This is a genomic window from Streptomyces sp. ME19-01-6, from assembly GCF_033793745.1.
In the GTDB taxonomy this organism is placed as follows: domain Bacteria; phylum Actinomycetota; class Actinomycetes; order Streptomycetales; family Streptomycetaceae; genus Streptomyces.
Map to the genome: position 1 here is coordinate 1 of NZ_JARAXF010000037.1, position 57,466 is coordinate 57,466.

The window sequence follows — 57,466 nt, forward strand, 5'->3', positions numbered from 1 at the left end:
CCGCAAGCGGGGGAATTGAATTCCGTAAACGGAATTCTAAAAGCATTTCAATTCGCGCAAGCGCGAATTGCAGGCACCCGCGCAAGCGCGGGTGCCGAGGCTGGCAGTAAGAGGAGGTGCATTGCGTGCGGGACTGTGTAGCCACTGGGAATCCCAGCCACCACCCCCGCAACGGATTGACGGACTATCGGCCTGACAGGGTGCCGGCCCCACCGCAGTGACGGGCTCCGCTGCGCTCCACCCGAACCCCTCGCCAGCATCCCAACTCGCTCCGGCAGGTTCACCAATACCCTGCCAGCATACCGCATCAGCCGCACCCATGGGCGAGAATCAGTCAAGTATCAGCCTACAGGGCGAACCTGTCGCGCGGATGATGCATCACGTCCCTTGACTGTGTAGGGTCTGGAACCAGACACCACCACCCCGGCCCGACTCGCCGCGCCGGACTTTCCTTTCTGATTGCGCGCCACATTCTGCGAAAAGGAGACCACGGGAATGGCCGTGAAACTGCGTGAGCACCAGATTGAGGCCGTGGCCGCCATTGTGCGCGGTCTCGATATCCCGCCGGGCGGCATTCCCTTCAACGGCCTGCGCGGGCAGGTGCACGCCGCGTGCGGAACCGGAAAGACCATCATCGCGGCGGCGTCCGCTAAGCGCATTGTTCCGAAGGGCCGCGTACTCGTTGTGGTGCCGACGCTGGACCTTCTGGCGCAGACGATCAAGGCGTGGCATGACGCCGGGCACAAAGGGCCGGCGGTTGCGGTGTGCTCGCCCTTGGACGACCCGGAGCTGTGGAACCTGGGGGTGCGCTCCACCACGAACCCTGTGCAGCTGGCGATGTGGCACGGCCAGGGGCCGGTGACCATCTATGCCACCTACGCGTCGCTGGGGGTGCTCACGGAGGCGTTCGAGGGCGTCTACGGGCAGCATTTGGCCCCGGTGGACCTCGCGGTGGTTGATGAGGCGCACAGGGCTTCGGGCTCGATGGGCAAGGCGTGGGCGGACATCCACGACCAGACGAAGATCCCGGCGCACCGGCGGCTGTACCTGACCGCGACGCCCCGGATCTGGCAGGAGCGGCCCCCGCACTGGGAGGTCGCCGAAGGTGTCCGGGACGCGCTGCCCAGGGAGATGGCGGCCTCCATGGACGACGAAGCCGTGTTCGGCCCTGTGCTCTACAAGCTGTCGCTCGCGTCGGCCGTGTCGCGGGGCCTGCTCGCCCGCTACCAGATCATCGTCCTGGAGCTCCAGGACCCGGTCGTCACGCCCGAGCGGCTGATGAGCGAGGACCAGCACACCGAGGAAGTCCGCGGGCAGCGCCTCGGAGCCCTCCAGGCCGCGCTCCTGCACACCATGGCGCAGCACCGTCTCCAAACGTGCATCACCTTCCACCACCGGACCATAGAGGCCGCTGCCTACGCGGAGGGCCTGGAGCGCGTCGCCAAGCGACTGCACGCCGACCAGCCCGAGACGTACCCGCCGGAGATGTGGGCGGACTGGCTGTGCGGCGAGCACGTCCCCGAGCGCCGGCGGGACGTCCTGGGCAAGTTCGGCTCCACCCCCCGGCGTGCCGTGCTCTCGAACTGCCGTGTGCTGGGTGAGGGCGTGGACATCCGGGCCGTGGACTCCGTGGCGCTACTGGACCCCAAGGGCGCGCCGCACGACATCGTGCAGGCCATCGGCCGCGCGCTGCGTCAAAAGCCCGGACAAGGGAAGCTCGCCTCTTTGATCGTGCCGGTTTTTCTCCAGCCGGGAGAAAAACCGGAGGATATGTTCACCTCGGGATCGTACCGGCCTTTGGTGAAGGTATTGGAAGGTCTGCGCGCTCACGACGAAGAGTCCGTGGAATTGCTCGCTATCCCGCAGGAGCCTCAGAAGGACGTGGCGCAGCCGTCCGAGTACATCGGTGCGGCGCCCGGAGATGACGAGGAAGAAACCCGTCTCTTGCTCCGTTTTGCCGCCCCGCGTGACCCGGTGATGGTCGCGGACTGGGTCAGCTTCAACGTGATCGACACCGAGCGCCAGGACTGGGCTCGCGGCTGGGCGGCGCTCAAAAAGTTCACCGAGCGTGAGCTTCACGCTCGCGTGCCCTATGAACACCGGGAGGGTGCGTTTCCGCTGGGGACCTGGGTCGCAGAACAGCGAAGGGCCTTCGGGGCCGGGCAGATGACCGGCAAGCGGGCGCAGCGCCTGGAGAAGCTGGGCATGGTCTGGTCGATCGCCGATGAGCGGTTCCAGGAGAACCTGGCGGCAGCCCGGGTGTACTTCGAGGATCACTGGACGCTGTGCGCGCCCCGGACTGCGTCGGCCATGGACAAGCCGGTGGGGCAGTGGTTGTCCAACCTGCGCCGCCCGGGTGCGCTCGCCAACAAGCCGGAGTGGGAGGCCGCGCTCCTGGCGGTCGATGAGGACTGGAACCCGGAGTGGCCGGCGGAGTGGCAGCGGCACTTCGCCGCGCTGCGCGAGCTGGTGCGTGACGAGGACGGCCCGGCGGGGGTCCTGCCGGGGTTCACGGTCCACGGGATGGACGTGGGCAAGTGGCTGGCCCGGCAGCAAAAGCCCGAGGTCTGGGCGGCCCTGGCGGAGGGTCAGCGCGAGCGCTTGGAGGCCGTCGGCGTCACTCCGCTCCCCGCGGCTGCGGCCCCGGCGGAGGCGGACGTGCCCGCGGAGGCGTCCACGGCGCCCGTGAGCGCCTTCGAGAGGGGCGTTGCGGCCCTGGCGCAGTACAAGGCCCGCACGGGCTCTGTGACGGTCCCCAGGGCCCACGTAGAGGCGTTGCCGGACGGGTCGGAGGTGAAGCTGGGTGTGTTCCTCAGCAACAGCAAGAGCCGCCGGGCCAAGCTGACCGTCGACAAGCTCGCCGCGTTGGCCAGCCTCGGGCTGGAGTGGGCGGCAGCGGAAGGCGCAGCGTGATGACCGAGCGCGACGAAGAGCAGCGTATGCAGGAAGCCGTACGGCGGCACGTCCGCAACAGCGCGTTCGCGGAGGCGGAGCAGGTCATCTCGGCTCTGCTGTCCGACCCTGGGGTGCGGGAGGCGCGGGCGCAGGTCGAGGCGGCGGAGACGGAGCTCGGCATGGAGCTGCGTGCCCGCCTCCAGCCGTTCCAGGACCGCTACGACCAGGCGGTGCGCGACGGCGACGCGGCCCTGCTCACCGGGATCTGTCCGGGCAAGCACGGCGGCTGGGGGCGGATCTGCGTGCTGGACGACGGTCACGAGGTGTCGATGGAGGCACCGCACTGGGGCCGCAACAGCGAGGGACAGCCGATCGCGTGGGTGGGCAGCGCACCCGACGACTGGTGAGGTCACGCCGCTGCCTAGGGACCGGAGTTGGGGCGGTGTGAGGCGGGCGGACAGGACCTCGGGCGCACTGGGCGGCCCGGGGTCCTTCGCTGTCCGGGGCCAGCGGCACCGCACCCAGGGCCTACACGCACTTGAGTGCGATGTCGTGGGCTCTGAGCAGCGGCATCGCACTGGTGTGCGTGTAGGCCCTGGGATCTTGGGCCGCTCCCCCTCCGCGAACTACGGGGCGGCCGGGATGGGGTCGATGAGGCGGTCCAGCCGCGTGTAGAGCGCCCGTACGAGGCGTGCACGGTTCTGGACGCAGCGGGCGGTGCCTTCCAGCAGGGCGGACAGGCATCCGTCGGCTTCACGGGGCGCCCGCGTACGCGAGACGAAATCACCCGTCCGGGCGGCTGGTTGGCGGCAGCCGAGCTCTGGCTGATCTCAGCAGCAAGCCCGCCCGGCACCACTAAGTAGGGGCCTCTCCAACGGTGAAGAGACCCTCACTTGGCGGTCGTAGTCGATCAGGCGATGGCTCCTCGGTCGGCGTGGCGCTGGGTGCTGTGCTGGCGTGCGGCGGAGTTGATGCCCTGGAAACCGAGCGGGCCGACCAGGTCAGTCCAGGGGCAGCTGCGGCAGTTAGCCGACCAGCCGCTTCCCTCGGGGTCCTGGGTGAGAATCACGGTGCCTACGGTCAGGCGGCCGTCGAAGTCGTCCTCGGTCATGCGGCGATCTCCTCGTTCTCGAACTCGAACACACTGTGTCCAGTCCCGGGGCCGTGGACGTGTGGTCAGGCTTTGCGCGCGGGGGCGTTCCAGCGGTTGCCTTGCCGGGTCCAGGTGCCGACCGTGAGGCCGAACCGGTTGGATGCGACGGCGGCCGCGTGTTCCAGTGGCGGCGTGGTCACCTGGTGAGAGACTTCCAGGCTGTGGCGAACGGGCGGCCAAGGGCTGCCTTTCCGGGTGATGGTGAGCACCCAGAAGAGGACTTCGCGGGTCAGGGTGACGGTTCGCTCGAGGGTGGCAGTCGGCTGGCGTACGGACATGCGTGGGTGTCCTGTCTGTGTGAGGTCTTACAGGTGGGCGAGTGCTGCTGTGGCGCCGGAGCCGGATCCGAGGAGCTGGGCGCGGGTGGTCTCGTCTTAGGCGATCGCGAGGAGACCGGCGTACCGGTCGTCGTTGGCCGTCCGGGACTCGACAGCCGGGGTCAGAGCGCGCGCCTTCTCGGCGTTCTCGGCCTCCCGCTGCAACCGGTCTTCTTCCACGTTGTGGCAGGCGATTTCCACTCTTGGCGCCACCCCGTGCCATTCGCCGCGCCATGCGGCGGTGTCTACGCCGTAGTTGAACCACATGGTCATGCCGGTCTCCCGCTCGAACCGGGCCACCTCGGGCAGCGTCTCGCGGGAGGACTGCACGCGCCCGCTGTAGCGGAACGGCGTTGACTGCTGCGGGAGGACGTGCGCGCCGGCGGGCGCGAGGTGAGCAGCGATGTCCATCACGTGCAGCTCGAAGAGGGGCCCGCGGTAGCGGGGGGCGTTTCCGCTGCGCTTGATCCTGCCGAAGGGCGGATTGGAGATTGCCGCGTCGAAGGTGCCGAGGCCCAGGTTCAGCACGTCGATCACGTCGGTCTGAATCCACCGCGCCTCGGGGAGCACCTTCCGCCCGACCCTCACATACTCGGGGTTGGCCTCCACACAGGTGAGCTCACGGTCGATCAGGTGCATGGCGCTCCCCCAGTAGCGGCGGGCGGCGTAGGCGAGGCGGCCGATGCCCGCGCACAGGTCAATCACGCGGTCACCGTGCACGTGGTGCGCCACCTCCGAGGCCAACCCCATAGGCGTGAAGAACGCGCCGTCGAGGACGGATGCGGTGTCGGCGGACTCCTGCCAGTGCTTGAGCACGAATTCCCGCTCTTCTTCGGTCAAGTCCCGGTCCAGGCGGGTCAGGGCGTCGGCGTCGCGGTGGTTCTTGGCTGCTTCCTTGGTGAGCTTCCCCATGATCGGGCGGTCTCCTTATGGCCGTTTTTGGCATGGCGGGACCTGGGTCCCTGGTTGGTGATGGGTGCCGGGCGGGTATCGGCGGCCCGGCGCGCCGTGGTGCGTACGGTTAGGCGCCTACTGCGTCCCATGCGGCGGACAGGCCGGCGAGTTCGCTGCACAGGGCGTCGAAGTCATTCGCCAGGTCCGCGCTCGCGCTGTGCTGCTCCGCTGCCACCGGGGCAGGGGCCGGGGTCCGGCGGGGTTGCGGGATGATGACCGGTCCGCGGTTGACGGGCCGTGCCACCGGGCGGACCGGTGCGGGCATGAGCGCCCGGCGGACCGGGACGGCGGGGAGCGCTGCGGGTTCGGGCATGGCGATGGCGGTCATCTGTGCGGGTTCCGGCTTGCGGTACGGGGCGAGTGCGGTTGTGCGGGGCTCGTGCCCCTCGGCCCACAGAGCCTGGGCCGGAACGTGGATCCGCTGCCCGTTGTCCAGGTCGACGCACACCCCGCGCGCCGGCTCGGTGTGACGAGTCGTCCCCGCCTGCCCCCGGTAGGTGACCCGCTCCCCGGGCTCCCAGGAGGCGCGGCCGCCGACGCCCGGCGAGACAGGGAGTGCCGCGCGTTCGGGCGCCGGGGCGATGGCCGGGCGCTGTGCGGCCGGGGCCGCGTACGGCTTCGGGTTCTGGAACCACGCGGCAACCTTGGCCGTCAGTTCCTCCGCGGGGAGGTCGTAGCGGGCGCGTACCTCTTCGAAGTGGGCGGCGAACCGCTCGCGGGCCTGCCGTACCGCCTCGGCGGGCCAGGGGCCGGCCTCCATGAAGCGGGCCGCGCTGTCGTAGTGCTCTCCGAGGGCGGCCACTTCCTCCGGCGTCGGCCCCGCGGGGGATTCGGGCTCCTGTTGCTTTGTCTTCTGGGCGGCGGCTCGGGTGCAGTAGAGCCAGTGGGAGGCGGAACAGGTCGCGGTGCGCTCGGCGGCGGCGCGGCCGGGCTGGATGTGCCGCCCGCAGTGGGCGCAGCCCTCGGCGCTCTTCTCCTCGGGCTCCTGCTGGTGAGCGGCGGCGATCTCGGCGGCGGCCTTCTCGCAGGTAGTGCATGTGGTGCCGTCGAAGGCGTCGCGGTCGAAGCACTGCGGGCAGGCAGCGGGGAACGCGGCGCCGACGTCGGCGGGCCAGTCACGTGCCGGGGTGATCCCCAGTTCTGCCAGGACACCGGCAAACCGGCCGTCGTCGGTGACGAATTCGAAGTCTTCCCCTATGGCGCCGGGCCGCTCGGTCCAGCACAGCATGTAGGACTTACCGGAGGTGGCGGGGTGGCTGCACAGCCGTTGTGCCTCTTGTCGGGTGACGCGGTACAGGCCGCGCATCCGGGCTGGGGTGCTGTTCTGGCTGACGATGAACACCAGGGCGGGGCCGTCCAGCCACCGCGCGGGGGCCGGATCCACGGTTGCGGGGGGCGCGGGCGTCGGGTTCGCGTCGTTGTTGGTGACGGTCTCGGCACGGGGTCCCTCGTTGTCCGCCGCCGCGGGCTCCTTCTCCTGCTGCCGCTGCGGTTCCTCCTCGACCTGGGCGGGCTCGAAGGCGTCCGCGTCCAGGAACAGCGCCCGCGCGCCTTCCAGCGTGGCGACCTCACGCCACGGCACACCCGGCGCCCACCCGTACGCCCGGACGAACACCCACCCCGAACCGTCGCGCTCCCATTCCGCGGTGGCCTTCTGACCGCTCCGGTTGAGCTGGGTGTTCAGCGTGCACCGGTCACCTTCTACGCGCAGGGAGGCAACCCACCGGATCGTTTTGGCCGCCGCCAGACACAGCGCCTGCGCATCGGCGGGGGCCTTCAGCATCGCGGCCGGAACCTTCACCGGCTCCGCCTCGGCGGCCTGGCCGTCGTCGTCCTGCTCGGTATCGGCCGGCCGCGGCTCGGCGGTAGCGACATCCGCGGCGCCCTGGTCCTCCTCCTGCTCGTACTCGGCGGGAGTCTCCGGCTTGGGCTTGAAGTTCTGCGGCTTGGCGTGCCCGCACTCCAGACACCGCCCCCGCGTCCGGCTGTAGACCGGGCGACCCTTGGTGACGTACTGCCCGCAGTGCGGGCACGCCATCCGCTCTGCCTCCGGCTCCGCTTCCGCAGCATCCATGCGCGCGATGTCCTCAGCAGACGCCCACCCGCGCACCGCGTCATAGGGGATGGTGTAGCCGTCGCGCGGCTTGTACCCCTCCGGCTTACGGTGCACCGCCTTACCGATCCCGCCGTGAATGTGCGGAACGGTAAGCGTCTTCTTGTTCACCCGGCACACCTCCCGCCAGGTCCCGCCGGTGTTGACGAAATCACCCTTCGCGAAGTCGTCCGGACCCCAGATCTTGAACCCGCGGCGCTCCGCCTCGGCGATCACCTCACGCTCAAACGCCAGCTTCTCCGCGATCTCCTCCGCCTCGATCTTCAGCTCTTCCATGTTCGATCGGGTGAACCCGCAAGCGGACTGCCCCGCCTGCCACCGCTCGTTATCGCGCTGCTCCTTCTCAAACTTCTCGATCCGCCGCAGCGTGCGCCGCGGGTCCCGCTTGAACGCCTCGAAGCTCTCCGCCGCCCGCGTCCGCAGCGCCCAATACGCCGCCTTCTTCTCCTCCTCGATCGACCGGTGCATGTGGTTGTCCATGCGCTCGATGACCCGACGGTGCCGACGCTCGGAGTGGTGCCCCACCTTGATCGGCTCGCCGGTCATGTGCTCCGCGATGGCATGCGAAGCCTTCCACGCACCCTCAGACCTGGCCGAAGCGTTCCCCGCATACTCCGCGTACCGCTCCGCCCGCGCCTCCGCCCGCTCGATCTGCTCGGCCTGCGCTTCGGCGTAGCTGCGCCGTTTGGCGTTGTCCTTAACGACGCAGACCTTCAGGCCGAGCTCTGCCCGCAGGTAGCCCGACAGCTTATTGATCGTCCAGTCGTCGGCCGCGTGGTCGCGGGAGTGGTACAGCACCCATGCCCCCACCTGACGCGACCAGCGGAAGCCCATACCGCCGCGGCGGCCGTACTCCTTGCGCTTGAGGATGTCCCGAACCGCCTTCGGCCGGGTGTCGCCCTCAACGCTGGTGCCGGCCGCGCGGGTGTGCCTGATGACGATGTCGGCCGCGTCCTCGTCATCAACGACAAGAGCCGTCATCTTGGCCAGGTACTCCGCGGGCGTCGTCTCGTCGCTCCCTTCAGCCCCCTGGCCGGCCGCCGCCTTACGGGCCGCCTCCGTGACGTCGTCGCCGTCCCGGTAGCCGGGAAGCGCATCCGTGTTCACCCCGAGGTCCGCCGCCACACAGAACGCGCACCGGGCTGCGGTGTTCTTGCACGTCCACCGCGCCACCCCGTGCAGGGTGTGAAAGTCGGTCATGCAGGTGCCGTAACCGGCCTTCGTCACCACGTAGCCGCCGACGACCACGCCGCCGCCTTCGCGCTCCTCGCCCTCGTGCGAGCACACCGGCCGCGAACCATCCAGGGGTTTGACGATGTCTGCCCCGCACGAGCAGAACCCGGCAACCGCCCGCGGTGCCCCGGTTTCTTCCTCGCCCGTGTACGGCTGCACCACCGGCGCCGCCGCCTCCTGCTCCTGCTCCGCCGGCGGACTGCCGTGGACGTCTCCGCCCTGCGGGCGGGGGGTCTCCACCCCGGGGCAGGCGCCGCCCTCGGTGTCCCACCCGTCGACCGTGCCAAGGGCGCTCACGACGTCCGGCCGTGCCGTGGCGGCCGGTTGGGAAGCGACGGCCGCCGCCTCCGGCTGCTCCTGCTCCTGGTCGCTCTCGGGGCGGGGCTCGTTGTCGAAGTACTCCCCCCGGGACAGCAGCCTGTACACCTTCCCCGCCTTGGTGTCCCCGTGATCGGTGTCCTTGCCGGGCTCGGTCACGGCGCCGATGCGCAGCGCGCGACCCCACAGCTTCATAGCGTGGTGCCCCTCGCCGGTCAGGCCGAAGATCCGGCAGCTGGGGGTCTGTGCATAGACGTTGAGGAACCCGCCGCGCCACAGGCCGATCATGCGGGCGCGGGCAATGTTCTTGTTCACGTCCGCCCGGTCGGGGCTGACATCCATGGCATAGAAGCCTTTGGCGTCCTCGTACACCTTGCCGTCCTCGACCCAGCGCAGCGCCCGGTACTGGTTGTCGGAGAACGCATAGGCGGCGGCGGCTTCGATCTGCTCGGGGGTCATCACGTCGGCGTCCCGGTTGGCGTGATCGGCCAGGTGCAGCTCGGCGGCATCTTCGGCGTCCTGCCGCATCGGGTAGATCTCGGCCCGCTGAGGGTCGGGCACGGGGTCGCCGAACTTGTTCAAGGCCATGGAGATTGGGCCGTGCCGGTCGCACTCGGCCACCCAGCGGGTTTCGGCGAGGTCCAGGGACCTGGCGCGCGCCGGGGCCTTGCTGACGTAGTTGTCCCCCACCACCAGCGGCGGCGTGGTCCCCACGGGGGCGGGGGCCGCGTCGCTCTCGTCCCCGGCGGCCGGCTCGTGGGCGCCAGCAGCGGCCTCGGCCGGCGGGAGCTCGGTCTCGTCCTGGGGGAGCGGGTAGCCGTCGGCGTGGGCGCGGATGATGTCGCGGACGCTATCCGCGTACGGCTGGTCATTGATCACCGACGGGTTCCCGATCCGTCCCCCGTCGGGGGAGACGATCACCCACGGCCAGTCTTCGCCCTTCACGATCACGTACGTCTGCCCCCGGGTGATGCCGTGCCACAGACTCCCAGTGATCTTCTTGACCGTTACGCGCCGCTTGCCCTTGCCCATCGTGAACTCGCCTCCATGCTTGTCGCCGTGCACCGTGAGTACGACCCCGTCAAACTGCCTGTCGCATGCCGCCTGTTCGCGCTCCGACCGCTCCCGGTCGCGCTCCGCCTCGGCCGCCGCTCGCTCCGCGCGCTCGCGCTCCTTCGCCGCCGCCCGCTCCGCGTCCAGCTCCGCCCGCTCCCGCTTCTGCCTGACGTCCTGCGCCTCAGCCCACCGCATGCACGCATCCAGCCGCCGCCGCTCCTCTGCCCCACCCCGAAGCGGTTCGAGGGTGCGGGACAACTCCTTGGCCCGGTCCGCGGAAACCCGCGGCTTCTTCGCCGCCTTCCGCCGTGCTTCCTGCGCGGTCTTGTCGTCCTCGTGCAGCCCTTCCGGGAACACCTGGCACATGCGCGCGACCTTCGCGCCGTCCTCGGTCGGCATGAGACGGCCGCGCTTCCCCTCGCCCGGCACCCGGATGAACGCACCCGACACCAGCAGTGCGACCCGCGCGGCGGAAACCCGGCGCCCCTCGCCCTCACGCCTGCGCACGATCCCGGACGTGTCGGCGGCCAGGTTCCCGGCGACCACGGCCGCCATGACCTCAGCCACACCAGCCGACCAGTTCAACCGGGGCAGCTCATGGCGCGCCATGTACCGATCGTGTTCCCACGCCTGCCGCTCCCTGCGGGTCTGCTCCGGCGCATGCTGGGCGGGATCGGCCGGAACGGTCTGCTCGTACCAGGCCGCCATGTCGTCGCCGTCGCCCGCGTCGCTACCCTCGCCCCCTTCGCCGGCCGCCGGGTGCTCGGCAGCGACGCCACCGGCGGCCAACTCGGCCGCCGCCGCGTCCGCGATGATCCCGGCGCAGCGCGAAAGCTGCTCGCCGATGCCCGCCGTACCCGCGAAAGGCAGTTCGGGGGCCTCCCACACATGCCGGGCCAGGTCCACATACGCCACCCCCGCCAGCACCACCGCAGAGCACTTGTCCACGCCCAGCGACAGCGCCTGACAGACCAGGGTCTCCGCCTCGACCGTGTCAGGGTCCCCGGCCTTGACGTCGTACGTCTCGATCACCGTGTCTGGCTTGATCAGCCCGTGCAGCGCGGACAGGATCAGCACCGCGTCCCCCGGCTCGGCCATCGCCTCAGCAGCCGACAGGCACGCCCGGTGATACGTCCCCGTGTAGAGCTCACGCGCCGCCGCCCGCTGCACCCCCGGCGCCTTCTTCCTCGAGCACGGCACCACCAAGACCCGCGAACCGGGCAGCACCACCGCGCCCAAGGGCTGCGCGGATGGCTCGATGACCTCACACCACACACCGCCCCCGGCCACCTCCCGCCCGACCACGACACACCGCGCCCCCTGGCGGTCGATCCGCCGCACCCGGAACGCGGGGCCAAGCTCCGGCGCCTTGGCCAGCGCGACGCCGGACGCGGTGCGCTGCGTCTTGTACGCCCGCACCACCTGCCCCGGCCGCACCTCGTCCCAACCGGCGACCGTCCAGCCATCGGCCAGCACGGGGGAGCCCTCACGCTCACGGCGCGAAACCTCCGCGTCGACGGCCCGAGCGACCGTCCAGCGGTCGGCGACATCGGCCAGCGCCGCGGCCTGGTCAGCGTGCGCCCCCTGCCACGTGTCCACGCTCCCGACGGCCAGCCAGGGACGGTTACCCCGCCCGCCCCGCCAGATCTGCCCGGCCTCCTGGCCGTCGATGGTGACCGGCCGTCGGCCATCCGTCCCGACAGGCCCCACCACGGGGCCGCCCGCCATCTCCTGCGCACTCACGACCCGGTCACTCCGTCCCAGCGGGCCGAGAGACCCGCCAGAGCGCCCGTCAGCAAGTCGAAAGGGTCGCCTACCGGCTCACCCCCGCCGATGGACTCCAGCGCGGGCGCGGGCTGTGGGATGGGGGGCGCCGGGAACGCCACGGCCACCGGCCCCGGCTCGGCCGCACGCAAAGAGTCCGCGCTAGTCCCAACCGTCGGCTCCACCGGCCCCGGGGCGCGGGCCGCCTCGGCCTTGTCGGCGTCCTCCGCCGCACACTCGAACAGGTGGCGAACCTCCGTCGCGGCGCTCTCGGCCTCACCGGCCGCGCGCTCCATCCGCTCACACTCCGCCATGTAGTCGGCCAGGCGCCCCGCTTCCCGGTACGTCTCGGCCCCCGTGGCGTAGTGCGCCGCTTCGCGGTCGGCACAGTTCACCTCGTCCGAGGCCTCCTCGCAGAACCGGGCAGCGCTCCACACGTCCTCAGCCCGCGACCCGTCCGCGTCGGTGACGCGCCCCGTGCACTCCTGCGCCCGCTCCACATCGGCCCGCGCTCCGGCCACGGCCATAGCGACACGGGCACGCGCCGCCGTCAGCCGCTCCAAAGCCTGCGCCCATGCCTGCGCATCCTGCCCCGAGGCCTCACGCGCGGTGCGGGCCTCCGCCTGCCCGTTGGTACCCGCGGTGATTGCCTCCGCCCGCGCGCTCGAGCGTTCCTCGGCGTAGCGGGGCTCCCACTTCAGCGACCGCTGCAAGATCTGTACGCCCTCGTAGGTCTCCCGTGCTTCCAGGTAGGTCGCCCACTGGGCGGGGGCGTGCTCGGCGTACGTCGCCGGGTTCGAGTGGGCGGCGTGCGGGTACTGCGTCCATTCCGTCAGGTGCTTACGCTCGTTCAGCGTGTTGTAGCCCGTGGGCTGACGCCGCACCGCCTCGGCGTCCTTACGGAACCGCTCGATCACACGGGCCGCGCCGCGCTCGTGCACATCCCGCCCGTGCGCGAGGTCCTCGTCTGTCACGTGGTCAGCCACGGCCAGCGTGTACGCCAGCGCCGACGCTGCGACACGGTCACCGGCCGCCAAGGACGCACACGTGTACCGCGACGGGTGCGACGTCTGCCGCTCGTTATCCCGGGATTCCGACCATGTGTCAGCCTGCGCCACCATCGAAGCGTTGATGTCCCCGTGCTCGGCGAACCAGGCAACCCAATCCCGTGTGGAGTCCTCGAACATCTGCCGCACCCTGGCGTAACCGGCTGCCGTCGGCTCGATCTCCTCAGCCGCACACCGCTTTCGCCACGCCGTCTCTTCGGCCTCTAGCTCTGCTTGCCCCGCCTCCACCACGGGCGCGCCGAGTGCTTCCCGCTCGGCCCGCGCCATGGCCCCCGTGATGTGCTTCCGTAGTTCCTCGACCTGAGTACCGGCCAGTACCACAGCCGGCCGCCACGGAGCGCACCCCCGTGCGTCCTCCGCGTTCGTCTCCACCATCCACGCGGCGGCAGCGTCCACAGCCTCACGGGCCATGCTCTCTGCGGTCTTGGCTTCCGAGTAGGCCGCCGCCGCGATGTCGACCGCCCGCCGCCCGACGGGGGTGGAGCTGTCCAGGGCGTTGAACGCGTCGCGGCACTCGGCCAGCATGTCGGACACCTTCGCGGCGGCGTCCGTCATCTGCCGCACCCACTCCGCGGCATCGCGGCCCCACACCGTCCGCCCCGTGCGCTCATGCTCACGGTTGGCGATACGCAGCGTCGTAACGTCGCCCAGGATGTCTCGGTATCCGGCGGACGACTGCGAACCCATGTATCCGCCGCCGTCTTCCTTCCATGCGGCGCGGTGCTCCCGCTCATTCAGTCCAGCACGGGCCAGCACGCCCGCCGACACGACCACGACGCGCACCCACACGCGGCCCGTCCACTCACGGCGCGCCGACACATCCCACCCACGCTCAGCCGCTGTGGCGTACACCTTCCGCGCGTTCGCGGGCATGCCCTCCAATACCGCCGCCGTCATGTCCGCCTCGGAGCGCTCCGCGTCCCGTTCCCGGGGGAGTGGAACCGGGCGGGGGGTGGCGACCCCTGGCACCGCGCCGCCGTCGCTCTCCCACGCGTCCACGCTGCCCGGGTCAGACACCCCTGTGGGCGTCGGGGCAGCGGCGGCAACCTCTGCGCGCTCCGCAGCATCGGCCGGCGCAGCCTCGGGGGTGTCGCTGTCCACTTCGGGCACGTCCAGCCCCGACCGGCGCGCCGACTCGTACAGCCACTCCGCCGCACGCTCCGCACGCTCCGCCGCACTGCGCACCCCCCATACGCCGCCCGCTGCGTAAGCGCGCTCCGCCGCCCTTACCGCGGCGCGCCCCTCCTCGTGCACGTCGTACACACGGTCCTCGTCGCCGTCTGACAGGAGGTGGACGACCGGCGACCACACCGACCACACGGCGGCCAACCGGCAGCCGGCCGCGCGAGCCTGCTCGTGCGCCGCTTCGGCCTTCGCACGCTCCGCCTCACGCTCCGCCGCGATGTCCGCCGCAATCTGCGTCTTGGTGGCGTGTCCGTCCGCGTGCGCCTCGGCGTGCGTGCACACAGCCTCCGGGCGGTTTTCGATCGCCCATTCCGACAGGGCCGTTGCGATCTCCCCCCATAGGCCCGAGACGCGCGCCCCATCGGGCAGCGTCACGGCGTACGGGTCACCGGTCCGGATCCACTCCGCCCCGTTGTCCCCACTCTGCCCATAGGCAGACTCGCCGGTTTCGATAAGGTCGACACGCACCCCAGCGACTGACACACAACCCACAAGCGGACCACCCACCATGCGGACACACTCCGGGAACCGCTCCACAGCAGCACGCGCGTCCGCTTCCGTGACGTGCCCACGCAGCACAGCCGCGCGACCCTCGTACGAGCCATCCCAACCCGGGCGCGACCACACGCGCTCACCGGCCGGAACGTCAAGGCTGTAACCAGGCTCGACCGGCACGCCATCCGCCGTCGCGCACTCCGCGGCACCCTCCGCCGCCGCGTGCCCCGCCGGAACCTCGGCCCCTTGGGGGGCGGCAACGTCGTCCCCTTCGCCGATCACGGCGACCGGCGCCACGTCGGCCACGTCAACCGCCGCCGCAAGATCACCGCGCTGAACCTGTACGGCCGTCAGACGGACCGCTGTACGGTCCAGACCAGTCAGGTCCTCCGCAGCCTCAAACAGGGCATCAGAGATCACGCCGCACCGGTAGTCGTGCGCGTCCTCAGCGTCCGCCCACTCGTCCTCAGCATCAGAGTCCGCCCACGCAGCCTCACGCGCGCTTGCCTCAGCTTCCTTGACGCACTCCCCAAGTTCCTTCGCGAACTCCACGCACTCACGCGCGGCGTACTCGCAATCTTCGGGGAGCGGCAGCAATCCCCAAGCACGCTCGAAAGCTTCGCTGAACGTGTGCATAAGGTCGTCACACACGCGCCGAGCCTCGGCAAGGGTCTCCCGCGCGGATTCCGCCTCAGACTCCGCAGTGTCCGCCGCCACCTCCGCAGCGTCCGCCGCCTCTACCTCCGGCAGGTCCTCGCGACCGGCCGCAACCCACACACCGAACGCGCGCCGGTACTCCGCCGTGCCCGGAGTGCGCCCCCACATGGCCGCTTCCAGTCGGGACAGTTCCGCAGCGTGCACCGTTTCCGCGACGTCCGCCACACCATGCGCCAGCTCCGCCGACTCCCGCGCCGAGCGAGCGCACTCGTCCGCCCGCTTCACCGCATCCTCAACGGCCTTGACCCGCTTCACCGCGCGGTCATGCGCGCGGGTGGCCTTGTCTCTCGCCGCGTACGCCGTACGTCGGTCCTCTTCAGTCAACACCGGTCCGTTGTTGGCCTGGTACATACGGAGATCTCCGATCGGGGAAAGGGCAGGCTGCGCGGGAGGACGCTTAGGCGTAGGTGGGTGCGGGCGTGCGCCGAAACGGTGCGCTCATGCGCTCCCATGCGGCACGGACGGCCGTCCGTACGGACCGTCGGGCAGGGGTAGCCGGGGCGGCGGGAACGGTGGCCCCGGTAAGGGCAGCCACGTACCGGATCATGTTCCGGTAGCCGCCCGTTTCGTCGGCTCCGTATTCCTCCCGCACGTCGGCCATGACGGAGGAAAGTTCAGCGCGCAGTGCGGAAAGGTCCGCCATGACGTCGGCGTAGGTGCGCTCCGTCGTGTCCATCGCTGCTGTCCTCCGTGGCCGGTGTCGGGTGGTACGTCCATGACGCTAGCCCTGAATCGCGTACCTTACGCGATTCAGAACGTCATCTTTATCGATCCGTTACCAACGAGGGATGTGAGGGCCGAAACAGCGACGTGCCCCCGGCCGGTAGGGCCGGGGGCACGTCACCGAGTCGGACGCTGGCTATCAGGTGGTGAATCGCTCCGCGGGAACAACGGCAGCGATCAACGCCCCCCGCTTCGTTAGGAGAGCGGCGCACTGCTGTTCGCGCACATCCTGAATGATCTTCCCCATGGTGTGCTTCGCCTCAGTCAGAGTGAGTCGCTGCTCTCCGCCGGAAATCGCGCCGGTTTCGATCACGAACTGGGCGTACTGGGTCGCGCTGATGATGACGACAGCCGGCCGGGCGTTGCGGCTGATGTGCTGGGGGCGCCCATCGCTCGCAGACTTGATCCGCTGAGGGAAGTTGTGGTTGAGGTCGGTGGCGGTGATCCGGTCGCCAGCGGGGAGCGGTGTCGCACTCATACCGCATACGGTACGCGATTGAGCCGGGCAGGCCGTCGCCCGGCTACACGCGCGTAAGTAAGGCCCCGCGCCGTCCCAGACCCCCGAAACCGGGGGGTCAAAAAATGATGCGTCTGATGCGTCAATGCAGGTCGCAAGCGTCCCTGCGATGCGCCGAAGGCCGTCGCATCGACGCATCGCATGGCTTCCCGCAGCCGCATCTTGTCGCATCACGGCCAGGTCCTGACGCATCATGACGCGACGTTGGCGCATCGTTGCCGCATCAGCGGGCCCGGTTCGCCGTCCGGCGGGCGGGCTTGTCGGCGGGCAGTTCTGCAGGGTGGCGTCCGACTGGTTCAGCTGAGCAGAGGTCATCAGTTCGTCTCCTCGGCAGTGGCGTTAGCGGCGAGGAAAGCACCGGCCTCGGCAGCGGCCGCCTCGCTGGTGGCGTGCCCGGCGTCGTCAGACTTGGCGCTGGCGCCGTTGGCTCCCCGGGCGGTCCAGGCCCAGTTCCTGTTCTCCTGGTCGTAGATGACCCGGCCGGTTCCGCCGGCGGTCTCTATATCGACGGGGGCGGCGTCCTTGGGCGGGACGGCTCCGGGCCAGCGTTTGGTGGCGGCCTGGCGGCTGATCCCTGCAGCGGCGGCGAGCTGGGTGTAGCTCGCGCCGAGGATGCCCGCGGTGCGGGCCCAGCGTTCGCCGAGCTGCGGCATGAGCGGTTCGAGCTCCCGGAGGGCCCGGAGCATGGCCAGCTGCCACTCCGGGGTGCTCATGCACGTCGCCCAGCGGGGGTCGTCCTCAGCCAGGCCGCCGTACGGGACGCTGATCTTGTCCGCGAGTGTGGTCACCGCGTCGACCACAGCGTCGTGCAGGTCCTGGAGTTGGTCGGGCGTCGGGTCCCGGTACACATCAGCCATGCCGCAACCATAGTTGCGCGCAACCCAGGTTGCACTCTCTTCATGAGAGTTGGCATATGCCGGTTCGCCGACGTGGCAGCTGAGGCCGGGAGAGGGGGAGCCGCGTGACCGCCTCTCCACCCTCGCCGGACTGGTCTGGCTTGGGCTGCGTAGCCGAGTGCGAGAAGCAGTGAAGTGCCGCTCCCCTGTCGCCGCGTCCCAGTAAGGACAGTTTGGGCAGTGGCTCCAGGAGGATACGGGCGCACAGTGTGGCCAGTGCCCGCAGCAAGGTACGTGCCCGCAGTGTCAGCAGTGCTCACAGGATGGTCCGTGCTCACAGTGGGAGCAGTGGCTACAGGATGGTCCGTGCTCACAGTGGGAGCAGTGGCTACAGGGAGATCCGTACTCGCAGGGGAGGCAGTGCCTCCAGTAACGTCCCGGTCATGGCTATACAGATCATCCGATGGACGGAGGCCGCTGCATGACCTCAGCAGATGAGCAGCAGGCGGACGTGGTGGCTACTGAGGCGGCGAGGCCGACCGGTACAAAAACGATCCGAACCACGCTGGACCTCCCGGCCGACGTGAACCGTGCCTTGAGAAGATGGTGCGCTCTGGCCGCGGTTGAGGCAGACGTTGCCGCGGTACCCATGACGACAGCGCTACGGCTCCTGGTCGAGGTGCTCCTGGAGGGTGAGCCGCAGGACGAGCTGCTGCGCGATGCGGAATTGCAGCATCGGTTGCAGCGCGCCGTCATCCGCGGCGTCGCGCGCGTGCACGAACCAGACCGACACGCCGGGGCCTGACCGCGCTTCCCGGTCCAGGCCCCGCATCTCGGCGAGAGCACCGAGGCGGCAGTAGCCGTCGCGGATCGTCTTGAACCAGCCCAACGCAGTGGTGGGGCCCGGGGCCGCGGCGGCCCCGGGCCCCACCATTGCGAGGTCCCTGACGGAGAGTTCGGGCGGACGGTTACTCGTCTTTCCCGCCGCCGGGCTTCTTCGGTTCACGCGGCCCGTGAGTGGTGATCCCCTCGGTCATCCGGTTCGGCGGCTTCTGACCGTTGGCCCCCTTCCGGGCGCCGGCGTCCCCTGTGGTGCTGCTGGAGCTGCTGCCGGTCCGACCGCTGTGGGTGCTGATGCCGCGCTGTACTCCCTGGGCGGTGCTGGCGGTGGCGGCCGCGGACCGGCCGCCGAGGCCGACGGTACGGGCGCTCTGCCGGGCCACCTTCACCGCATCCCCCATTCCCGGCGCCCGGACGATGATGTAGATCGAGACGCCAAGCGCGATGACGGTGATGCCCAGACCGAGAGTGACGGCGCTGGTGTCTTCCGAGGTCTCCAGAGCGGCGGCCAGGCCGAGGGTGATGGCGATGACCGGCTCGATGAGGATCAGGGCGCCCATGAAGCCGGCCCAGCCCCTCACCTTGCCCCACAGGTCTTTGTCGACCAAGCCCGAGTAGACGATCACACCCAAGAGGGCTCCGACGTACAGGGCCAGCGCCCGGATGACGAGCAGCAGCCACAGTGCGCCGCACAGCGCGATGGTGGCGGCCGATACGACCAGGAGCATCAACGCGCCCCCGCCGACCTTCCCGGCCTGCAAGTCGGCACCGAGCTTGGTGAACGTTCCGCCCGGGTCGCCGCTGAACGCCCCGACCAGCGCGTCGGTGACTGCGCTGGTGGCGCCGATGACGGTGTACAAGATCAAAGGCGTGAATGCGGAGGCTGCGACGGCGATCCACAGCAGGCTGATGGCCTCTCCGAATGCGGTCGCCAGCGGCACGCCCCTCACGGCGCGCTTGACGACAGCAAGCAGCCACAGAATGAGCGTGAGGATGGTGGAGGCCGCGAACACGAGGGCGTACTGCTTCAGAAAGCCCTCGTTGGTGAAGTCGACCGCACGGTCGTCGGTGAGGACCTTGCCGAGCTGCTTGGCTGTCCAGTCGGCGGCGCGCGCGCATTCCTTGGCCAGGTTCATGAGCGGGTCGATGCTCTCGGGCGGCTGACCGCCTCCGCCACCGCCTTCGCTGCCCTGCTCGCAGGCCGTCTTGATACCGCCGGCCAGGTCCTTGCAGTCGTCAGGGTCAGGCGGAGCAGCTGGCAGCATCAGACCTCCCCCCAGGGCGTATACAGCTGTGGCGTGCACGTGGGTCCCTCCCCGTCCGTACGGTGTTGCAGTCAGTGCATAGTCTGGCGGGCGCGCCGCAGGTGGTGCGCCGCGGTGGTAGCGGATTGGCCAGCTTGGTGCAGTGCGCCAATCGCCTGATCAGTACGGGGTTCGCGGTGGCCCAACTCCCCGAGTGCGGCCGCCAGCTGCTGCGTGGCGGTGGCCATCGCTTCGGCGATCCGCGTGATGTCGTCGGTCGTGGTGGCGATGGTGTGGGTGTGGGGCCATTGGGCGCGGCCGGTGCGTACGTCGTTTGCGAGCCGGGTCAGGGCGTCGGCGGCGACGCGGGCGTGCTGGGCTGGATTCTGAGCCACCACGGGCCGGCTCCTTGGGGTTGCGTCACGTCAGGTCGGGATCGGTCGTGCAGGCGTCGCGTCTTGGTCTGAGTGGAGGCTTTGGCGCGCCATGGAGCGACGCTGCCACACCGGGGCGGTTCATGACAGAGCGCGCTGGATGTCTGCCAGCCGGTAGACGGCTGGGCGCTTGGGGTCCTCCTCGTGATTGAGCCGGGTGGATTGGATGTCCAGTTCGGCTTGGCGCAGGTGGGATTGCATGGTGCGGCCCACCATGAGGAGTCTGTTGGGCCGTCCGTTCCACTTGCCCCAGGTGGCCGGGTCGGCGGCCGCGAAATGATCGGCGAGCTGTGTGAGCGTCAGGTACTCGGGGTTGCCGTGCGCGGCGAACGCCTTCAGGAGCAGGCGGAGGATCTGAGGGGCGTCGCTCGGCAGGGTGGCGATGAGCGCCGGCGTCTCCAGCCGGGGCAGTCCGGCCGTCACCCGTTCGCGGGTGCGCCGGTCGGCTTCGGCCGGCGGCAGGGGCGAAACGTAGCGGAGCATCGGATGCCGGTGGCGGGGGGTGATGCAGTAGAAGCGGCCGGCGTCGGCAGGGAAGTCTTTTTCCGGGCTGGGCACCAGCAGGTGCGGGAGCCAGCCTTGAGAGATCGCGTCAGCCCGGCCGATCGTGACCGGAACGTCCGCAGCGCGGCAGGGCATCAGGATGCGGACGCCGAACGCGTCGGCGATGGCGTCGCCGAGGACTGGGCTGGTGGCGTCCTGGGTGAGGATCACGAGCGTGATCATGGCCTCGCGCCCGGTCCGCAGGATGTCAATCGCTGCTTCCTTCCCGCCGCTGGTGAGCATCGTGTATTCGTCGATCACCACGATGACCGCTGGGGCGTCGGGCGTCGGCTCCCACATGTCCTGGATGGGGGGCATGGAGGCGATGCGCTGTTTCACGCGTTCGAGAAGCGATTTGAGCGCTGCTTCCGCTTCTTCGGGGGTCCGCGCGGTCATGACGGCCATGGGGCCCAGGGCTTTCAGGCCACGTTTGACCGGGTCGATGTCCACGATGACCGCGTCGCGGCAGGCGGTGACGTACTCGGCGATGGCCTGCACCATCGCGGTTTTACCGCTGCCGGTGTCCCCCACGACGATCACGTGCTGCCCCGCGAGCACGACCGGGGTGGTCTCGCCCTCGATGGACAGGCCGAGGCTGACCGCCTGGGTGATGCTGCACGATGCCGGGGCCCGCTGCGGGTACGGCAGCGGCGCAGCGAACGGGTCGGACGTCAGGATCCGGAGGGTGATGTCCGCGCTGTCCTCGGCGCTGGTGAGCTGGGCAAGCAGGCGGTTCGGTCCGACGCGCAGGGTGGTGGCCACCGCGGGCAGGAGTCGGACCAGATCGCCGAGCGTGCCGCCCGACAGGATCAGGCGCACGGACCAGCCCCAGTCGGTTTCCGTGGGCACCACCACTTCGGCGATCTGTGCCCGTTCCTTGCGTAGCGCCAGGCGGACCGCTTCCTGTGTCCGTTTCGGGTCGCGGCCGGCTTCCCGGATGGGGAACGGTTCGGGCTCCGGCTCGGCGTCCTCTGCGAGCTCGGTGTGTGCGGGCGGAGCGGGTGGTACGAAAAGGAGCTTGGGGACGGGTGGCCGGCGGCGGGTGGGGCGGCGGCCCTGCGCCCACGCCAGCACGGTGAATACGGCGGTGGTCAGGGCGGTGACCACGAGGCCGGCGAGCGCGGAGATCCACCACAGGCCGACCCACAGCACGGGGAGTGCCACGATCCAGGCCGCGGCCGCGAGGTGGCGGCGGGAGCGGACCTGGCCCCGTCCGATCTGCAGCATGCCCGGGGTGACTTCGAGGTGGCGGAACTCCTCCTGCCCGATCTTGATCTGCAGTTGGGCCCACTGCATCATCCGGTACGAGATCATCGGGGAGGCGCCCATGCCGCCGAAGCCGTACCCGCCGTAGCCGTGGCCGCGGCTGCGCTTTTGTACCTGCATGCGCTGCATCTGCATGTAGGTCTGCTGCTTCTGCTGCTGCTTCAGCAGGGTGAGGTTCTGCTGTACCTCGGAGTTGACCCGCTGCCGCAGCTGCCGCCAAAGGCGGTACTGGTCGTTGAGGATCCTGTGCGCGATATGCGTGTCCGTCAGGTCCTCGGCCCGCCACCAGCGGCCCCACTCGGAGCGCAGATGGCGCAGTCCGTCGGCGATCCCGCCCCCGCCCGACATGCCGTGTCTCCTTGTTCTCAGATGCTGGTGGTGAGGATGTCGCCGACGGTGTTGCCGGACGTGCGGATCAGCCCCAGGGCCATGCCGACGAGGCCGGCCGAGGCGCCGAGGAAGACGCCGACCAGCGCGCCGCGGGCCACAGGTTCCTTGAGGTCGGCACGGCCCGACTTGATCAGCCCGGCGTAGAGCGCGAGCAGGCACAGTCCGGCGATCGCGCCGCTCACCCCGACCTTTTCGCCGCCGGTCAGGGACTTGTGCTCTCCTGCCTTGGCGACAGTCCCTGTGGCGCCCTCGAGGGCGTACTGCCCGAGGCCGTCACCGAGCGCCGCGGCCGCACCGCCCATCACGCCCAGGATCCCGCCGCCCAAAAACAGCAACGCAGCCAAAGCGACCCCGGCGAAAAAGTGGATCTTCGGGGTGGGGTCTCCGCCGCGCCACCGGCCAATTTGATAGAAGAGGATCACAAGGCCCAGGGCCACCGCGCCGATCCCGCCGGCGGCGGCTCCCACATCGTTCATGATCAGATCACGCTCCTGTCAGGAAATGGATCACGGCGCGCCCGATCAGGCGCGCGAGGGCGATGACAACAGACCACGCGAACACGGCCACGATCAGGCGCAGCAGGTAGCCGGTGTACTGGACGCGCCAGAAGCGCCCGATGAGCCGGCCGAGGCCCTGCAGCACGGCGCGGAACGCGTCCATCAGCACGCCGCCGAGCGCACCGCCGAGGGGGGTGACCATGACCAGGCCGAGCACCAGGAAAAACATCAGCGGCCAGCCCAGCAGCGCGAGCGGTCCGCCCTCGGCCAGGGAGCGCGCCATTGCCTCCGCGAGGCTGTCGTCGCCCCACGTCACCAGGGTCGCGATCAGGATCCCCGGCACGTTGTACTTCAGGCGCAGCCAGCGAATGTCCAGGCCGCGCTTTTGGGCCGCTGCGTGGGGGTTGGGCAGGTGGGCGGCCACGGTCTCGCTGATGGTGACGCCGATCTCCTGCCCGATCTCGTGTGCGGTGTGCAGCGTGGGGTCGGATATCGCCGGCGCCTCCACCCACTCGTTGCGCGCCTCGTCCCAGCGCCATTGCGGGTGACTTGCGGCGTGAGCAGGGTCGGCGCCAACGCCTCCGCTCGTACCTGGTGGGGGAGTTGTGGGGGGTGGAGGGGGTGGTGGGGGGCCGGGCGGCTGGGCGGGAAGCTGCCACCACTCCAGCTCTGGCTCTGGTCCCGCCCCTGGCTCTGGTTCTGGTTCTGGGGCGTCAGCGCCGGGAGCGGGAGGAAGTTCGGTCTCCTCAGCGCTCGCCCCGGTGCCCGTCTCGGGCCCGGGCTGCTCTGTGCGCGGGGCGGGCACTTCTGGCGGCAGCGGTTGGCGCACCGAGCCCGCTTCCGGCTCCGGGCCGTCGCCTATCTCCCCGTTGGCCATTCCGCCGCGCCTTCCCTCGCGTGAGGGCGTCCGCCGCCTTTGCAGCGTGCGGCGCCCGTTGTGTCGATCACCGGTAGCAATCTAAGCCGCACTCGCCGCGATGAGCACAGCGGCGTACCTGGTAACTCTTCTGTTTCTCCAGCGCATTGGACACTTCGAAGCACCAACCACCCAGTACCGGGGCGGTCGTGAACAAGCGGCTGGAAACAGGATGGATACGGACAGTCTTAGTCGGTGATCTTGGTCAGGATAGGTGGTGTCCGCTCCCCGCTCACTCGCGTCACCGAGATCACGGCATGACCCACCGGCAACTCGTTCGCGAGATCGCTCGCCGACCAGCGCTGGCGCTGCTCAGTACGCACGGTGACGCTCTCGCGCGTCACAGCCTTGCCGGTCGTCAGACGCCGCAGACCATGCATGACGCGGGTCATCGGCTCGTCCGGGCGGATCTCGTGATTGGTCACCGTCCGCGTCTCCACCCATTCCACGCCCCATGCCTCAGCAAAATGGGCACCGTCCCAGGGCGTCACACCAGCACACACCATGCGGCAGCCCACCGCTCCCACCAATGCGCCACGCAGGTGCTCGGGCACATCACTCAAGGAAGGCAGGGCGAGCATCACTCCGGCATGCGCAGAACGCAGGCGCTGGAGGCTTCGCAGAGACTGCGGGGTGACTGTCTGCGCGGCGTCGTCCAGCACCAGGAAGACGAACCGGTCCTGGGCCCGGCGGGCAGCTGCGCAGTGGGCGAACTGTGCGAGCACCAGGCGCGCGATGATGCGCGACGCCTCCGCGTGAGTGCGCTCCGGCAACTCGATACGGATACGCAGCGGGTGCTCGAGCGCCTGGAGCGAAAAGGGACGGTAGGCCTCCTCCCCCGGCCCAGGGACAGCCCCAGGGCGCGCAGCCCGCAGCTCGGGGGTGAAGAACCCGGTGAACGCCGGCCGGTCGAGGAGGGCGATGCGCTCGGCCAGCAGCGCGGTGATGCCTGCGGGCTGCGCGGCTTGACGCATGTACGCGTCCAGGTCCCTCACCTGGGCATCAAACCTGTCCTTCAGCAGCTGGGCGCGGAGCGCATCCAGCTGCGGGCGCGAGCCGTCCAGCAAGTCCCTCAGGTCCCGGACAGCGGGAAACCCTCCGTACGCTGCCCGGTAAGGGCCGAGCAGCTGCGCGAGCACTGTGGCGGCGCGCCGGCTGTCACCACCGGGCAGCAAGGTGATCTCATCACCCACCAGAGCTTCGGCGACCATCCCGGCAGCCTCGTCCGGGTCGACGGCGCCGCCATAGAGGTCCAGCCCGTGTGTCGAGTCCGGGCGGCCCGGGCGGATCACCACGTCGAACGCACCGTCCGGGACCAGCCCGGTGCCCGAAGCGGTGACGCTGACGACGGCCGCCTGCCCGGTGAGCGCCTGCAGGCACAGGGATTCCACCACGGGGCGCACCAGCCGGGGGGAGGCGACCGAGGGAGGGCCGACGGCGAGCACGGACATGCCCAGCAGGCCAGGATCAACGGCGAGGCCGACGCCCCGGTATTCGTAGGGGTTTCGCTCGCTCGTGGCGGCAATGCCGAGACGGACCTGGCGCAGCGTGAGGTCATGGTGAGCCGTGCGGGCCGGAAGGTCACGGGCGCCGGAGCCGTGGGGCCAGGCAGCCGCCCCGTGCTCCCGTACGGCCAGCGTGAACTCGGCCAGCCCCTCGGGGCGGCCCTGGACTGACTGCCACACCCGCGTAATCCGCGCGTAGTCGACGTCACTCATCCGGCCCGCCCGCGCCTCGTCCGCGAGCCGTTCGGCTGCCTCGCCTGCGCCGCCGGCCCGCAGATGGGGCCACGCGGCGGGGTCCTTGTCGGGTGGCGGCAGCGGCTGGTGCGGGGGGCTGGGCGGGGTACCGGGGGGCTGGCCCCGCCGCCGAGCCCATGCGATCACGCGGCGAGCGGCCTCCAGCCACCGGCCGAGACGCGCGAAAAACAGATAGACCGCACCCATGACCAGATACGTATAGACCTTGGCGAAGAAAATCCATGTGTCGCTGCCGTACCCGGAGCGGGGGACGATCGCGAGGTACGGCCACTGCCAGTACCAGCCGAGATACCCGTTCGCCAGCAGGCCCCACGTGATCCACGCGCCAAAGGCAGTCGCCACGACGCCGACAGCGATCTGACGGGTAGGGACCCGGTCAGGGTCCTCCGGTTCACGCGGCACATGACCGCACCGCCAAATACCCGGCCCGGCTTCAGGGCGGGGGATCCGCAGCCAGCCCACCAGCGGCGCATCGGGCGCCTGATCCGGTCGAGGCGGCGTCCCGGATGCGGCCGCCGGCTGCCCCGCGAGTCTCGGCGGCGGTACTGCGGCTGCACCATGCTGCCGCGGGTCATCTGGCTGTGCTGGTCCCCGGGTCCCCTCCACGCTCCGCTTCTCCCCTAAGCCGATCCATGCCTTCGTCCGAACCGCTAAACCTACCGGCCGGATACCAGCCAGTTGCAACCATTTCGGATCGGTCGTGGGTACGCCAGATCGGCGATGGGCGAGAGGGCGGGCCTCCGGCCGCTCGCTGGGAGTCACCAGTCGGTGCCATCAGCGGATCCAAAGTTCATGACATGTTCTACCAAGCTCGGCGATGCATGGTTTTTCCACTGCAGAAGCGGCTAATAGGGCGGCTCGGTTCCCTTTTGCCGTTCGACCCGCATCACCTTTCGAGAGATGACAAGGGGAGTCACATGCGCAAGAAGATTCCCGCGCTGGCCGTGGCCGGAGGCGCCGCCCTGGCCCTCACGGCCCCCCTGGCTACCACTGCCCAGGCGGCCCCGGCCAGCAGCATCACCCGCACGAGCGCCTGCGCCAAGTTCACCGGCGACTACACCTACTGGAGCGACGGCAACGGCTGGTACAGCTACAGCCTGACCGGCCACGTCACGCGCACCTGCTCGGGCAGCGGATGGCACCAGCTCGTCGTAACCGGCGACGGAAAGGACATCGGCTCCTACAGGAGGACGTGCAGTGACCTCCTGAGCAAAGGCGAGTCGATGTCAATCTCGGCTCAGGACAGCAGCGTCAAGAACATCCGCATCGCGCTCTACGACCTCTGACAGACCCTCTGCACAGCCGCGCCGCACCACCCGTGCGGCGCGGCTGGCTGCGCCCGCTGTCAGCCGCGCTCGGCAGAATTGACACGGGCTTCGGGCAGCTGCGGGGAAGTCGATGTGGCCAGCGGCCCCGGGCGGCCGCGCCACCTGGCAGAACGGGATGGCGGAGCCCGGAACGTAGTGTGGCGCTGGGTCGGGGCCCACGCCATTTTCCGCGGCCCGTGGCAGGGGAGCGTCTGAGAACGACGAAGGGCCGGCCCTCAATGGGAACCGGGCCCGTGCCACGGCCTCCGTGGTGGAGGCCGGCCGTTTCACTCGGGCTTCGGCAGTTTGATGGCGACGGTCCTGTCCATCTGCTGGAGAGTCGACCCGATCGCCTGGATCAGCGGGGTGGCGATGTCGGGCTGCGCTACGGCCGCTCAATCACGGCCATGTCCCATCCGGCGTAGCTGCTTCGCCTGTTCAACACCGTCGCTGTGTGACGTGACACGCTTGAGCTGCTCCTCGTCAGTCATGGCGACGGCGCGGGCTTTCAGATCTCCGATGAGTTTTACGGCTACCCCGCGCAGTTCTTCGCTCATGACGACGAAGTGGACAAGGTGCTGGAGGGCCGCGAGCTCCCCGGCACGGGCCGGAATGGAGACGACTGTGTCCTCCGTGAGCACTGCGTCGATGGCCAGGCGTTCCGCAGTAGCGTTCCGGGCGCGGCGGAAGCGGTCGTCGAAGGAGCCCTTCCTGTGGAACGGGGCGAGCCGTTCAGCGAGGCCGTCGATGTCGTGACCCGGCTGTCGGTAGTAGGGGCGCTCCTCACTGCCAGCATTGCGGAAGTCCAGGAGGCCGGTGAGGAAGAAGCCGGCGACTTTCTCCGGCCCGGGTGTGAGGCCACCTCCCATCCAACGGGTGACCTCCTTGGCTTTGGGCTGTTCAGTGACCAGGCCCCAGCCGCTGCTGGTGTCCCACACAAAGTGCAGTTCCTGGGCGTCCTGGGGTGTCCCGTTGACTTGGGCGAGGACCTCGGGAGCGAAGTCGACGTATCCGCCGCCGTCGTCTTCGAGGGGTTCCATGTGCTCTGGCTGGCAGGAGCCGACATGCATCACTGGGTAGCCGTCGCGCAGCAGGAGTTCGGCGACGTCGGCCATGTAGTGGCCGGTGCGGTGGTAGATCGCCCGGTCGCGATCCGTGGGGATCGGTTCGCCCATGCGGAAGCGGCTCCTTCGGAGTCGGTGGTCATGTGTTGGCGGCCCGGCGGCTGTCGTGCCTGCCGATTCACGTGCCTGCGGGGCCCTCAATGTAGGGGAGGCCGACCGCTGCGAGCTTGGTCTGCAGGTTGATGTCGCTGGTCGCGGCGTACAGCTTGGAGCCGGGATGTCTGGACTGCAGCAGCAGCGCTGAGGCGATGAAGCGGTCGTCGGGGACGTCCAGGTCCAGCCATGTGGGGAGCCCGTCCGAGCGGGGTTCGATGTGCTCGAAGACGGCGTAGACGTCGCCCGCGACCCGTGCGCCCTTGCGGACGTCTCCGTTGTCGCGCATCGCCTTCAGCCTCCGGTCGGCCTTCCGTGCGGCCTCCCGGCGCTCGGGGCGGTTGTGGCTGCGCTTGAGGTCGTCGATCTCGCGCAGCACGACGGGCAGGAGGTGCACCATGTAGCGCGGGCTGTCGACGACGTCCTGGTAGACCGTGACGTCGGGGTCGTCCATCAAGGTGTTGGTGTCGACGACCACCCGCACGTACCAGTCGTCCTCCGGCAGCAGCTCGACGAGCTCACGCAGTGACGCCGCAGCCTCCCGCAGCCGCGTCACGGCTGCGGGGATGTCCTTAGGCGCGCGGTTCTTCACCCGGCCGTCGCGGACTAGTAGGACTCCGTTAGGTCTGTGTGTCGGTCTTGTTCAGGGGCACGCTGAGTGTGTGGATGCACATGAAGTGAATCGTGTTCGGGCGGTGTTGGCGTTATTCGTGGCGGATGTGTTTGCCTCGGTGCCGCGGAAGGACCAGCGGGCCAAGGGCGACTGCTACCTGCGGGGACTGATGATGGACGGTCGCCGCAAGTCGATCCAGGCCATGGCCTCGCGGCTGCCGGACGGCAACGAGCAGAACCTGCAGCAGTTCGTGAACCAGTCCACGTGGGATCCGGTGCCGGTGCGCCGGCAGATCGCCCAGCGGATGGTGCCGCAGATCGGCCCGGACGCCTGGGCGGTCGATGACGTGTCGTTCCCCAAGGACGGCAGGATGTCGGTCGGCGTCGCCCACCAGTACTGCGGTGCGCTGGGCAAGCAGGCCAACTGCCAGGTCGCGGTCAGCGTGCACGCCGTGTCCGATGCGGCCTCGTGCCCGCTGAACTGGCGGCTGTTCCTCCCCCAGGAATGGGCGGATGACACCGTCCGGCGCCATCGGACCGGCGTCCCCAAGGACGTCGGCCACCGGGAGAAATGGCGGCTGGCACTGGACGCCCTGGACGAACTGGCCGGATGGGGACTGGTGCCGCCGGTCGTGGTGGCGGATGCCGGCTACGGCCAGAACGCCGACTTCCGCGCCGGCCTGGCCGAACGGGCACACGCGTACGTGGTCGGCATCCGCGGCGATATCACCGTCCAGCCGCACGATGCGCACCCCGACGCCCCCGCCTGGTCCGGCACCGGCCGCCGGCCAGCTCCCCGCTACCGGCAGCCACCGGTGACGGTAGCGGAACTGGCCACGGCCGCCGACCGGGAAGCCTTCATGGAGGTGACCTGGCGGGAAGGCTCCCGCTCCCCGATGACCTCACGCTTCCTCGCGATGCGGGTCCGCCCGGCCGGGGTGCGCCCGCGTCGGCTGGCCCAGGCCGCCGCACGGGCCGAGCACGTCGAGTGGGACGGTGTCCTGCCCCAGGTGCGACTGCTGGCCGAATGGCCCGGCGGCGAGGACAAACCGACCCGGTTCTGGCTGTCCGACCTGCCCGACGACACCCCGATCCCGGAGCTCGTCCGCCTGGCGAAGATCCGCTGGCGCATCGAGCACGACTACCGCGAACTCAAGCACGGCCTGGGCCTGGACCACTTCGAAGGCCGCTCCTGGCCGGGCTGGCACCACCACGCCACCCTGGTCACCGCCGCCCACGCCTTCCTCACCGAACAACGGCTGGCCCCAAAAGCCGACACACCGGACTCACCCTCTACCAGACCCTCGACGCCCTCCAGGACCTGCTGAACTGCTGGACCGGCATCTGCACCACCTGCCACCAACCTCTGCCCACAACCCGGATCAGACACCAAACAGCAAGACCCGCAACGACCTAACGGAGTCCTACTAGCCAGTCCTCCAGCAACCGGATCGCATCGTCCATGCTGCTCTGTACCGCCGGCGTGGGGTGAGGGAAGAGAAGCCGGAACCGCGGCGCCCAGTCGCGTACCTGCCGCAGCAGTTCCATCCTGCTGGCTTCGGTCCCTGGAGTGCTCCGCGTCCAGGCCCATGGGTGACCGAGGACCTGGACGGCCCCAAGGTCCAACTGCCGCTTCCGCACCTGGGAGTTGTCCAGGATGGTGGCATAGGCGGTCTCGGTGTCCGCAAGCTCGGACAGCAGCTGGTCGACGTAGGTTGGGGGCGGCTGTTTTTTGGCCATGTCCCGATCATTCTCCACATCGCCGCCTGTTGGGCCACTGATGCGGTAATCGGGTCCATCCGCGGCGTGGGCGCTGCGAGGGCGGAGAGGCGGCGGTTCATGCCGGGTCACCCTGTAGAGCGCTTCCCGTTGGCTAACCGGCCATCTCGCCCGTAAGTGGCCGCGCCGCTCCGGGGTAGGTCGTGCAAATGCTGCGCTGATCGCATACCGAGCCAAGTCGGCTCCGATCAAAGTGACTTGCTGTTTCGCCGCTGACAACGGCGTGGGACGGAGTCTCCGTCGCGCATTCCGATTGGCACTCGTTCGTGCTGTCAGGCGCCGGTCGCCGCTGAATACCGGGCTTCCTGTCGATACTCTTCCTCCCGTGGGTTGGGCGTATCGACTTAAGGTTCTGACATGAGCAGAGTGCTGGCGGTATACAGCGAGAAGGGCGGCGTGGGCAAGAGCGCCCTGTCCGCAGGCCTAGTCGCAGCCGCGCGGAAGCGGAAGCTCGGTGTCATCGCGGGGGACCTCGATCCGCGAGGAACCTTCACCGCAGAGCTGGGCATTTCTGCCGACGAGGCGCCGGCGTTCTCCATGAACGACCTGCTGGCGCTGGATCCGCAGGGAGAGACCGGTCTGGCCGCCGATGCGTTTACTGAAGCAGGGAAGACCTGGTCCGGCGTGCAGGTCATCGCTGCGGAGCGGGCTCTCGCCAACCGGGAGACCGACAACGTGGCTGTCGGCCTCGAGTTCCGGCTGCGGCTGGGGCTGAAGGGTGTGGTCGGGCCCGACATGGTCGGCATTCTGGACCTGCCGCCCCGGGCAGGAGGGAAGCTGGTGACATCTGCTCTTGTAGCGGCCACCGACGTGCTCATCCCGGCGACACTGGATGAGGACGGCCGCATCGGCGCAGCAGAAGCCCTGAGCACGATCAAGCTCGTCAAGGATCTGGGCATGAACCCGGACCTGAAGGTGTTGGGAATCATCCCGTCGATAGTGCCGGGTGGCCGCAGCACGCTGAAGGACGCCATAGGGGGGTACCTGGCAGACACCTACGGATCCCTCTACCGGGACGACCTGGTGATCCCTCGCCACTCGGTGCGTCAGCAGACGCGTTTCGCGTGCGTGCCGATCACGGATGCGCCAGGGCGCGAGGCGCAGGCACTCACTGACGCATACGACCGGATTCTCACGGCATCAGGAGTGGAAGAGTGAGCGGCAACAAGCTGATCGCGGCAGGTACCAACCGGCTGAAGAAGGCCGCAGACTCGTCGGTCGACCCTGCGGTTCCGGCTGAGCTGCAGAAGCGCGCAGCGACGGCCGCCGCGAACCAGGACTCGGTCGATAGTCAGGAGCCCAGCGTCTTCGCTCGTGGGCGGGTCCTCAGCGCCGACGACATCACCGGCACTCCTGAGGAGCAGCTGGCCTACGTCACCGAGCGCCTGCACGAGATCGACCTCGCAGGCAAGCGCGCCGAGGACTTCGTCACCCTGAACAAGGCGGTACTGCTGGAGGTCGCCCAGGAGCGCGAGCTCCACCTGGTGGCCGGCCACACCAATTTCTCGGTGTGGGCGGCGGGCTTGCTCGACATTGAGCCGAAGTACGTGTTCGAGCTGCTGCAGGACGCGGTACGTATCCGGGCGATCAGTGAGCTGGGGCCCGATCTAGCACAGCATCTGACGCGTGCGTCGGCCCGCAAGGTCATGGCGGAGGTGATCAGCAGCCATGGCCTGGAGGCCGCTCAGGCCGTCATGACCGAGGGCCTGACTCAGGCTGCGGAGCAGGGCAAGAAGCGGCCGACCGCATCGCTGCTTGCCTCGATCGCTAAGGACCTGACCACGCCTTCCATTCCGGCACAGGAGTCAAGGTCAGAAATTTCTGACCCGCCGACGGTGCTACCGGCGCCCGCTGCGATCACGGCTCTGGAGAGGGCGGCCGCCTCGCTCAAGGAGCGTGTCTATGCGCGGCTGGCGCCCGCTGCGGTACAGGCCGCTCTGGAAGCCGATCCGGTCGCGACGCGCGAGCATCTGGAGCGCCTGGAGACCGAGGTACAGCGTGTCGTGAAGCGGCTCACCGCCGCTAGCCGCGCCGTTGCCGCAGCATCAGAGGAAGCCGTGGCCGCCTCCAGCTGAGAGCACCGGGGTTTCCCGAGCGCTCTCCTGGGCCGGGTATCTGCTCAAACTCGGTAAAGCCGAGGTCAGAAATTTCTGACGTCGGGAAGGGCCCCTGGTTCTCGCCGCAACCGCAATGCCCAGAAACCAAAAAGGCCCTGCCCTCGACATGCGCCGGGGACAGGGCTTCTCCGTGAGACGGCCAGCAAGAGGCGCCGAACGCGCCCCAACCATCACGAGATTGGGGCGGCGGAAACGAAAAAGGCCCCGCGCCCGGGATCCGAAGATCCGGGCGCGGGGCCTCGTGGTGATTGGTTGCTCTTCTAGAGCGGTTTGCCGTCGGTGTTGTACAGCTCACCGTCGGGGCCGCGGCGCGGCCCCATCTGTGCGCGGTCCTCAGCCTCGCGCTCCTGGTCGAGCATCGCCCGGTACTCCTGGCGCACGTAGGCGCGGGCGCCGCCGGCCACGTTCCACGCGGCGGAGTCGGGGCCGGCCGGTCCGGCGACGCCGTCCTGGTCGTGTTCCAGGTCCCACGTCAGGAAGTCGTGTGCGGCGCGTGCGGCCCAGGCACTGCCCTGGTCGACCAAGGCGGCGGGGACGTCGCCGAGGTGCCAGTTCACTTCTCGCTCGCGGGCGGCCCGGTCCAGCCATGCAGCCTTGCGGAGCAGGAGCAGGCGGTGGTCGATGCCCGGTACGGATGGGCCGGTCCCGGTGAGGGCGGCGGTCGCGCGCAGGTTGATGTCGTCGGCGAGTAACACCAGCTCGAATTCCTCCTCCGCCAGACCCGGCGCGCCGGCGTACGCGTCTGCGTAGTTCGGCGACGTGAAGTTCGGGGTCTCCCACACTGCCCACTCGACGCGGCACTGGTCGCAGGTAAAGGCGGAGACGTCGTCGCCGCCTCCCGGGCCGTGCACGCTGGCGGCTGTCAGTTCGGCGCCGTCGCACTGCGGACAGCGCAGCGACGGATCGGTCAGCGCCGCTCCTTCCCGAAATGTGCTGTGTCCGGTCAGGTGGGTGGTCTCCTTGCCTTGGGCGGTGCAGGTCAGCGGTCGGTACACCTGGTCCCAGGGGCCGAGGATCAGCTTCCGGGGGTATGGGGCAAGCCGGGTGAGTACAGCCCCGGTGTCGGGATGGACGAGCAGCAAACGAACGGTGCCGGCCTCTGCGTCCTGGTTGGGATAGAGGAGGGCCCGTTCAACGCCGGTGGGGACACGAACCGCGATGTCGCTGTCCTTGCTCCACGCCACCGGTCGTTTGCTGGCGGCGAGCATCCGCTTGAAAGCATCGACCACCGCATGGTCTCCGGGGTGCAGTTCGCCGGGGCCGTGGCCGCAGCGCCTCCACCGCGGCGCGCTGGGCGAGTCCTGCTCGGGCTTGTTGTCCATGTAAGGGGTCCTTCCTATGTGCGACCGGCAGCAGTGGGTGCGGGTTACCCGCAGTGCCCCGGTCGAGGTGCGATCCCGCACCCTCACGGCTCCGCTGACTCGCAGCCGGGCCGGGGCGTCGTACTGCAGACCGGACGGTTGACTGAGTGGGTCGACGGGCCCAGGCCGCGCGGCGCCCCGTGCAGGGGTTCAGCACGGGGCGCTTGGTGGGGGGCGCTCCTGGCGGGGCTCGGAGTAGCGATCAGCTCTCCGGTGAGCGCCGGCTGCGGGTGAACGTCTGTGTCGGGGGTGGACGAGGAGCAGGCGGAGGTGTCGCCCTCCTCTTCGCTATGGCTTCCAGCCGCGCCGGATGGCCTGGCCGATGGTCTCGCCACAGGGCGAGTCGTCGGTCTGAACCTCGGTGGGGTCGGCAATGCTGCGGTCGGCCCTCCAGCCACGGCGCATCGCCTCGCCGATGGTTTCGCCAGGGGCGGCGTCGTGGCGCCGGATGGATTCGCTGATGGTCTCGTCGGTCTTCTTCCGGCCGAACATTTGGTGTCCTCTCGATTGGGGCGCTCGGTCTTTCCGACGCCCGCCGGGTGCGGGGATTCCCTTGCTCTCGGTGGCGTCGTTCAGCTCGCTGTCGGGTCCGTGACGCGGCTCCATGTGGGCGCCGGTCCTCAGTCTCGTGTGACCGTTCGTCGCGCGTTGACCCCGAATCCCGCATGGGGACTGATCGTTCGAATCAAGTTCAGCGGCAAGGCGACAGCGGGTGGACCCTGGGCTACTGGGGACCCAGAACGAGAGTGAGAGCGGCGGCCACTGTGGAGTGAAGGGTGTCGCAGACCGGTATGCCGTGGCGGCGGGCGACGTAGATCAAATAGCGGTGCGCTCTGGGTTGGGGCAGTCGGGCGGGCAGCCGAGGACGGCCCTGCCGCTCGCTACGTCCAGGCCAAACTCGACGTTCGTCGTCATGCCGGGAAGGGTTCGCATGTCGCGGGGAATCCAGAAGAGGATCGCGCTCGCGGCGGCGCGGGCGGCGGTCTCCCAGTCGACCTGGTCCTCGTAGCGGTCGGCCCGCTTGCCGTCGCGGGACTCGGGGGTCAGGACGGTAAGCGGCTGCTCGTCGACCCACTGGGCGGCCAGGGCCTCGATGGCGGCGGGCCGCCAGGACGGGACCGAGGCGCTCTTGTCGGGGGTGGGGCCCGCCAGAAACACGGAGAGCCCGGCGGCGGGCAGGGTTTCGCGGGCCATGACGAGGTTGATGGTGCTCACGAGGAGGCTCCGTTCTGCGCGGCGGCGCGCGCGGCGTGCTGCGGGGTCCAGGGCAGGGGCAAGCCGTCGTCCGCCTGACGGAGCACGACGTGGACGTGCAAGTGGAAAACGCTCTGGGTCGCCTCGATGCCCTTCGAGGTGATGATGTTCGCGGCGGGGAGTTCGGCCATGAGCTCGGCGGCGCGGCGCATCACCGCAGCGGTGACCTCCGGGTCGATGCCGGCGTCCTGGACGTGGACGCGCGGCAGGACCACGACGTGCCCCTCGGCCACTCCGCCGCTGCGCGGGCGGATCGCGAGGGCGTCAGCCCATTCGCGGACGATGACGGCCGGGGCGGTGCCGGCCACGATGGCGCAGAAAGTGCAGGTCTTCATGTCAGGACTCCTTGGTCCAGTCAACAGCTCGGTGGCGATGCGGCGGGGGTCGGCGGGAGGTCGGCGTAGTCGGCGAGGTTGGCGAGCAGCTCGCGGGCGCCAGGCGTGGCCAGAACGACGTCCTGGATGCGAGGTCGAGGTCGTCCAAATCGAGGATGTCGCGGGCGGCAGCCGGGTCGCGTAGCCGCTCGCGTACGTCTTCGACGCGGTCAGCGACCGGGTTGCCACGCGGCGCGGCAGTGGTGAAAAGCGGACCGTCGGACGCCCGCTCGTACGGGCGCCCGACGGTTTGGGAGTCAGTGGGGGCGGCGGTGACGCGTGGCGAGCACGGTTGTGGTGAGGGCGGCACCCACGCCGATGGCCCGGTGGAGGGCCTGGTCAAGTTCCATCAGGGCGCTGCCGGGGCCGCTGATCTCGGCGTCGCCGCCGGGCTTGCGTACGACGGTGCAGTGCTCGACATAGCTGGTCTTTCCGAGCTTGTCGGCGAGCCAGAGCAGCGGCTTGCGGCGATCGATGATCAGGTGGGTGGCTGCGTTGATCGCGGCTCCAGTGAGCAGGGCGCGGGCTGGGACGCGGTAGCCGAGCGCGCGGGTGATCGCGACAGCGGAAGCCAGTTGACCGGCGGTGTATGACGCGACGTGCCGTGCGGCGCAGCGCCGCCCGAAGCTGGAGGCTGTCATGGTCGGCTCGCCTGCGCGGTCGGTGTCGTCTGCGACCTTGGTGCCGTCACGGTAGACCAGGTGGTCGCCGTAGGTCCCTTTGTGGGTGGCGTCGAAATCCCGCTGAGCCCAGTTGTCGAACGTGGGGTGCATTTCCCCGAAGACAGCCGTCAGGGCGCCAAACAGGGCGAGGCGGTCTGTGGTGGTGGGGCGGGCGTTCGTCATTGGGTGATCTTTCCTGTCGTGAGTCTGACCCGCCAGGCCCTGGCGGGTGGTTCTGGCGGCTGTTGCTGGACTGTCCGGGTCTCTCCCCCGTGGCGTGATGGGTGGATCGGGGAGCGCGTCAGGCCGCGTAGTCGGGCGTGTCACACACGGGGCACAGCGGGTCGTCGAGCAGCTTGCCGGTCTGGCCGGTGTAGACGTTCAGCAGGTCCTGGGCGCCGGTGACCCGAGCCCACAGCGCGCGGCCGCAGTCCGGGCAGGTGTCGGTCAGCTGGGCCTGCCAGTGGTGATCGAACGGCTCGCCGTCGTCCGACCAACGCGCTGCGACGGTTCGCCCGGCGACCGTGAAGGCGCCGCGGCTGTCCTCGCCGTCGGGGTCGAAGGCGAAGACCGTGGCGAGGTCCGGGCCGAAGGTGGCTCGGACGTCGGCAAAGGTGTCGAGGCCAGCAGCAGCGGAGCGCTCCAGGAGCAGCCGCATCAGGTCCAGACGGTCGGCGTCGTATGCCTGGTCAAAGCCCTCGCTCAGCAGCTGCTGCGTGCTGGGTACGCCCTGGTGCTGGTCCTCGATGACGTGCGCGGGGACCTGTAGGTTGTCGGGCCTGGCTGCCTGCCGCGCCTGGCAGACGGTCAGGGAAGTACGGGCCACGATCGCCACGGCGAGCAGCCCATGGCGGTGCGCGCGCTCGATCAGTCCGGCGCGATGGGCCCGTTCGGTGCTGGTGTTGTCGATGACCGTGGACAGGCCGTTGTCGAGGCGGCCGGCCAGTGCCGCGTCGAAGACGGCCAGCGCGGCCGGGGTCGCTGTCTGCGATCCAGCGTTGTCAGCAACCCGCGCCCGGCAGGCGTCCAGCGACAGGCGCCAGCTGCGCGGGAAGGCGGCGGCGATGCGGGTCTTCCCGCCGCCAGCGGCTCCAATGATCACGTACAGGGCAGGGTCCCGGAGCGGAAGGGTGAAGCGGTCGTCCATCAGCACTCCTTGGAGGTGAGGGTGAGCAGGCGGCCGATACAGACGGCGGTGTGTCCGGCGTGGAGGGCGCCTGGCGGCAGGTGGATGGTGCGGTACAGGTCGACCGCCCACGCGGCCGCGGGCAGGTCGACGGCGGCCGGGCGGGGTATCAGCCGGGGCGCCAGGGGCGTAGTCAGCAGGTAGAGCGCGAGGCGGCAGTCGTAGCCGGCTGCGGACTCGCTGCGGCCCTGGGGCGGTGTGGCTGCGGCCGCGTACTCCCACAGGGGCCGGGTCGCGGTGCCGGGCTCGGAGTGGCGGGTGGCCGGCCGGTGCAGGCCCCACGCGGGGTTGAGGTCGGGGTGGTCGGGGGCGGTGGTGGCGATGATCGCCGCGCGGCCGCCGCCCGGCATGGGCTGGGTGGTGTAGAGCAGGATGTACGCGCCCCAGCCGGGGGCGGCGCCTCCGCCGGTCCGGGCGAGTGTGACGCGGCCGCTACCGGTCAACGGCTCCTGTGCAGCGGCCCGTCCGGCGGCGCCCATGGTGCCCGGCGCGCGTCGGCGGCCGGTCGTACGTGCGGCGCTCACCGAGTCCCGTACCAGTGAGTGAGCTGGTAGGACTCGAGGATGGACAGTCCCAGCGTTTCCTGCTGTCCGTCCTCGTCCTCGGCCAGGAACCTGCCTCCAGCGCGACGGACCACGTACAGCTGCGGGGGGAGCTCGGGGTCGGCGTCCAACCGCAGGTTCCATTGCTGCCCGCCGGCAGCGAGGGTCCACGGATCGCCGGCGGCCACGGCCTGGCACACCATGCGCTCGGCCGTCTCGCGCGGCAGCAGGTCCTGGGTGGTCAGGTTCTGGATGCGTGTGTTGAGGAATTGCCCCGCGCGGTCAGGGCCGATGAGGTGGTTGAGGGTGATCGCGTGCGGATCAGGCATGATGGTGCCTCCTTCTCGCCCCGGTGATCGGGGCGGGTATGGGGCCCGGGGTGGCCGTGAGTGCAGCCACACGAGGCGGCCATCCCGGGCATGAGGAAGGCCCTGCCGTTTCTGGCAGGGCCCCACGTTTTGGGGATCCCCGATCAGGTCAGAGCGACGGAGAAGGCGCAGGTCTGGAAAGCGGCCGCACGCACGTCGTAGTCCGCGTCCGGGGTGGCGCAGCCGACGACGGCAAGGACCCGGCCGATCTTGAGTTCGTCGTCCTTGCGGCCGTTCGTGACCTCGTCGCGGAAGTGGACGACTGCGGTTCCGCTCTTGTCGGCAATCGTCACCCTGCAGTACCCGTTGTGCCGGGTGCAGTCCACGCTGGTGATCAAGCCCTGAAGGTGCACCAGAGCTCCCTCCGGCACGAGCTGCAGAGCCGAGACGATGTCAGCGGAAGGCGCCGGCGCGGCCGGGAAGCGCTGCGGCAGTAGGGCCTGGTCGGCCTTGATGACGGCGGGCTGCTTCACGTGGGGCTCCCGTCGAGCGGGCTGGTGAGTCATCGGGCATTCCTTCGTTCATGGCGGATGAGGTAGAGCAGCTGGCGGGCCGGTGGGACAGGCCCAGGCGCCGAGCATCGGGCTGGCGGCGAAGACCGCGGGGGTGGCCCTGTACTGGTCGTGGCGGAACACCGCAACCGCCCCGGCCGAGAAGGGCCGGGGCGGCACGGAGGAACGCCGCGCCCTCAGGCAGGCGGTCAGAACCGGGCGGCGGCCATCACGGCCTCGAAGGTGGGGCCTCGCTGGCCTTCACCCATTCGCCGTCGGTGATGAGGCGCCCGCTGCCGCTGGGGGCCTTGGCATCGGCGTAGAAGGGGCGCAGGACGGGGACGCCGCCGCGCCAGCCGTCGTAGTGCTGCCAGGTGATGCCCTGCGGGTCGTAGTAGCGGCCCTTCGGCACGTAGGCAGCGCGCAGGTCGAAGACCTCGCCTGTCTCGGGGTGGGGCCACTGCGTCCGGCCGATCTCGTCCTCCGGGATCGGCTGGCCGTTCTGGTCGATGCGCCGGTCCATCCACGAGACGGTGACCAGGTAGCCGGGGTGATCCCAGGTGTTCGGGGACGGTTGTCCGGGCGTGTAGTAGTCGACGTGGACGTCGCGGTCGGTGAGGGGCTGACGCCCGCGCAGTTCGGTGCGGATGAGGCGGGCGCGGCCGGCCTCGATGGGCTCCGTGTACGGGTCGCCCGCGCGGCCGGTGCCGCTGTAGTTCATCAGCCAGCCGCGCACCGACGTGTAGACGCGGCCGTCGCTGTCGGGCGCGTTCTCGCGGATCTGCCAGTCGGCGATCACTAACTGCACGTCGTCGGCGAAGTACAGGGTGCCGTGTTCGGTGTCGGCGATGTGGTGGTCGGGCGTGTTCCAGGACTTCATCTGGTTCTCCCTCAGTAAGCAGGGCCGTCGTAACGGACGCCGAAGATCCGGGCGTTGGGGTGTTCGCGCTGTGTGCTGGCGATGTCCTCCACCAGGGAGCTGAAGCTGTTGGTGGAGTTGAAGCTGAGCAGTTGACGAGTTCGGCGGTCGTACAACCGGTAGTGGATCTGTTCTGCAAGCGGCTGCTGCAGCGGCTTGCGTTCAGGTAGTTCCTGGCCGTTCCATCTGTCGGCCATGGGGATCTCCTTTGCTGGGTGTGAGCGGGGGCGTCCAGCCCGCCCGAGGGTCGGCCGGTCTCGGCGGCCGGCAGGTCGTGGTCCGCCGGGCCTCCTACGCGGCGCTGGTGCGGGGCCGCATCCTGATGCCCTGCCGTGGCGTGGTCGGCAGGGTTTCTCCTCCGGCTTGTCAGCGTGTGTCCCGGGCTGTCCGGTCCTCCGCGCCGCCCCGGCCCCGAGGCCGGGGCGGGTGGGGCAGCACGGAGATCCGCCAGTTCGGGTCTCTCAGAGGCCGCGTGTGTGGGCGTCGTCGGCGGCCAGTTCCAGCAGGCGCAGCGGGGTGCGGGGTCCGCCCCAGGCGTCGTTCCAGGTGGGCACGGATTCCGCGTCGGGAAAGCGCCGGTGGATGGCGTCCAGCAGGATCTCCAGGGCTTTCGTCTCGAGGTGCTGGTTGCCGCTGGCTTCTGCGTGGATGGAGCCGTAGAGGCACCTGGCACCGTTGGTGTTGACCATGGCGCCCGCGCACCATCCGTGGTTGGTCAGCCGCTGGTGGGCACGCTGGAGGAGGGACGCCACGGGTGTGGGGTACAGGTCGACCGGGGCTGTGGCGATGGCGTCGGGGATACGGACGATGTCGGCCAGGTCGATGGGGGTGGTGAGGATATGGGCGGTGTTCACGTCGACCGCCAGGGCGGCAGTCTCCAAACGAACGGTCATCTCCGCGTCGGCGGCTGCGAGCCGGGCCTCCAGGCCGAGAGCGTTCTGGGCCGGGGCAAGCTCGGCCCTGAACCGCTCCTGGTCGGTTGTGGCAGGGCGGGTGGCGATGTGCATGGGCTTGGGGTCCTCCCGGGGCAGCAGGAAGGCCCGGAGAGAGGGTCTCTCCGGGCCTTGAGGAGCTGTTTCTCAACCCACTGTCATGACTGCTGGTTGAGGTATTCGAGGGCACGCTGTAGCAGTGGGCGGTGCGCGGCGTAGAGGGTGCGCCCGGCCTCGGTGACCGCCGCATCGAGCTGGTCGAGGGAGCCGAACGGGTACCACGTGGCGTCGAGTGCGTCGTCGTCGGCGATGGCGGCCACCGTGGCGGGCAGCAGGTAGAGCGCGCTGGTGGACGCGACCCACGCGTGATCCGTGTTGCGCCAGTCGTCGACGACCTGGCGGCCGAGGATGACGGGCTGCTGGTCGGCGAGATCGACGCCGGTTTCCTCGCGCAGCTCGCGCCGCAGCGTGGCTGGCGCTGTCTCGCCCGGATCGGCCATGCCGCCCGGGATGGCTTCCTCCTCGATGTCGTCGCGGGTGATCAGCAGCACCCACCGCTGCTCACTGGTCCCGGCGACCACGATTGGGTCGGCGGCTTGGTTCTCGCCCCACTTGCCGAGGTTGCGCCCGGTGCGCCCGGTGCGACCGTGCGGGTGGAGCGGCCAGCCCCGTGCATCGAGGTCGAAGCTGATCAGGGCGTCCGCTTGGCGCTGTTCCCAGTCGAGCACCAGGTCCGCCGTGGCGGCGCGGTCGACCACCCAGTTGGGCACGTGCCGGGTCAACGCCGCCGGTCGCAGCTCGGGCGGCGTGATCTCCACCGGCGCGTACCCCGGCCAGCTCACCGACCAGCAGCGCCGATCCTCGGGCACGGTCAGGCCGGGGTGGTCGACCGGGGCGTAGCAGTCCGGGTCGAGGGCCACGGCGTCAGCGGTGTAGCGGGTCTCGTTCATGATTCCTTACCTTTCTCCTGGTCAGGCTGGCGGCTCATCTGGCAAAGGCCGGCGTCGTAGGTGCTGCGCGCAGTGCTTCGGGCGTGCGGGGTGCCGGTGAGGAGTGACGCGACGGTGCCCCACGCCATGCCGCCCAGATCCGGTACCGCGACAGTGAGGTACCGGACCTGGCGAGTCAGCTCCGCGTTGACGGCTGCGGCGGCGCGCAGGAGCTCGGCGCGCTGGGTCCCGGAAAGGGCTGCCAGTTCGGCCGTAGTGAGGCCAACCGGGCTGGGTTGGCACTGAGGTGGTGCGGGTCAGTTCTGACGGGGTGTGCCCCCGGAGGGGTGGTCTCCGGGGGCCTGGTTGTGGTGGCTAGTCCTCGAGGAAGGAATCCATCATCCGTCCGGCTTCGGCGAGCGCCGCGGATCCGGCTGTGCTGGCGGCGCCGCGTCGGCGGGACTTCTTGCCGCGCTTTCCCTTTCCGCTGGCCCGTGTTGCTCCCTCGTCCTCGTCCTCGTCCTCGTCATCGCCGAACTCGCCGGGCTGAGGAGGCAGGGTCCAGTCGAACCACACGCCACGCTTTTCCAGCTCACGGATTTCGTGGTCGGTGAGGTGGGCGACCAGGTCAGGAAACAGGTGGTCGATCCCCATGCCGGGCACGAACACCTGGAGGGTGCGCAGGCGGGGCGCCTCGTTGCCTTCGATGATCCAGCCGACGCCACCGGTGTTCGGGTCTGCCGGCGGCTCCGCCTCGCCCTTCATGATGCGGTCGAAACGGCCGGTCGACTTCGTGGCAGTGAACGTGCGCGGCAGCGGCTCGGGGATCTTGTCCCTCGGGAACCCGAGAGCCTTGAACTCTTCGACGAGCCGGCCGGGAGGCGTGCGCAGCAGCACCGGGATGGAGTTTTCCCGGATGTTCTCCGCCATCAAGCGGGTGAAGCCGTCCTGTACTTCGGCGGACTGGGCGCCGGGGCCGAGGCCGATGGCGTACTTGCGGCCCTTGACTGTGGCCTGCTCGGCGAGGTTGGTGATCTCCGCCCCGTAGAGGGGGTGCCGTGTCGCGGTCAGGTACTCGTCCAGCAGGGCCTTCAGCGGCAGGTACGGGCAGCCCTCGGCGTCGGGGCTCCAGTCGTGGTAGCCGCCGTCGGCCCACTGCATCTCGCCGCGGATGTCCATCAGCGCGATGAGGGCCCGCAGTAGGCGGACCATGAACAGTGCCCCGTATCCGAGGCGGGAGACGTGTTCGGCCAGGCGCCGTGTTTTCCCGTCGGGGGACTCGGCGGCGACCATGACGATCGCGCCCCAGTTCGCGTAGGCAGCGGCCGCCGCTCCGATCAGCTCTGTCTTGCCGCCTCCTGATGGGGCGATGTACATGTCGTGCGCGGCGCCGCGTGGGGTGTAGACGCGGTTGCGTGCGGGCTGGCCGTTTTCCAGGAAGCCGATGACGTACCGGCCGTCGGGGCCCGGGGTCAGCAGTTCCCGGGTGGCCGGGTAGATCTTGGAGAGGGGGGAGACGTCCCATACCTGCACCATGACCTGGTCGCCGTCGTCGAAGAACTGCACCAGGTTGTCCTCGGGCTTGACGCTGAGGGCGGCGCACATGCCGGGAGTGCTCCACATCGGCTCGCCGCCGTCGGTGGTGCGCGCGATCCAGTAGGTGAAGCCTCGTTCCCGGTCGCGGCCCTTTCTGACGAACTTGGTGCCCGGGACGGGGCCCTTGGCGTGGCCGACTTTGAGGTCCCACCACTGGGCGTCGGTCATCTCCTTGCGCGGGCGGGCGGCGGCGTCCGGTGTGATGTGGACTTCCGTCCATCCGGGACCGGACGGGCGGCCCGGTGTGCGCTTGACGGGCAGGATCTCCACTTCTTCCGGCTCGACCTCGAAGGCGGCGGCCACGTCGACCTCGTTCAGGCCGGTGATGGGCCGTCCCTCTTCGGAGGCGCGCAGCATCATGGTGAAGTCGTGCGGCATGCCTTCGTGACGATGGGCGTGGACGACGATGGTCCGGCCCGGCATGCCTGCGCGTGCCCATAGGTGCCGCACGTCTTGGAGGAAGTTGTCCGCCTGGTCTGTGACCGGCTGGGGTGGTGTCTCGCGCGGGGTGGCAGCCACCAGTTGCGGGATCGCGACGCGGGCCGGCCGCCCGCGGCGGGATGTCTTGGACAGTGGGGAGAGCAGGCATCCGAGCATGGTCCATCCGCCGGCCATGAGGGCGTCCCAGCCCCAGCCGGTGGTCTCCATGGCGGCGATGTCGATGGCCAGGGCCGATACCAGCGGAGATAGCCGGACCAGGGCCCGGCCGATGTCGTGCCCGGCGCTGAAGACCAGCTTGGCGGCCCAGGCTGTAGCGGCGGCTCCTGCGGTCAGGATGAGGCCGTTGACCGTGCCGTCAGATGACGCATTGGGCGCTACGACCAGCACGGGGGCGGCCGCGACGTACCCCCAGCGCTCGAGGACGACGCTGCGCGGAGTGCGCCAGGCGATAACGGACACGGGGTGACCTCCTGAAAAATGGTGAGCAAAACAGGGAGGGCGGCCCGGGATCCCGGGCCGCCCTCGGTCGTGGTCCTGCTAGCTGTGCCGGTTGAATGCGCCGGGTTTCGGGGTGCGTTCTCGGCGCTGTGAGCGCACCTTGTGCAGCGGCTCGTACAGTCGCTGATGTGTCCGCTGAGTGGCGTCGGCCTTGCCGGCCAGCTTGGCGGCCATCTGGGTGAGCTTCTTCGCGTCCACTCCCGTGCCGCCCAGGGCGACGGAGACGGCGGATGCCAGTCCGACCGGCTTCTCGTCGAATTCGGTGGCAGCTGCCCGGGAGGCGACGCCCTTCGCATGGGTGGCGTTCGCGTCGATGCGCTTGGCCAGCTGTTCGAGGAGGATTTTGGACTGCTCCATGTCCGCAGCGAAGCCCTTCAGCCGCTGCTGGAGCCGGTCGTACTTGCTGGTGCCACCAGCTGGTTCCGGGGTGTTCTTCTTGGCGGGTTCGATCTCGCCCATGAGTGTTCCTCCTCAGTGGTGGCTCGCGGCCGAGGCCATGGCAAGCCCTGTCGCCTTCATGGCGTTTTCGTCTTCGCCGTAGTGCTTTTCGACCCACTCGTGAGCGGTGTGCGAGTAGTCGGCGGCCGTCTTGCAGCCCTGCGCGAAAGCAGCTGCCACGACAGCCATATCGGCGGCATCGGCAGCCATGTTGGCGACGTCATCGGTCACTTCATCGACGATGTTGTCGTCGGCGGCGAGTTCAGCGGACAGCACGCGCAGGTCACGGGCGATCTTGATCAGGGCTTCGGCCAGCTTCCCCGCGACGGTCCGGTCGTGGAGGGCCCGGATGAAGATCTCCTTCATGTCCTCCTTGAACTCGAAGGTGGTGATGGCAGCCCGGTGCTGGGCAGCCATCTTCGACTGACCGTGCCCACCCGGCGCAGGCCTCTGGCTGGCGGTGTCGGTCTGAGGCTGCGGGGCCACAGGGCCCGTCGCTTCGGGGCGGCCGGCGGGTGTTGTCACGGTGCTCTCCTGCGCGGTGGGTCGGGTGGTGCCGGGCCGCTCGGTGTGCGGCTCAGGGGCTCGCGGCAGGGCCCGCGGATCCACGATCTCGGCGTCCGGGTAGTCGGTGTCGTCCTCGGCGCGCGGCGGCGTCTTCTGGGTCTCGTGGCCGGGCCATTCAAAGGGCATGCCGACGTCGTCCGACCACACCGGTCCGGTCGGTTCCTCCGCCTTCGCTTCCCGCCTCGCCCTCCTCCGCTCTCGCTCCCGCTGCCGCTCCCAGAGACGGTGCAGTGGGTCGTACCGCCACCACCACGGGTCCTCGTCTTCGTCCTCTTCTTCGTCCTCCTTTCGGCCTTCCGGGCCGTCTTTGGGTGTGCCGGCGTCCGGCTCGGGGGCGTCCTTCGGCTTGCCCTTGCCGGTGCCTTCAGGGGGCTCTTCGGCGGCTTTGGGGTCTGTGTCCGGCTCGCTGGTCTTGGGGTCGTCTTTCGACTCGTCAGCGGCCCCCTCGGCGGCTTCCTTCGACTCGTCCGCCTTCGGCTTGTCCGCGTCTTCGGTGCCGGTGTCCTTGCCGTCCTCGCGGTCCTTCGTGTCCTTGTCCCCGGTTTCAGGCTTGTCCTCCGGCGTCTTCCCGGAGCTCTTTTCCTCGCCGTCTTCTCGGGCCTTCTCGGCCTCGCGGCGTTTGTCCCAGCGCCGCTGCACCTCCTCGGCCAGGGCCGCGCCCAGGGTGGTGCGGTCCGTACCGGCGGCGGCTGCGGCTTCTTTCGCCGCCCGCCTGGCGGCCTTGCGCTCGGCTCTCTTCGCGTCGCGTTCGGCCTTCTTCGCCTTCTTTTCGGCGTCGCGCTCGGTCTTGGCCTCGCGGCGGTCCTCCGACTTGGCGAGTTTCTGAGCACGGGCCTGGTCGCGGTCCTTGGTTCGGTCAGCGAGGCCGGCAGCGTGGCTGGCGCCGCGTCGTTCCAGACGCGCGGCCTGGCGGTTGGCGGCCCGTTCCTGACGGCCGCGTCCGCGCTCCGGCGCCGGGGAGGCGTTCGAGGCCGATGTGTCGCTGGAGCCGCTGGTTCCCTTCGATCCGCCCTTGCCACCCTTACCGGAGCCGGAGCCGTGAGAGCCATTCTGGTGGCCCTTGGAACCGCCACCGGGCCCCTTTCCCCCGGAAGCCCCGTTCCGGCCGTCAGGGGAACGTCCAGGCCCCTTCCCGCCGCCCTTGGGGGAGTTGACGCCCCCAGGGTTACGGCCGGAGTCCTTGCCGCGCCCGTTGCCGCCGGAGCCGTTCGGACCGGTTCCCCGGCCGCCGGCGCCGCGGCCGGACGCCCCGGAGCCGGACGGTGACGGCTTGCCGCGGCCCTTGTCCGCACCCATCCCGGAGGCCGAGGAATTCCCTGATTTCGCAGCCGCGGAATCACTTTTCCCCCTGGCTGCTGCCCGGTCGGCCTGCGCCTTCACACGGGCCTGGTGGAGCTTGTTGCGCTGCTCTTTCAGGGCCAGGTCGTGTTCCGTGCTTTTTTCGAGCTGTGCGACCTTCTGGGCGATTTCCGCTTCACGGAGCGGAATTTCAGCCTCGAGACGAGCCTTACCCACAGCAATCCGGTAATCGATCCAGTCTCCGAGTCGGTCAGCGAGAGAACGCGGCTGAACATATTCGCCTTCCGCGTCATCATCACATTCCTCGTCCGATTCTTGTTCTGGAGTTCCTTCCGACCGGAGTGCTGCCGCCGGGTCCGGAGCAGAGGGAATCGGCGGCAATTCCATTGTCGTCTCTTCCGGCGACTCCGGTGGCGTCTCAGGGGTGTCCTCCGGCGGGGGAATGGTGTCGGAGTAGGACGCCATCGGCGGCGGGACGTATGAGGAATCACCGCTCCAGGGGCCGCGGACCAGGGTCCCGCCATCGTTTTCGTCGGACACGGTGCACCTCCTTCCAGGTACTTGACAGATAGTGAGCCTCGCGTGCACGCGTGCACGGGCACGTGTGCACGCGTTACACGCGCGAGGCCCCGCCGGACTCCGGCGGGGCCTCGCTGGTGACGTTCAGTTACGCGGGGAGGTCTGCTGCAGGACCTGCTCGGCGTACCGCAGAAGGTCCTCCCAGAGGCGCTTGTCTCCCTCAGCTCGCCTCTCCATCGCCGCCTTGAACAGGCGGCACACGAGCCCGAATGCGCGATAGACATCGACGCGCCCGGCCCTGACTTCCTTAGCAATTCCAGCGCGAGTGTCGCGGAGCCAAAATTCCATGTGGCCCTGCTCGCCGCGAGATTCGCGGGCTTTGTGCTCTTCCTCTTCCCGCCAGGTCCGCTTATTTTCCGCGGAGCGTTCGACGCTGGTGAGGGGGCGCGTCACGCCGACTCCCTGCGCAGGTCCCGAATCGACGTAGGACCATTATAGCCCGGATTCTCACCCTCCGTGCCCTGCTGCTGCGGGGTTTCCGGGGCGGCCTGGAGCTGCGGGTTCTTCTTCTGCTGCCTCTCCAGCTCCCTTTCTCGGCGCTTTCCGGGCAGCTTCTTCACCTTGTCGGCGAAGGCGTTGCGCTTATAGGCGCTCTTTTCCAGCCCCTCGGTCAGGCCGTTGAGGTGCTTGAGTGCGTCCTTGAGGGCCTTTTCCACGGGCAGGGCGCGCAGCCGGGCGTGGTACCGGCGGTCGCCGTCCAGGTGCGTGCCCCGGCAGTGCAAGCGCGTCTCGATCGCGAACGTCTCCAGGTTCTTGCCGATGTCCAGGAGGGTCCGCTGGATATTGGCCAGGTAGCGGGCGGTCGCCTCGGGGCTCTGCGCCACATCGCGCAGAGGCGCGGGGGTCGGGTCGTTGCTGTTCATGTGAGAAGACCTCCAGGTCTCGGGGTTGAGGAGGGAAGGGAATCCGGGGTCCCCGAGGCTGTTGCGCGGGGCGGGTGGTACTCGGTTCGTGCCTGGCCCGCTGTCTCCGCTCGGGGCGGGGGTGCGGACGAGCGGCCTGCCGGCCGTGGCCGTCACCGGACCGCGCTCGGTGGGCGAGCGCGGTCCGGTGGCGACTATGAGCGGCAGGGCGTCGTGCGGGCGGTCCGGTCAGCGGACCGTGTGCTGCTTGAGGGCGACGGCGATCTGTCCGGCGCGGTCTGTGGCGATGGAGCCGCCCTCGGTCCGGACCGCCTTGGCGATGTTGGTCCGGTTCAGAGGCTCGTTCGCGGTCCGGAGCCGGTCCAGCGCGGTCCGCTCCAGGTCCGTGAGCGTGATGACCGTGCGGCCCGGACCGCCTGCCTCGCCCCGGTCCGGACCGTTTGCGCTGACCGGTGCCTCCTGGTCGGCCGGTCCAGTGCGGTCCACATCCTGGGGTCCGGGAGCGGCGCCGGTGGTCCGGACCGTCACCCCGCGTGTGGCCGCCGCGCTCTGGGTGGCAGCCACGGTCCGAGGTCCACGGTCCGGACCGGGCCCGGTCGGCAGGTCAGCGCTCTGCGGTCCGGCCGGACCGGCCTCCAGGGCGAGCGCCGGTCCGCCGGTCCGGTCCGTGGCTCCTGCGGTCCGGACCGGACCGTGGACCGCCTTCCGGTCGGCCGGACCGGACCGGACCGCGTACCCGCCGTGCTGGACCGGGCGGACCGGAGCGGGGCTTTCCAGCGGTCCGTGCCGGTCCGTGCGGGTCAAGGTGAGGACGGTGGGGATGGCGGCCGGTCCGTGATCGTCGGCCCCGACGCGGGGGACGACGACCCGGTGCAGGGCCAGGCCGGTCCGGACCGCCTTGCGGTCCGCGAGCTGTGCACCGGCTGCGGTCCAGGCCCGGTCCAGTGTGGTCAGGCGCGAGTCGGTGATCGCGAGGGACCAGGCGGTGAAGCTGTGGACCGGGTAGCGCAGCCAGCGGACCGCCCCGATGGAGGGCCGCGCCTTGGCGACCTTGCCGTCCTCACGGAGCTTGCGGCGGTGGATCAGCGAGGCATACAGCTCCCACAGCACCATGCCCACGATGCTCATGGCGGCGAACGCCACCGCCTTCGGGGTGAAGTGCCAGTAGGTGATCTGCTCCGTCCAGATCTCCTCCTTCGCGTCCCAGACCCGGCTCCCGGCCACAGGCTGCCCGGAGGCGTGCCAGAAGTTCATGACCGCCGCCCCGAGGGCGAAGATCCAGGTGGAGACCCGGTAGAGGGTTCCGGCGTCGCCGCTCTGGCGGGCCTGGTGGTACATCCAGCCCACGAACGCCGTCGACAGCTCCCAGGCGGCGGCGAACAGGATCGTGAACGGGACGACCCAGCCGAGGATGTCCTCGGCGAACCCGGCCTGGCCCGTCCACGCCACGGCCATCGGGGCGATGATCGGACCGATCACCATCAGGCGTTCCGCGTTGACCTTCACGAATTGCTTCACGCGGTCGGTCACGGACGGCTTCCCGGCGCGGGACGCGGCCCGCAGCTCACGGGCCTTGGCCCTGCGGGCCTCCTTCGCGTCCCTGCGCTCCCCTTTGGCCTGGAGCTTGAGGCGCTTGCGCTCCAGTGCCTGCTCGGTACGGTCGGTGGCGCGCTTCATCCGGGCGGCGGCTTCGGCCACCATGTCGTCGGCGGCCTTCAACGTGACGTCCGCGTCCGCTTCCCGCAGCCGGGCCTGCGCCAGGGCCTGCTCGGCTTCCTTGAGCTCCGCGTCCCGTTTGGTCCGGGCCGCGGCCAGGATTCGGTCGGCCTCCTCGCGGGCGGTGCGGGTCAGCCGCTCGGCGTCCTCGGCCGCCGTCGCCCGCAGCCGGCCCATGTCCTCCTTGGCGAGCGCGCGCGTACGAGCCGCATCCGCGCGGGACGCCTCCCGCTCGCGGGCGGCGTCCTCACGCAGCTCGGCGGCCGCCTTCTCCCCTTCGGTGCGCACCTGCGCGGCCTGGGCGACCGCACTCTCGCGCAGCCCGTCGGCCTCGCCTCGCGCCCGCTCCAGGAGCTGTTCGGCGTCGGTGGTGGCACGGGTGCGGGTCTGTGCCGCGGTGCGCTCCGCCGCCGTGAGCAGTTCGGTGCACGCGCTCTCCCCGTCGGCGAGGGCCTTCGCGGCGGCCTGAGCGGCCTCCGTGCGGATCTGCTCCGCCTGCGCGGCCGCCGTGGTGGCGACCTCGTCCGCCTGTCGGCGGGCGTCGGCGAGCAGCTGCTCCGCCGTCGCTTCGGCGGCGGAGCGGACCTGGTCAGCCGCGCCGGACGCCTTCGTCGTGACGGTGTCGGCCTCCGCGCGTGCGTCGGTGAGCAGCTGCTCCGCCGTCGTTTCGGCGGCGGCGCGGACCTGCTCCGCGTCGGCGGCCGCCGTGGTGGCGGCCTCCGTGCGGACCCGTTCGGCGTCCGTCGCGGCGACGGCCAGGAGGCGGGACTGCTCCGCGGTGGCAGCCTCGGTGATCGAGGTCGCCTCGGTGCGCGCGCCGTCCAGCAGCTCGGTGCGCGCGCTCTCCGCGTCGGCGAGGATCCGCGCGACGTCGTCGGCGGCCAGGTCCCGAAGGTCGGCGGCGTGGTCCGCGGCGTCGGCCACGACCGGGTCGGCCTCCTCGAACACCAGCGGCGCGGTGTCCTCGGGGGCGGCGGCCTGCGCGGGAACGGTGGCCGGCGCCTGTGCCTTGGTGCGCCCGTTGGCGCGGGGCTTCGCGGCCGCGGCGTTCTGGCGCCTGCGGCGGGTGGCGGTCTTGGGGGCCACGGTGTTGTCCTCTCTTACTTCCGGCGCCTCCGTGCAAGAGGTCACCGCGGTCGGCGTCGGGTCGGTAGGGTCGTGACCAGGCCCTCCGGGGCCCCGGCAGCTCAAATGCCGGGGACTCGGAGGGCCCTTGTGCTGGTGCGGTCAGTGCCTGGGGTCAGGCAGCCGCCGCTTCCTGGCTGGGCCCGTAGGTGCGGGCGAACCGGGCGCCCGCGGTCAGCAGAGTGGTGATGTCCGCCTGGGTGCGGTGCTGCCGCTCCGACCACGGCGTTGCGCGGGCGGAGTCCGATCCGGTGTGGGCCTGGATCAGCCGGTCCAGGACGTAGCTGGCCACGGAGGCGGTGTCCGTGTCGCCGTGCTCGCCGTCCTCGCCGACGTGGCGCAGCGCGGTGGACAGGGTCCACCGCGGATCGTTGTCGCTCTCGTCGCGGACGAACCGCAGCAGCGCCCGGACCATCGCCTTGACTGTCATGGAGTCGTCGTCGGCGAGGTCCGTGCCGCTCGACCAGTCCCGGTTGTAGCTGTGGACGCGGATCCAGCCGTCCTTGTCGAGCAGGGCGATGGTGGCCTCCAGGTGGCGGGCCACGGCCTCGCCGGAGGACTCCTCGCCGGACGGGCCGATCCACACCGGCAGGTAGGAGTCGGCGGTGATCTCCTGCGCCCTGTGCAGCGTGGCATCGGTGAACACGGCAGTGGGGGTGGTCGTCGTCTTGGGCATGCGCGCCTCATCTCAGGGTCGTTGGGTCCGGACTGTCCGGCTCCCCGTCACCGCCCGACCCGGCCGCCACGAGGTGGGCGGTCGGTGCGGGCGGATCAGGCAGCCGTCAGAGCGGTCAGGCCGCAGCGTTGCGAGCGCGCCGACGGGCGGCGCGGCGCTTCATGGCGCGGCGCTCGTCCTCGCTCAGGCCGCCCCAGACGCCGGATTCCTGGCCGGACTCCAGCGCCCACTGCAGGCACTGCTCCATCACCGGGCAGCGGCGGCAGACCGCTTTGGCTTCCTCGATCTGCAGCAGGGCCGGGCCGGTGTTGCCGATGGGGAAGAACAGCTCGGGGTCTTCCTCGCGGCATACGGCGTTGTGTCGCCAGTCCATGACGTCCTCCGTCGTGTCGTGTGGTGAAGATCGGATGCCGACCCGGGACCGGGTGGCAGGAGATGAGGAGCGGGCGCGCGGTGATCTCGGCCCATGTGAAGGGCTGACCTCCCGCGCGCCCGCTCCTCGAGGAGATTCGCTACGCAGCCGCGAGCGCGCGCACCTGGCAACGGACCTGCTTGCCGATCGGCGAGGGCGCGACGGTCCAGCCGGGCGCGAGCACGTCCAGCAGGTAGAGACCACGCCCGGACTCCGCCTCGGCGCTGTCCATCGCCGCCTCGCTACGGTCCAGCGGCAGATCGCCGCGGGAGTCGTGCACGGCGACCGTGATGCTGGCGTCGGTGACGTGTACCTCTACAAACAGCAGCGTGCCGTCGCCGCAGGCCTTCACCGCATTGCTGATCAGCTCGGAGACGACGAGCTCGGCGGCCTCGGCGGTCGCGCTGTCGGCCCCGTACTGCACCGGCACCGTGGCGGTCAGCTTCCGAACGGCGCTGAGAGCGTCATCCGAGGCCGCCATCTGGGCGACGAACCCGCGGGCGCGGTGACGCGGGAACAGCCCGCGCACGGGCGGGAGTTGCGGCCGCTCCTGGCGGTCCAGCCGGGCCCGGCGCAGCGCCTCCCTCGTGCTCGGGTCACTGTGGCCCGGGTGTGCTTCAAGAGTTGGGGGAGGTGTCATGATGGTGTGCAAGGTCGTGGTCCTCTCTTCCGTCGATGGGTGGATGGGTGAGCGACCGGCGAAGGCCCCGGGGTGCGATCCCGGGGCCTTCATCGTGGGGACGTCCTGCTGACCCCCTGTCGTCGCCGTCGTGCGACGGCGGCGACAGGCAGTGCAGGACTGCAGTCACGGCCCGAGGCCGTGTTCGGGACGCCGACCACGGCGAACGCGTTCCGGGGTCGGGTGGATGGCGTGCACGGGGTGGCCGGCGTCCCAGGCGAGCGCGGCCGCCAATGAGGCGGCCGCGAGCAAAGTGCAGGTGAGCGGATGAGCCAGTCCACAGGTCGCGACCGCCCGCGCGGCGCGGTACTGCGCGGCACGGGCGGCACGTATGCCGGACGGGATAACGATCACCGGCCGTCCTGGTCGACGGACTTGTCGACGCAAATCACAGGGAGGCTCCGGGAAGCCGGATGGGCAACTCGGGGTGCTCCTTCGCCGTCGGGGGCGGGGGCGGTGTCTGCTGGCCCTGGGGGCGGTCGGCTCGGTCGTGGTCCTGGGCTACGACGGCCAGGCGTGCGATGGTGTGATTCACAGGTTGCCTCTCGTCAGTGATGTGCCTGTGCGCGGCGTCCAGGGGGCCTAGCCCTGGGCGCCGCTTGTGTGTTGTGGAGTCGGATTCCGGCTCCTCTGGCTGCAGGATTGGAGTCCTGCAGCCAGAGGAGGCGGCGGGCCCACGGTGATCCCGCCCCGGTGGGGTGGGATCACCGTGGGCCCGCTACCACTGCTGATTGCCGAGTGTGTTGGCGACGTCGCGTCGACCTCCTCGGCCGCCGCAGCGGCGACGGCTTGCAGACAAGCAGTGGTGTCCGGCTGCCAGGCCCCTTCGCGTGATGGCGTCTGCGGCGGCGGCCTGGGCAGCACGGGCTATGGCGTCCAGTTCACTGCTGATCAGTCGTCGTCCTGCGGCTTGATCGGGTCGTCGTCTCCCTGCCCACACCAGTCAGCGGTGGGCACAGGGATGCTGACCCGGTAGCCCAGGGCAATGCAGGCCGGGCAGGTCCAGTAGGTGACGCCGAACCAGCCGCTGCACCGGTCGCACTGCTGCATCGGACCGTTTGCGGCGGGGAGCCAGGCGCGGGCAGCACCCACCACGCCCGTGCGGCCCGGCTGCGGGATGACCACGCGCAGCTCGGTGTCCGTCTCGTCCCGCATCGGACCCTGCTCGGTGTCCTCGCGGTCCACATCCTCAATCACCTCGTGTAAGGCGAGAGATGAGATCATGCTGTTCACAGGTGCCTCCTCATCAGGGGCCTGTTGAAGACAGCCCCGGAGGGTCAGAGCTCCGGGGTTGTCGTCTTTTGACTGCTCGGACGAGCAGCCACGACCCGCGACACCGGCTGTATCGGCGGGTGTCGGGGGCCGTGGCGGCTGGTACGGATTGGCGTCAGGCGGCCGCCGCGACCGCGGCGGGGCGGCGGCCGAACACGGCGGCCGGCGTCGGGATAGGCCCCGCTGCCACGATGCGCGGCAGCCTCTTCACGGCCACGGCCCGCGGCAGCACGGTCGGGCCCTTGTCGACGCGAACCTCATTCCCGTCAGGCACGGGCGAGAGATAGCGGCGCAGCACGATGCGCGCCTGTCGGGTCAACCAGTCCGGCAAGGCACTCGGGGCGTCGGTGATATCCACGCGACGCGAGTCGAGCGCGCCGGTCCAGGTCTCCCGGGCCAGATCCTCGGCTGCCCGCCAATCGGTGGCGGGCAGGCGGTTGGTGATGTAGCTGAGCAGCGCGTCCTGGTGGTCGATAAACAACTGCTCCGCTGACGAGTAGCGGCGGTCGGTACGGGGCGCGATCGTAGGCATGGGTCGATCTCCTTGACGTGGGTGATCGACAAAGGCCCCGGGATTCGGTGATCCCGGGGCCTTTATCGTGGGACGTCCTGCGTCCCCCTGCCGCCGCCGAACCCCGCAGATCAGCGGGCCGACGGCGATAGGTAGTGCAGGGATAGATCAGTTCGTTCGAGCTTGCTCATGGCGCAGACGATCCGTGCGTCGCACCGACGGCTCGACTCGGCGCCACTGGGCCGCGCGGAAGCGGGCGCGCGCGTCACTCTCCTGACGTTCGGTGCGCAGCTGCTCCCGCTCACGGGTCGCCTGCTGCTCCTGGGTCAGGGTCCAGGTGGCTCCGGTGTGGAGCTCTCGCAGCTCCAGCTCTCGGCCGACCTGGCATCGAGCCCCGTTGCGGCATACGTCGCAAGTGACCCGATGGGTGGCGACGGCCTGAACAGCGCGGACCCGCTCGGAGATCAGGGTGTGCTCGCCAGGCCGGTACCGGTCACGCAGCGCCCTGGCTGCGAAGCAGGAGTCGCCGCGTTGGCATGCTCGGCACCTCGCGCGGTGCTCAGTCAGCGCTTCACGGTGCCGGTCCTGCGCGGCAGCCTGCGGCTTCGGGGTAGCGCCCATCCGGCTGATCGGCGGTGGGGTCGTGGTTCGCGGCTTGCGGTTGACCCGGTTACTGCGGCGTCCGGTCACGGTGGCGTCGACCTCGGCGACCTTGCGGCTCCACTCGGCCAGGTCCACGTCGATGTCCACGCGGCGAGCGCTGCCGGGACACCGACGGCCATTCTTCCTGCGCTCGGTGCGCTCCAGGTGGTGGGCCCAGACCATGTTGCGGCGCAACGGGTGCCACTCGGAGCAGTCCGGGCACACGATGGATCGGCGTTCGCCCTCGCGGAGTTGGACGTTGGAGACGGGGAGTTCACTGATCTTTAGCGGAGGGCGCTTCATGTTGGGCTTCACGTGGTCTCCGTGACGACGGCTCGTGCAGGGGCATGTGGGTGCGATCTCCGCAGCTCAGGGACACAGGTGGGGCCCTGAGCGCGTGGACACCGCATCACAGTGCGGGGGTGGTGCTCCCGTTCGGTGAGGGATCTCGTGACCTGCTGGTCGTCACCTCGGACGCGAACGAGTTATCAAGTTGTAGCGCGCACTTGAACTACTCGAAGTAGATTGACTACTCAATGCGCAACGCGTCGATGCTGACACCCCGAGCGAGCACAGGTCAAGAGGGAAGACCTGATCGGGTAGATTGACTACTCATTGGTCACACCTGTAGACAGGTTCCATGGCAGTCAGCGGCAGGCCCCGAGCCCTCTATCAGCGCATCGCGGACAAGCTCCGCGCGGAAATCGCCGATGGCACGCTCGGGTCGGGCTCACGTCTGCCGACAGAAGCGGAGATCGCGGCCGAGTGGGACACCACCCGGTCAACCGCCGTTCAGGGCCTACGCGTGCTGGTGAACGAAGGGCTCATCGTCTCCGACCGCCCAAGGGGCTACTTCGTCCGCAGTCGCCGGGCGATGGTCTACAGACCACAAGCCGAGTTCCGGAAGCGGCCGCTGTCACCGGAACTCGACGCCTTCCTCACCGAGATGGCAGAGGATGGGCGCGAGGCTAGCCAACGCATCGAGGTCCAGGTCATCACCCCTCCCCGTGAGATCCGCGAGCGGCTTCGCCTGGGCGAAGGGGAACTCGTGGCCGTGCGGCGCCGTGTCCGCTTCGTGGACGGTGTGCCGTACAACACCAACGACTCGCACTTCCCGCTGTCCCTGGTTCATGACAGCGAGATCATGAACCCCGATGACATTGCTCGCGGCGCCAACACGGTGCTCGCCGAACTCGGCTACGAACAGACCCGCGCTTGGGACGAGATCCAAGTCCGTATGCCAACCCCCGAGGAGTCCGACCGCCTCCAACTGGGTCCCGGTACGCCAGTCGCAGTGCACCTCTGCATCGGCTACACCCAGGACGGCAAGCCGGTGCGCGCAGTCGTCAACGTTCTACCAGGCGACCGACACGTCATCGCCTTCGAGCGCAGTCGCCCCTCGCTCGGCGCCGATCCACTAATCCGTCAGGCCGTTGAAGGCGACATTCGCACCGTAACCGAACTCTGGGCACACGCTGCAGCCTGGCTTCGCGACCGTGGGATCGACCAATGGCAGTACCCGCCCCGCGCCGAACGCATCAAGGAGAACATCACCGCAGGCGAGTGCTGGATCGTAGAAGACGACGGCGTTCCCATCGCCACCATCACCGTCGACGCTCACGCCGACCCCGACTTCTGGACGCCCGAGGAGGCCGCTGAACCTGCCCTCTACGTGCACCGCATGGCCATACGCCGTGATGTCAGCGGACTGGAGCTTGGGTCCGCCATGCTCGACTGGGCCAGCCAGCGCGCCGCCGATCGAGGAGTCCAGTGGCTGCGTCTTGACGCCTGGAAGGGCAACAGCGGCCTAGCGACCTACTACAGCAGCCGCGATTTCACTCTTGTGCGAACGGTCGACAAAGCGGACCGCCGGAGTGGCGTTCTCTTCCAGCGGCCGGCCGGCCAAACCCGCAACGTCGGCCCGAAGCTGATAACTCGGGAGGGCTGATGAAGAACCAGCTTCCCCACGACACGGCCGCCCCTGGAAGCCCCAACGCCTCGTGGGGGAGTAGGGTGTCTCCGACGTTGATCAAAAAGTGGAGTGGCCCCGTCGACCGGCCTTGGACAAGCCGGGAGGGGCCACAGTGGCCGACGGATCTTGTGAGAGGGATCCGGTGGCCTGCCGACCACCCTTCAGCAACCGTTAGGTGATCGACATGGATCAGGGTACCCGTACCCTCTCCCAGACGCACCGCACCCCGCCGTGGTGCCAGCAGCCGCGTACGCGTGATCGCTGGCCCTTCGGCGGGGTGTTTGTGTTGCCCGTGGTCACCCCAGCGCACACCTCTGGCGTGGAGGGGGTTGGGATGATCTAGCTCTTCGGGGCGGCGCCCTTTCGGGACTTCGTTGCCGCCCCGGGTCGCTCCCGGTGATTGCCGTCACCAGGCCAGCGCCCTTCGCGTCTCCGTCGGCCTTGCCGGGCCTACGGAGGAATTGTTCGACCGGTTGCCGCCGTATCGAACGGTTCGATTTCAGGTTCCGGAGAGAACCAAGACCACCCAGCGGGGAGGCCCTTTTGTGCTTCCCGCGTGGCGGGAGGCAAGGAACATCTTGCACCACAACTTCACGGCTCGCCATCTTTGGCGGGCTCGCGTACGCCGGATTTACCGGCGTGACCGGCTGGAGCACCGGTCAATCGAGACGAACGTCACACTCGCTCGTGTGTCCGAGTGTCGCCCGAATGCCGGGCGGCACGCCTCTGGCCATGGCCGCGTCGTGCTGTCGTACAGCGCGCCGTGCCGCGCCCTGCTGCCTGTCGCCGTGTGCGCGGCGCGGCGGCCGCCGACGCGTCGGCTGGTTGTTCGGGCGGTTCGGTGAGTGCCACGGCGGTGGGTGCCGCTGCGGGTGGGCGGGGGTTGGGTCCGCGGCC

General features: G+C 69.7%; 52 protein-coding genes and 1 pseudogene. 7 read left to right on the plus strand and 46 right to left on the minus strand.

All coding sequences use genetic code 11. From position 1 onward, the window contains the following. Positions 1–495: 495 nt before the first annotated feature. Together PV419_RS44375 and PV419_RS44380 are read left to right on the plus strand one after the other, a co-directional pair. The gene (locus PV419_RS44375; RefSeq protein ID WP_319698869.1) at positions 496–2,913 is read left to right on the plus strand and encodes a DEAD/DEAH box helicase; all 2,418 of its coding nucleotides are present in this window, start codon (positions 496–498) and stop codon (positions 2,911–2,913) included. Then, positions 2,913–3,302 (plus strand): hypothetical protein, encoded by a 390-nt coding sequence (locus PV419_RS44380; protein ID WP_319698870.1) that lies wholly within the window; start codon positions 2,913–2,915, stop codon positions 3,300–3,302. Before PV419_RS44375 ends, PV419_RS44380 begins: the two co-directional genes overlap by 1 nt. A gap of 219 nt (positions 3,303–3,521) precedes the next feature. Here PV419_RS44380 and PV419_RS44385 read toward each other — a convergent pair. From PV419_RS44385 to PV419_RS44460, 16 genes and pseudogenes are all read right to left on the minus strand, one after another. After that, positions 3,522–3,653 (minus strand): annotated as a pseudogene (locus PV419_RS44385) (restriction endonuclease); the annotation flags it as partial. Between the two features lie 152 nt (positions 3,654–3,805). Next, positions 3,806–4,006, minus strand: coding sequence for a hypothetical protein (locus PV419_RS44390; RefSeq protein WP_319698871.1), 201 nt, complete (start codon positions 4,004–4,006; stop codon positions 3,806–3,808). A 65-nt stretch (positions 4,007–4,071) separates the two neighbouring features. Further along, the gene (locus PV419_RS44395; RefSeq protein ID WP_319698872.1) at positions 4,072–4,326 is read right to left on the minus strand and encodes a hypothetical protein; all 255 of its coding nucleotides are present in this window, start codon (positions 4,324–4,326) and stop codon (positions 4,072–4,074) included. A gap of 96 nt (positions 4,327–4,422) precedes the next feature. Beyond that, positions 4,423–5,277 carry a methyltransferase gene (locus tag PV419_RS44400; protein WP_319698873.1) on the minus strand — a complete coding sequence of 285 codons (855 nt, stop codon included), beginning with the start codon at positions 5,275–5,277 and terminating at the stop codon, positions 4,423–4,425. Positions 5,278–5,386: 109 nt separating this feature from the next. After that, positions 5,387–11,782: a DUF3560 domain-containing protein gene (locus PV419_RS44405; RefSeq protein WP_319698874.1), complete on the minus strand. Its 6,396-nt coding sequence runs from the start codon at positions 11,780–11,782 to the stop codon at positions 5,387–5,389. Then, positions 11,779–15,618, minus strand: a complete 3,840-nt coding sequence (locus PV419_RS44410; RefSeq protein WP_319698876.1) for a hypothetical protein — start codon at positions 15,616–15,618, stop codon at positions 11,779–11,781. Before PV419_RS44410 ends, PV419_RS44405 begins: the two co-directional genes overlap by 4 nt. A gap of 46 nt (positions 15,619–15,664) precedes the next feature. Further along, positions 15,665–15,943 (minus strand): hypothetical protein, encoded by a 279-nt coding sequence (locus PV419_RS44415; protein WP_319698877.1) that lies wholly within the window; start codon positions 15,941–15,943, stop codon positions 15,665–15,667. A gap of 186 nt (positions 15,944–16,129) precedes the next feature. Beyond that, positions 16,130–16,468, minus strand: coding sequence for a type II toxin-antitoxin system prevent-host-death family antitoxin (locus PV419_RS44420; RefSeq protein ID WP_319698878.1), 339 nt, complete (start codon positions 16,466–16,468; stop codon positions 16,130–16,132). A gap of 353 nt (positions 16,469–16,821) precedes the next feature. Further along, positions 16,822–17,364, minus strand: coding sequence for a hypothetical protein (locus PV419_RS44425; protein ID WP_319698880.1), 543 nt, complete (start codon positions 17,362–17,364; stop codon positions 16,822–16,824). Between the two features lie 640 nt (positions 17,365–18,004). After that, complete coding sequence (locus PV419_RS44430; RefSeq protein ID WP_319698882.1) at positions 18,005–18,277, minus strand: hypothetical protein; 273 nt, start codon at positions 18,275–18,277, stop codon at positions 18,005–18,007. 34 nt (positions 18,278–18,311) lie between these two features. Continuing rightward, a complete protein-coding gene (locus PV419_RS44435; protein WP_319698884.1) occupies positions 18,312–19,448 on the minus strand; it encodes a hypothetical protein in 1,137 nt (378 codons plus the stop codon). 71 nt (positions 19,449–19,519) lie between these two features. After that, positions 19,520–19,822 (minus strand): hypothetical protein, encoded by a 303-nt coding sequence (locus PV419_RS44440; RefSeq protein ID WP_319698886.1) that lies wholly within the window; start codon positions 19,820–19,822, stop codon positions 19,520–19,522. A gap of 120 nt (positions 19,823–19,942) precedes the next feature. Further along, the gene (locus tag PV419_RS44445) at positions 19,943–22,018 is read right to left on the minus strand and encodes an ATP-binding protein (protein WP_319698888.1); all 2,076 of its coding nucleotides are present in this window, start codon (positions 22,016–22,018) and stop codon (positions 19,943–19,945) included. Positions 22,019–22,035: 17 nt separating this feature from the next. Then, positions 22,036–22,527 (minus strand): hypothetical protein, encoded by a 492-nt coding sequence (locus PV419_RS44450; protein WP_319698890.1) that lies wholly within the window; start codon positions 22,525–22,527, stop codon positions 22,036–22,038. Positions 22,528–22,543: 16 nt separating this feature from the next. Then, a complete protein-coding gene (locus PV419_RS44455) occupies positions 22,544–23,065 on the minus strand; it encodes a hypothetical protein (RefSeq protein WP_319698892.1) in 522 nt (173 codons plus the stop codon). A gap of 596 nt (positions 23,066–23,661) precedes the next feature. Continuing rightward, positions 23,662–25,695 (minus strand): ATP-binding protein, encoded by a 2,034-nt coding sequence (locus PV419_RS44460; protein WP_319698894.1) that lies wholly within the window; start codon positions 25,693–25,695, stop codon positions 23,662–23,664. A 455-nt stretch (positions 25,696–26,150) separates the two neighbouring features. Here PV419_RS44460 and PV419_RS44465 point away from each other — a divergent pair, with 455 nt between their 5' ends. Then, complete coding sequence (locus tag PV419_RS44465) at positions 26,151–26,519, plus strand: hypothetical protein (RefSeq protein WP_319698896.1); 369 nt, start codon at positions 26,151–26,153, stop codon at positions 26,517–26,519. 416 nt (positions 26,520–26,935) lie between these two features. On the opposite strand, the gene PV419_RS44470 is transcribed toward PV419_RS44465, so the two are convergent. After that, entirely contained in the window at positions 26,936–27,655 is a 720-nt protein-coding gene (locus tag PV419_RS44470; RefSeq protein ID WP_319698898.1) for a DUF6292 family protein, read from the minus strand. A 127-nt stretch (positions 27,656–27,782) separates the two neighbouring features. Continuing rightward, positions 27,783–28,313: a PIN domain-containing protein gene (locus PV419_RS44475; protein ID WP_319698900.1), complete on the minus strand. Its 531-nt coding sequence runs from the start codon at positions 28,311–28,313 to the stop codon at positions 27,783–27,785. Positions 28,314–28,419: 106 nt separating this feature from the next. On the opposite strand from PV419_RS44475, the gene PV419_RS44480 reads away from it, so the two are divergent. Beyond that, a complete protein-coding gene (locus PV419_RS44480) occupies positions 28,420–29,697 on the plus strand; it encodes an IS701 family transposase (RefSeq protein ID WP_319698901.1) in 1,278 nt (425 codons plus the stop codon). Positions 29,698–29,782: 85 nt separating this feature from the next. Here the strand turns inward: PV419_RS44480 and PV419_RS44485 are convergent, their stop codons facing one another. Then, entirely contained in the window at positions 29,783–30,109 is a 327-nt protein-coding gene (locus tag PV419_RS44485; RefSeq protein ID WP_319698903.1) for a hypothetical protein, read from the minus strand. A gap of 396 nt (positions 30,110–30,505) precedes the next feature. Between PV419_RS44485 and PV419_RS44490 the strand changes: the two genes are divergently transcribed. Continuing rightward, positions 30,506–31,306, plus strand: coding sequence for a ParA family protein (locus PV419_RS44490; protein WP_319698905.1), 801 nt, complete (start codon positions 30,506–30,508; stop codon positions 31,304–31,306). After that, positions 31,303–32,223 (plus strand): hypothetical protein, encoded by a 921-nt coding sequence (locus PV419_RS44495; protein WP_319698907.1) that lies wholly within the window; start codon positions 31,303–31,305, stop codon positions 32,221–32,223. Before PV419_RS44490 ends, PV419_RS44495 begins: the two co-directional genes overlap by 4 nt. A gap of 302 nt (positions 32,224–32,525) precedes the next feature. Here the strand turns inward: PV419_RS44495 and PV419_RS44500 are convergent, their stop codons facing one another. From PV419_RS44500 to PV419_RS44630, 27 genes are all read right to left on the minus strand, one after another. Further along, on the minus strand, positions 32,526–33,587 hold the full coding sequence (locus PV419_RS44500; RefSeq protein ID WP_319698909.1) for a hypothetical protein: 1,062 nt from the start codon (positions 33,585–33,587) through the stop codon (positions 32,526–32,528). Positions 33,588–33,914: 327 nt separating this feature from the next. Further along, complete coding sequence (locus tag PV419_RS44505; RefSeq protein WP_319698910.1) at positions 33,915–34,118, minus strand: hypothetical protein; 204 nt, start codon at positions 34,116–34,118, stop codon at positions 33,915–33,917. A 324-nt stretch (positions 34,119–34,442) separates the two neighbouring features. Beyond that, entirely contained in the window at positions 34,443–34,841 is a 399-nt protein-coding gene (locus PV419_RS44510) for a nucleoside 2-deoxyribosyltransferase domain-containing protein (RefSeq protein WP_319698912.1), read from the minus strand. Continuing rightward, on the minus strand, positions 34,838–35,215 hold the full coding sequence (locus PV419_RS44515) for an HIT family protein (RefSeq protein ID WP_319698914.1): 378 nt from the start codon (positions 35,213–35,215) through the stop codon (positions 34,838–34,840). Before PV419_RS44515 ends, PV419_RS44510 begins: the two co-directional genes overlap by 4 nt. 296 nt (positions 35,216–35,511) lie before the next feature. Continuing rightward, positions 35,512–36,099, minus strand: coding sequence for a hypothetical protein (locus PV419_RS44520; protein WP_319698916.1), 588 nt, complete (start codon positions 36,097–36,099; stop codon positions 35,512–35,514). A 118-nt stretch (positions 36,100–36,217) separates the two neighbouring features. Continuing rightward, positions 36,218–37,063, minus strand: coding sequence for an AAA family ATPase (locus tag PV419_RS44525; protein ID WP_319698918.1), 846 nt, complete (start codon positions 37,061–37,063; stop codon positions 36,218–36,220). Next, the gene (locus PV419_RS44530; RefSeq protein WP_319698920.1) at positions 37,063–37,626 is read right to left on the minus strand and encodes a hypothetical protein; all 564 of its coding nucleotides are present in this window, start codon (positions 37,624–37,626) and stop codon (positions 37,063–37,065) included. The genes PV419_RS44525 and PV419_RS44530 overlap by 1 nt, the downstream gene beginning before the upstream one ends. Then, positions 37,623–37,973 carry a hypothetical protein gene (locus tag PV419_RS44535; RefSeq protein WP_319698922.1) on the minus strand — a complete coding sequence of 117 codons (351 nt, stop codon included), beginning with the start codon at positions 37,971–37,973 and terminating at the stop codon, positions 37,623–37,625. The genes PV419_RS44530 and PV419_RS44535 overlap by 4 nt, the downstream gene beginning before the upstream one ends. 143 nt (positions 37,974–38,116) lie before the next feature. Further along, complete coding sequence (locus tag PV419_RS44540) at positions 38,117–38,485, minus strand: hypothetical protein (protein ID WP_319698924.1); 369 nt, start codon at positions 38,483–38,485, stop codon at positions 38,117–38,119. A gap of 247 nt (positions 38,486–38,732) precedes the next feature. Further along, positions 38,733–39,383, minus strand: a complete 651-nt coding sequence (locus tag PV419_RS44545; protein WP_319698926.1) for a hypothetical protein — start codon at positions 39,381–39,383, stop codon at positions 38,733–38,735. 11 nt (positions 39,384–39,394) lie between these two features. Beyond that, positions 39,395–39,619 carry a hypothetical protein gene (locus PV419_RS44550; RefSeq protein WP_319698928.1) on the minus strand — a complete coding sequence of 75 codons (225 nt, stop codon included), beginning with the start codon at positions 39,617–39,619 and terminating at the stop codon, positions 39,395–39,397. 264 nt (positions 39,620–39,883) lie between these two features. After that, the gene (locus PV419_RS44555) at positions 39,884–40,429 is read right to left on the minus strand and encodes a hypothetical protein (protein WP_319698930.1); all 546 of its coding nucleotides are present in this window, start codon (positions 40,427–40,429) and stop codon (positions 39,884–39,886) included. Positions 40,430–40,512: 83 nt separating this feature from the next. Then, entirely contained in the window at positions 40,513–41,304 is a 792-nt protein-coding gene (locus PV419_RS44560) for an NUDIX domain-containing protein (RefSeq protein WP_319698931.1), read from the minus strand. A gap of 354 nt (positions 41,305–41,658) precedes the next feature. After that, entirely contained in the window at positions 41,659–43,779 is a 2,121-nt protein-coding gene (locus tag PV419_RS44565; protein WP_319698932.1) for a chromosome segregation protein ParM, read from the minus strand. 78 nt (positions 43,780–43,857) lie between these two features. Continuing rightward, positions 43,858–44,277 carry a conjugal transfer protein TraB gene (locus PV419_RS44570; RefSeq protein WP_319698933.1) on the minus strand — a complete coding sequence of 140 codons (420 nt, stop codon included), beginning with the start codon at positions 44,275–44,277 and terminating at the stop codon, positions 43,858–43,860. Between the two features lie 12 nt (positions 44,278–44,289). Continuing rightward, positions 44,290–46,662 (minus strand): ATP/GTP-binding protein, encoded by a 2,373-nt coding sequence (locus tag PV419_RS44575; RefSeq protein ID WP_319698934.1) that lies wholly within the window; start codon positions 46,660–46,662, stop codon positions 44,290–44,292. 123 nt (positions 46,663–46,785) lie between these two features. Continuing rightward, on the minus strand, positions 46,786–47,094 hold the full coding sequence (locus PV419_RS44580; RefSeq protein WP_319698936.1) for a hypothetical protein: 309 nt from the start codon (positions 47,092–47,094) through the stop codon (positions 46,786–46,788). Further along, a complete protein-coding gene (locus tag PV419_RS44585) occupies positions 47,091–47,564 on the minus strand; it encodes a hypothetical protein (RefSeq protein WP_319698938.1) in 474 nt (157 codons plus the stop codon). The genes PV419_RS44580 and PV419_RS44585 overlap by 4 nt, the downstream gene beginning before the upstream one ends. Before the next feature lie 228 nt (positions 47,565–47,792). After that, positions 47,793–50,366 (minus strand): hypothetical protein, encoded by a 2,574-nt coding sequence (locus PV419_RS44590; RefSeq protein WP_319698940.1) that lies wholly within the window; start codon positions 50,364–50,366, stop codon positions 47,793–47,795. Positions 50,367–50,520: 154 nt separating this feature from the next. Next, positions 50,521–51,081: a hypothetical protein gene (locus PV419_RS44595; RefSeq protein WP_319698941.1), complete on the minus strand. Its 561-nt coding sequence runs from the start codon at positions 51,079–51,081 to the stop codon at positions 50,521–50,523. A 115-nt stretch (positions 51,082–51,196) separates the two neighbouring features. Further along, positions 51,197–51,454, minus strand: a complete 258-nt coding sequence (locus tag PV419_RS44600; protein WP_319698943.1) for a WhiB family transcriptional regulator — start codon at positions 51,452–51,454, stop codon at positions 51,197–51,199. Between the two features lie 139 nt (positions 51,455–51,593). Next, positions 51,594–52,133 (minus strand): ATP-binding protein, encoded by a 540-nt coding sequence (locus PV419_RS44605; protein WP_319698945.1) that lies wholly within the window; start codon positions 52,131–52,133, stop codon positions 51,594–51,596. A gap of 165 nt (positions 52,134–52,298) precedes the next feature. Beyond that, positions 52,299–52,526 carry a hypothetical protein gene (locus tag PV419_RS44610; RefSeq protein ID WP_319698947.1) on the minus strand — a complete coding sequence of 76 codons (228 nt, stop codon included), beginning with the start codon at positions 52,524–52,526 and terminating at the stop codon, positions 52,299–52,301. Between the two features lie 34 nt (positions 52,527–52,560). Continuing rightward, positions 52,561–52,707: a hypothetical protein gene (locus tag PV419_RS44615; RefSeq protein WP_319698949.1), complete on the minus strand. Its 147-nt coding sequence runs from the start codon at positions 52,705–52,707 to the stop codon at positions 52,561–52,563. A gap of 356 nt (positions 52,708–53,063) precedes the next feature. Continuing rightward, complete coding sequence (locus PV419_RS44620) at positions 53,064–53,405, minus strand: hypothetical protein (RefSeq protein ID WP_319698950.1); 342 nt, start codon at positions 53,403–53,405, stop codon at positions 53,064–53,066. Positions 53,406–53,559: 154 nt separating this feature from the next. Then, positions 53,560–53,976, minus strand: coding sequence for a hypothetical protein (locus tag PV419_RS44625; RefSeq protein WP_319698951.1), 417 nt, complete (start codon positions 53,974–53,976; stop codon positions 53,560–53,562). A gap of 147 nt (positions 53,977–54,123) precedes the next feature. After that, positions 54,124–54,912 (minus strand): hypothetical protein, encoded by a 789-nt coding sequence (locus PV419_RS44630; protein WP_319698952.1) that lies wholly within the window; start codon positions 54,910–54,912, stop codon positions 54,124–54,126. A 325-nt stretch (positions 54,913–55,237) separates the two neighbouring features. On the opposite strand from PV419_RS44630, the gene PV419_RS44635 reads away from it, so the two are divergent. Further along, entirely contained in the window at positions 55,238–56,545 is a 1,308-nt protein-coding gene (locus PV419_RS44635; RefSeq protein WP_319698954.1) for a GNAT family N-acetyltransferase, read from the plus strand. Positions 56,546–57,466: the final 921 nt, after the last annotated feature.

What these genes read in the sequence shown, in the direction of transcription:
- PV419_RS44465 (WP_319698896.1), top strand. Translation starts at nt 26,151, where the DNA reads ATGCGCAAGAAGATTCCCGCGCTGGCCGTGGCCGGAGGCGCCGCCCTG.
- PV419_RS44555 (WP_319698930.1), bottom strand. Translation starts at nt 40,429, where the DNA reads ATGCACATCGCCACCCGCCCTGCCACAACCGACCAGGAGCGGTTCAGG.
- PV419_RS44415 (WP_319698877.1), bottom strand. Translation starts at nt 15,943, where the DNA reads ATGGACACGACGGAGCGCACCTACGCCGACGTCATGGCGGACCTTTCC.
- PV419_RS44550 (WP_319698928.1), bottom strand. Translation starts at nt 39,619, where the DNA reads ATGGCCGACAGATGGAACGGCCAGGAACTACCTGAACGCAAGCCGCTG.
- PV419_RS44595 (WP_319698941.1), bottom strand. Translation starts at nt 51,081, where the DNA reads ATGCCCAAGACGACGACCACCCCCACTGCCGTGTTCACCGATGCCACG.
- PV419_RS44605 (WP_319698945.1), bottom strand. Translation starts at nt 52,133, where the DNA reads ATGACACCTCCCCCAACTCTTGAAGCACACCCGGGCCACAGTGACCCG.
- PV419_RS44600 (WP_319698943.1), bottom strand. Translation starts at nt 51,454, where the DNA reads ATGGACTGGCGACACAACGCCGTATGCCGCGAGGAAGACCCCGAGCTG.
- PV419_RS44400 (WP_319698873.1), bottom strand. Translation starts at nt 5,277, where the DNA reads ATGGGGAAGCTCACCAAGGAAGCAGCCAAGAACCACCGCGACGCCGAC.
- PV419_RS44410 (WP_319698876.1), bottom strand. Translation starts at nt 15,618, where the DNA reads ATGTACCAGGCCAACAACGGACCGGTGTTGACTGAAGAGGACCGACGT.
- PV419_RS44420 (WP_319698878.1), bottom strand. Translation starts at nt 16,468, where the DNA reads ATGAGTGCGACACCGCTCCCCGCTGGCGACCGGATCACCGCCACCGAC.
- PV419_RS44525 (WP_319698918.1), bottom strand. Translation starts at nt 37,063, where the DNA reads ATGGACGACCGCTTCACCCTTCCGCTCCGGGACCCTGCCCTGTACGTG.
- PV419_RS44560 (WP_319698931.1), bottom strand. Translation starts at nt 41,304, where the DNA reads ATGAACGAGACCCGCTACACCGCTGACGCCGTGGCCCTCGACCCGGAC.
- PV419_RS44545 (WP_319698926.1), bottom strand. Translation starts at nt 39,383, where the DNA reads ATGAAGTCCTGGAACACGCCCGACCACCACATCGCCGACACCGAACAC.
- PV419_RS44390 (WP_319698871.1), bottom strand. Translation starts at nt 4,006, where the DNA reads ATGACCGAGGACGACTTCGACGGCCGCCTGACCGTAGGCACCGTGATT.
- PV419_RS44470 (WP_319698898.1), bottom strand. Translation starts at nt 27,655, where the DNA reads ATGGCCGACGTCGCCGAACTCCTGCTGCGCGACGGCTACCCAGTGATG.
- PV419_RS44430 (WP_319698882.1), bottom strand. Translation starts at nt 18,277, where the DNA reads ATGGTGGGGCCCGGGGCCGCCGCGGCCCCGGGCCCCACCACTGCGTTG.
- PV419_RS44520 (WP_319698916.1), bottom strand. Translation starts at nt 36,099, where the DNA reads ATGACGAACGCCCGCCCCACCACCACAGACCGCCTCGCCCTGTTTGGC.
- PV419_RS44490 (WP_319698905.1), top strand. Translation starts at nt 30,506, where the DNA reads ATGAGCAGAGTGCTGGCGGTATACAGCGAGAAGGGCGGCGTGGGCAAG.
- PV419_RS44535 (WP_319698922.1), bottom strand. Translation starts at nt 37,973, where the DNA reads ATGCCTGATCCGCACGCGATCACCCTCAACCACCTCATCGGCCCTGAC.
- PV419_RS44585 (WP_319698938.1), bottom strand. Translation starts at nt 47,564, where the DNA reads ATGAACAGCAACGACCCGACCCCCGCGCCTCTGCGCGATGTGGCGCAG.
- PV419_RS44635 (WP_319698954.1), top strand. Translation starts at nt 55,238, where the DNA reads ATGGCAGTCAGCGGCAGGCCCCGAGCCCTCTATCAGCGCATCGCGGAC.
- PV419_RS44570 (WP_319698933.1), bottom strand. Translation starts at nt 44,277, where the DNA reads ATGGGCGAGATCGAACCCGCCAAGAAGAACACCCCGGAACCAGCTGGT.
- PV419_RS44625 (WP_319698951.1), bottom strand. Translation starts at nt 53,976, where the DNA reads ATGCCTACGATCGCGCCCCGTACCGACCGCCGCTACTCGTCAGCGGAG.
- PV419_RS44380 (WP_319698870.1), top strand. Translation starts at nt 2,913, where the DNA reads ATGACCGAGCGCGACGAAGAGCAGCGTATGCAGGAAGCCGTACGGCGG.
- PV419_RS44445 (WP_319698888.1), bottom strand. Translation starts at nt 22,018, where the DNA reads ATGTCGGGCGGGGGCGGGATCGCCGACGGACTGCGCCATCTGCGCTCC.
- PV419_RS44505 (WP_319698910.1), bottom strand. Translation starts at nt 34,118, where the DNA reads ATGTTCGGCCGGAAGAAGACCGACGAGACCATCAGCGAATCCATCCGG.
- PV419_RS44395 (WP_319698872.1), bottom strand. Translation starts at nt 4,326, where the DNA reads ATGTCCGTACGCCAGCCGACTGCCACCCTCGAGCGAACCGTCACCCTG.
- PV419_RS44375 (WP_319698869.1), top strand. Translation starts at nt 496, where the DNA reads ATGGCCGTGAAACTGCGTGAGCACCAGATTGAGGCCGTGGCCGCCATT.
- PV419_RS44425 (WP_319698880.1), bottom strand. Translation starts at nt 17,364, where the DNA reads ATGGCTGATGTGTACCGGGACCCGACGCCCGACCAACTCCAGGACCTG.
- PV419_RS44435 (WP_319698884.1), bottom strand. Translation starts at nt 19,448, where the DNA reads ATGCTGCCAGCTGCTCCGCCTGACCCTGACGACTGCAAGGACCTGGCC.
- PV419_RS44500 (WP_319698909.1), bottom strand. Translation starts at nt 33,587, where the DNA reads ATGGACAACAAGCCCGAGCAGGACTCGCCCAGCGCGCCGCGGTGGAGG.
- PV419_RS44485 (WP_319698903.1), bottom strand. Translation starts at nt 30,109, where the DNA reads ATGGCCAAAAAACAGCCGCCCCCAACCTACGTCGACCAGCTGCTGTCC.
- PV419_RS44515 (WP_319698914.1), bottom strand. Translation starts at nt 35,215, where the DNA reads ATGAAGACCTGCACTTTCTGCGCCATCGTGGCCGGCACCGCCCCGGCC.